Genomic DNA, 56186 nt, shown 5'->3' on the forward strand with positions numbered 1-56186 from the left:
TGCACCGTAGCGGAGCTGGTCGGACAAAGCCTTGGCGGATGCCTGGGTGAAGTTGCCCGTGATCTGCGGGCGGCCATCAGTAATGACTGCAAGGGATCGCGGGGCTGAAATCACTTTGTCGTCGAGGACGATCGCGAACTGTGACTTGGGGTCGTTGGTACCCTGCGCCTGTGCGGCCACGTAGAACTGGTTGAGCCGTTCAGTGACTTCCTTGAACTTTGCCGTCGCATCGGCGTTGAAGGTAATAGTCACGCCCCAGGAGTTGGTAACTGCACCCTGGGCACCCTGGACGGGATCAAAGGAGGATGACGTGATGTCCTGCCCCCTGACCTCAACCGGTCCGAGGATGTACTTGACTGCGGGTGTCTCAGCAGTTGCGGCCTCGCAGGTCACCAAGGGCTTGGCCGGGTCAGAGCGTTCGCGCTTCTCGGCGGAAGGGTTGACGCAGTCCAGGGCCTCGAACTCCTTGTAGATGTCCGCTGTTACCCAGTTGACGTCGCTCGCGTTGGCGGGAGCGGCCGTGGGCTTGGGCAGCTGGTCATCAGGAGTCCGGGATTCCGCGGGAATTGCAGCGGGGTCTGCGGCAGCGATCACAGGACGGAAGTTCATATCGGCGGAAGCCTGGATCAGGTCGCGGGTCTCCTTGGAAGGAGTCCCAGGCAGGCTTACCACCACATTACGCCCGGACTGCGTGCTGATCTCGGCCTCGGCAACACCCGAGCCGTCAACACGCTGGCGGATGATCGCAACAGCCTGGTTGAGCTGCTCCTCATTGATCTCGCTGGAACCCTCCACCCTGGGTGCCAGGATCATCTGGGTTCCGCCTTCGAGGTCCAAAGCAAGCTTGGGAGCCCAACTGGCGTTGCCAGTCACTACTCCGCCAGCGAGGACAGCGGTTAGTACAACGAATATTACTCCAAGCCAAGTCAGCACCCTGCGGGCTGAGTTTTTGGGGCCGGTCCGTGCCATTATCGATCTTCCTGTTATCGCCGGACAGCCGCCGGCGGGCGCTGGTAAGCGTCTGCCGGCGGCTTTCCGCTGCCGTAGAAGTTGTCCTGTGCGGTGTTACCGCGCCTGACAGTGCTAGTTGTCCTTCTTGTCCTCTTTGTTGAGGCGCGCAATGGTTTCTTCCGGCGTCTCGGCCGTAGCAGGAATTTCCGTCTCTGCCGCGGTCAGGGAAGAGGCATCGTCCGGAACAACCGGGGCTTCTTCAGGAGTCGCTTCGACCACCTTGGTGACGGCCTGGCGGTGAACCGTGGCCTCGTTACCCGGGGACAGTTCGATAACGACCTTGTTGTCAGCTTCGTCAATGGACACGATGCGGCCGAAGAGACCAAAGCTGGTCATGACGTCGACGCCCGGTGCGAACTTGGACTGCATCGCAGCCTGCTGCTGCTGGGTCTTCTTGTTGCGGCGGAACATCATGAAGACAAAGAGTCCAAGCATGACGAACAGCAATATGGTCATTGGATCCACAGGGAAGTTCCGTTCTGTACTTACGTTTTGGTTCACGGCAACGTCCCTGGCAATCCGCGCAGCGGAAGCATGGATCAAGGACTCGAACGTGCCGAGCGTCATACCAGTCTAGAGGGAAAAGCTGAACACAGCGTGTTAACCGATGGTATCTACGCTTTCGGCGTGGTTTTCGTCCTCCCCGAACAGCGCCAAGGTCTCTTGGCCGAAGACGCCCGCGGGCACGGCATAACCCAGGTGCGTCCATGCTGCCGCCATGGCGATACGACCACGCGGTGTCCGTCCCAGCAGTCCCTCGCGCACCAGATAGGGCTCCGCTACGGTTTCCACGGTCTCGGGTTCCTCGCCCACTGCGATTGCCAGGGTGGACAACCCCACCGGCCCACCGTTGAACTTGGTGATCAGGGCTTCAAGCACGGAGCGGTCCAGCCGGTCCAGCCCGCGCTCATCCACCTCGTACATGTCCAGGGCTGCCGACGCGGACCGCGCATCGATCTGTTCGATTCCATGGACCAAGGCCCAGTCACGCACGCGTCGAAGGAGCCGGTTGGCAATACGTGGCGTGCCACGTGACCGGCCGGCGATCTCAGTGAATCCGGCAGAGTTGACTTTCAGGTCCAAGAGTCCGGCAGAACGCCGGAGGACGAGCTCGAGTTCGGCGACGGAATAGAACTCCAGATGCCCCGTGAAGCCGAAGCGGTCGCGCAGGGGTCCGGGCAGGAGCCCGGCACGCGTGGTGGCCCCTACCAGGGTGAACGGCGGAAGCTCCAAGGGAATGGCTGTGGCACCGGCTCCCTTACCCACCACGATGTCCACGCGGAAATCTTCCATTGCCATGTACAGCATTTCCTCGGCGGGCCGGGACATGCGGTGGATTTCGTCGAGGAACAACACCTCCCCTTCCGACAAAGAGGACAGGATTGCCGCGAGGTCGCCTGCATGCTGGATGGCGGGGCCGCTGCTGATGCGCAGTGGAGCGTTCATTTCCGCCGCGATGATCATGGCCAAGGTGGTCTTACCGAGCCCCGGCGGGCCGGACATCAACACATGGTCGGCGCTGCGACCTCGCATCCGCGATGCTTCCAGGACAAGCGAGAGTTGTTTGCGGACGCGGTGCTGGCCCACGAAGTCGTGGAGGTTTTTCGGGCGGAGTGCGGCCTCGATGACCCGCTCCTCGGGCTCCTCTCCCCCGGCAACGAGTGACTGGTCAGCCACGGCTGCCTACGCGGTTGCCGGCGCGCGCGCCGTCCTGCCCCAGCCAGCGCAAGGTGGCCCGCAGAATATGGGCGACATTTCCTGCATCCACCAACTCGGGCGAATCTGCCATGGCTTTGTCAATGCTGCCGCTGGCGTCCTTTTCGGACCAACCCAGGCTGGTCATGGCGGCCACGACCTGCGGCTTCCAGTCGTCCTTGGGTGCCACTGCAGGAGCGGCCGTGGCGCCAGTACCGTGCGGGACCAACTTGCCGGCGAGCTCCAGGACAATGCGTCCGGCCACCTTGGGCCCTATGCCCGGCACCTTGGTGAATGTCTTGTTGTCGCCGGTGTGGGCGGCCACTCGTATGGCCTCAGGTTCGTGCACGGCAAGTACGGCCAGCGCCAACCTCGGGCCTACGCCGCTCACGCTAAGCAGGACATCGAAGACTTCGCGTTCATCGTCATTGGAAAAACCGAACAACGTCAGGGAATCTTCCCGAACGATCATGGAGGTGAAGAGCTTGGCCTCAGTTCCTGGTTTGAGGTGGCTCAAGGTCTGCGGGGTGGCGAAAACGCTCATGCCCGCACCGTTGAGGTCGATCACGGCGGTGGACAAACCAACGTGGGCTACGGTTCCACGGAGAAAACTGATCAAGACCCGGCTCCTGAAATACCGCCTGTTCCGGCGCGGTAAACCGGCGACAGAAGCAGACTATCCGAACATATCTACGAATACCCTAGCAAGAGGGGCAGGCATTCAGCGTTTGCGGCGCGCTTTTGCTTCGGCTTCGGCCCACGCCTTCTGCGCCGGAGTGAGTGAACTTTTGCCCGGGTCGCCGCCGGCCGCGCCCATTCCGCTGCCGGCCCGCCATGCGTGCGTGAGAGCCAAGGCAAGGGCATCAGCGGCATCAGCCGGCTTGGGTGGTGCATCCAAACGAAGGATCTTGGTGACCAGCTTGGTGACGGCGTCTTTGTTGGCAGTACCGCTTCCTGTCACTGCGGCTTTGACTTCGGAGGGCGTATGCAAGGCAACGGGTATGCCCCTGCGCGCAGCGGCGGCAATGACCACGCCGGACGCCTGGGCGACGCCCATCACGGTGCTCACGTTCAGCTGTGAAAAAACCCGCTCGACGGCGACGACGTCCGGCTTGTGCCTGTCGAGCCACTCGTCGATAGCTTCGGCTATGACCAGCAACCGCTTATCCAGGGTCAGCTCGGCGGAGGTGCCCACCACACCGACGGCAACCATGGTGGCCCGGCGGTTCCGCTCGATGTCCACTACGCCGATGCCGCAACGGGTAAGGCCCGGATCAACTCCCAATACGCGAAGAGTCAAGTCCGGGCCTTCCTGTTTGCCGTCAAAATATGGTGCTCCGGTGCCTATTCGGCGTCGAGGGCAGCCTGGACTTCCTCGCTGAGGTCCGCATTGCTGTAGACGTTCTGGACATCGTCCAGGTCTTCCAGCGCATCTACGAGCTTCATGAACTTCTTTGCACCATCAACGTCCAGATCAACCTGCATGGACGGCACAAATTCGGCTTCATCGGTTTCGTACTCGATGCCGGCTTCCTTGAGGGCATCGCGGATGGCCTGCAGGTCTGATGGCTCGGAGTGGATTTCCCAGTTTTCTCCGCTGTCCTTGACTTCCTCGGCGCCTGCCTCCAGGACAGCCATCAGGATGTCGTCTTCGCTCAGGCCGTTCTTCGGCAATACCACGACGCCTTTGCGGGTGAAGAGGTAGCTGACCGAACCTGGGTCCGCGATGGTGCCGCCATTGCGTGAGATCGCGAGGCGTACCTCGGAGGCTGCGCGGTTCTTGTTGTCAGTCAGACATTCAATCAGCAGGGCAGAACCCTGCGGGCCGCGAGCCTCGTACATGATTTCGGTGTAATCGACCACTTCGCCGGTCAGGCCGGCGCCACGCTTGATGGCGCGGTCGATGTTGTCGTTGGGAACGGACGTCTTCTTGGCCTTGGTGACGGCGAGTTCCAGGCCAGGGTTGCCGGCGAGGTCCGGGCCGCCCATGCGGGCAGCAACTTCGATGTTCTTGATCAGCTTTGCGAACGACTTTGCACGCCTGCCGTCAATGATGGCTTTCTTGTGCTTGGTGGTCGCCCATTTGGAGTGGCCTGACATGCTTTACGCTTCTCCTCTGATCATTCGAATAAAGAGTTCATGCACGCGCTTCTCGCCCGTCACTTCCGGGTGGAAGGAGGTAGCCAGCAGGTGGCCGGAACGCACTGCAACAATTCTAGCCAATCCATGCAAAGTCGCCGTGTGGCTGGCATGGTCCGGGTCAACCTGCGCCAGGATTTCCACATCCGGACCTACCCGCTCCACCCACGGACCACGGATGAAGACTGCATGAACAGGATCGACGCCGGACTCTCCTGCGCTGAAGTCCAAGCCTTTGAAGTCAAGGTCCGTTTCGAAGGATTCCCGCTGCCGGCCGAAGGCATTGCGACGCACAGTGATGTCCAGCCCACCGAAGGTCTGCTGCGGATTGCCTTGCAGGTCCGTGGCGGGATCGGCTATTTCGTTGGCCAGGAGGATCATGCCGGCGCAGGATCCGTAGACGGGTAGCCCGTCCGCGATCCGCTTGCGCAGGGGATCGCGGAGTTCAAAGATCCTGGAGAGTTTGTCGATGGTAGTGGATTCGCCGCCGGGAATGATGAGGCCATCGATGTCGTCGAGCTCGGCTGGACGACGGATACCTACGCCAGTGGCGCCGGCTGCCTCTACAGCGTGGATGTGCTCACGGAAGTCGCCCTGGAGTGCCAGTACGCCGATCCGGAGTCCTGAACCCACGCGTGATGAAGCGTCGGAAAGGGGATTGGTCATTCGACCATCATAGTGGCCCGCACCCGGCCAGGCGTCCCGGTGGACCGTCAGGACCCGCCCGGACGCCGGGTTCCATGCCTTAACTGGGATATATTACAGAGCATGCTTTCCTTCAGCGTTCCCCTCGGCAAGCTGGTCCGCACACTATCCCGGCTTCGTGGCGGAGGCTCGGCCTTCCCCGGCCTGGTGGTTGAAAAAATCGACCCCGGCTTCATGCAGCGAACGCTGGCTTCGCTTCCCCATGGCGTGGCCGTGGTCAGCGGCACCAATGGCAAAACCACTACTACCAAGATGGTGGTGGAACTCCTCGAAAGCCAAGGCCTGAAAGTCTTCACCAACCGCACGGGCAGCAATTTCACCCGCGGCGTGGCTGCCTCGCTCCTGGGTGAGGTTGACTGGCGGGGGCGTTTGGACGCCGACGTCGCCATCCTGGAGCTGGACGAAGCCCATGCCGTGCATTTCGTCAACAAGGTGCCGCCGCGCTTCAGCCTCCTGCTCAACGTCCTCCGGGACCAACTGGACCGTTTTGGTGAAATAGACAAGACGGCCCGCCTGCTTGAGCACATCGCACTGAAAACCACCGACACCGTGGTCTTGAACCGTGAGGATCCCCGGGTAGCGCGCATCGCCAGCGTCGTCAACGGACCCGCTGTCCGTTACTTCGGACTCGATGAATCGCTGCGGAGCACGTTCCCGAACGACGACGACATGCGCACCGGGACCGCGTCCGGCAACCAGCCAGGCACCGCAGGCGAGGACGCCTCCGCCCCGACCGCCGACGTCGTACTTCGCCGGGTGGGCGCGCAGGACGCGGACTTTGAGTTCGACGGCGAGACGGTCACCACGGCGATGAAGCTCCGGGGCGTGTACAACATCTTCAACGCCGCTGCCGCCTTGTCGCTGGCCAGGGCTGTCCTGGGCGCAGGCCCGGTTGATACTCCCAAGCTCGTGAAGGCCTTGGGTGACGTTGCCCCGGCTTTCGGCCGCGGTGAGAGCCTGACCGTTGATGGACAGCCGCTCGAACTGGTGCTCGTGAAGAATCCAAGCGGGTTCCGGCTCGGGCTGAAATCCTTCCCGGCCGGTGGTTACGCCACCATGATCGCGATCAACGACAACTACGCCGACGGTCGCGACATGTCCTGGCTTTGGGACGTTGAATTCGAATCGTTGCGCGAGGACGGCGTGGAAGTCCTCACCGGCGTACGCGCTTATGACATGGCACTGCGTCTGCAGTATGACGACGTCCGGTTCGGCGCCGTCGAGCCTGACATCACCGCGGCACTGCGGGCGTTCATTGATGGCGCCCGCGGCAAGCCGAAGCGGATCTTCTGCACGTACACTTCCATGCTCGCCATCCGCCGCGAGCTCGGCAAAATCACCATAGTTGAGGTGGTCTCATGACTTCGGAAGCACAGCCCGGCAAGGGAACAATCCGCGTCCTGCAGCTTTATCCGCGGGAAATGAACATCTACGGCGACTGGGGCAATGCCCTGGTCCTCAAGCAGCGAATCAAATGGCACGGCTATTCCCCGGAACTGCTGGAGTACAACGTCGGGGACGACTTCCCTGACGACATCGACATCATTGTCGGAGGCGGAGGGCAGGACAGCGGCCAGCTCGTCATCCAGGAGGATCTTCAAGCACGCGCCGGACATCTGCGCGAACTCGCGAACGACGGCGCCCCCATGCTGGTTATCTGCGGGCTTTACCAGCTTTTCGGGAAATTCTTCAAGACCAGCGCGGGCCCTGTCATTCCGGGAATCGGCATCCTGGACGTCGAGACGCACGGTACCGATGAACGACTGATCGGCAACGTGATCATGAAGTCCGCCGAGTTCGGCGACGTCATGGGCTACGAAAACCACAGCGGGCAGACCACCCTGGGCGCCGGCGTCGAACCTCTCGGCACCGTCACCAAGGGGGCGGGAAACAACAGCAAGGACGGCCATGAGGGCGCCCGCTACAAGAACGTCGTGGCGAGCTATCTGCACGGATCCCTGCTCCCCAAGAACCCGGCGATCGCGGACTACCTCATCAGAACGGCCGCGGAACGCAAATACGGCAGCTTCGTTCCGGGAACGCCCGACGACGACTACGCCCGCCTTGCGCGCGAACACGCCGCCCGCCGTCCGCGCTAGGAGTCACTTTTCCTTGGTGACCAACAGCTCATGGGCACCGGCCGTCGCAGCCCCCATGGACTCAACCACGGCTTTGGTCCGCTGGTAAGTCCCGGCATCGGCAGCAGGGGACGCACAGACCCCTTGCGGAGCGTCGCTGGCCACTGAGCACCAACGGTAGGGGTCGCGCACTATGACCGAGGGCGCCCAGGCGAGGTCAGAGGCCTTCCAGACTCCGGCGGCGTTCTGGCTGAACTGCGCCCGGACAAGCAACCCTTCATTGTTGACGACGTACCACGGCGACAATTCCGTGACCCCGTTGCCAAGACCGTAGACAATCCACGTGCCCTTGTAATTCTCGATGGGAAGAACCGAGTGGGTGTGGTGTCCGTAAACCATGGAGAACTGGCCACTGTCCACGAGGGCGTGCGCCACTTCCTGCTGCTGGGCGTTGGCTTCACTCGCGTACTCGTCCCCAGCGTGCATGACCCCCAGCACGATATCGGCCCCCTGCGCCCTTGCCTGGGTGGCCTTTGCGATCATTGCCGTGGGATCAAGCTCGTCCACCAGCCACGGGTACTCGGGAATCTGGCCATTGTGGCCGTAGGTCCCGATGATCACAGCCACTTTGGCGGCATCAGTCTGGAGCACCAGTATTTCTTTGGATGCCGCTTCGGTGCGGTAGGAACCAGTGTGCTTCAGGCCCGCCGCGTCGAGTGCATCCAGCGTCCGGAGGAGTCCCTCAGTCCCGCGGTCAATGGTGTGGTTGCTGGCTGTGGTGCAGGCTTGGTATCCGACGTCCTTGGAAGCGGTGATGATTTGCGGCGGCACGTTGAAGGACGGATAGGCCGAGAAGGGCCCCTCGGGTGTTGAAACAGGCGTCTCCTGGTGGCAGATGGCCAGGTCACTGTTGCGGATGTAGCGTCGCTGCCCTTCGAGGAGGGGGACGAAGGTGTAGCCTGGCAACCCTGCCGCTGCGGCGTCGGCCCTTGCTTGCTGCCAGAGCTGGGTATGGACCAGCATGTCGCCGGTCACGGTAATGGAGGTGCATCGCAGTTCCGGGCAAGCAGGGCCCAGGCCCGGCGTCGGGTTCGGGGCGGGGGTGCGCGTCGGGGAGGGCGATTCGGTGGCGGGAGCCGTAGCGGCGCTGCTGCTGTTCTGATCATCGGTCTCAGCAATGACTCCGCAGGCGCCCAAGGTCAGGGCGAGAGCCGCCGCACCCAGTACGAGAACCGTCTTCGGAGAACGGAACCCTGCCGCGGAAGATGTGATATTCCCCATGATTTTCATCCTACGGCGGAAGGGCTGCCGAACCGGGCGTGCCGCTCTTGAGGACACGATTCTTACGTGAAAGAGTCGCTTCATGACCAATCCCCTCCTCAGCCCCAGCCCCTTGCCCTACGGACTGCCTCCATTCGCCGATATCACACCGGGGCACTATGCCGAGGCCGTTGATGCCGGGCTGGTGGAGCACCTGCAGGAAATCCAGAAGATCGCGGACAACCCCGAACCGGCGTCGTTCGAGAACACGGCCGTAGCCATGGAGCAATCCGGACGACTCCTGAACAGGGCGGCGGCAGCGTTCTTCACGCTGGTTTCAGCTGATGCCTCCGAGGCCATCAAAGAACTGGAGACCGAATTGTCTCCCAGGTTCTCGGCCCACCAGGATGCCGTGTACATGAACCGGGGCCTCTACGAACGGTTCGCCGCCATCGATATCACCCGTCTGGACGCCGATTCGGCGCGGCTTGTGGAGGAGTACCTCAAGGAGTTCAGGCATTCAGGCATCCAGCTCGATGACGCCGGTCAGTCCCGCCTGCGCGAGGTCAACGCGGAGCTCTCACGACTCGGCACTGACTTTGGACAGCGCGTCAAGGACGGGATGAAGGCCGCCGCCCTGCTCCTGGAAAATGCCGGGGACCTGGACGGAATGCCCGCGGAGGGCATCACAGGTGCGGCCGAAGCCGCCAAGGCCGCCGGACACGACGGCAAGTACCTGATCACCCTCATTCAACCCAGCAACCAGCCCGCCCTCGCGTCGTTGGAAAACCGGACCATCCGCCGTCGCCTGTATGAGGCGTCCCTTGCCCGGGGTACTGACGGCGGCACCATGGACGTCCGTGCCAATGTGACAGCCACAGCACGCCTTCGCGCGGAGAAGGCGTCGCTGTTGGGCTTCACCAACTTTGCGGAACTCGTGGTGGACCAGCAGACCGCCCCCAGCTTCGGCGACGTCCAAGCCATGCTGGGCCGCCTTGCACCGCCCGCGGTCCAGAATACCCAGGCCGAAGCCACTGCCCTGGCCGAAGCCGCGGGCCATGAACTGGAACCTTGGGACTGGGCCTACTACTCCGCCCGGGTCCGCAGGGAAAAGTATGAGGTAGACGAGCAAGCGCTGCGGCCCTACTTCGCCCTTGAATCTGTCCTGACAGACGGCGTATTCCATGCGGCTACGCAGTTGTACGGCATCACCTTCCACGAACGGACTGATCTGGAGGGGTACCACCCCGATGTCCGCGTCTGGGAAGTCCGGAACGAGGACGGAAGCGGCCTTGGCCTCTTCCTTGGCGACTACTACACGCGGGAATCCAAGCGAGGAGGCGCCTGGATGAACTCAGTGGTGGAACAGTCCGGCCTGCTGGGCACAAGGGCCGTGGTGATCAACAACCTCAACATCACCAAACCAGCGCCCGGTGAGCCGACCCTGCTTTCGCTTGACGAGCTCCGGACAGTGTTCCATGAATTCGGCCACGCACTGCACGGGCTCTTCTCCGATGTCACCTATCCGCGTTTCTCGGGAACCTCTGTTCCACGCGACTTTGTGGAGTACCCGTCGCAGGTCAACGAAATGTGGATCATGTGGCCGGAAGTCCTGGAAAACTACGCCCGCCACCACGTCACTGGGGAGCGTCTCCCGCGGCAGATCGTGGACAAACTCAATGATTCCTTGCTGTGGGGCGAAGGGTTCGCCACCACTGAATATCTCGGGGCTGCCTTGCTTGACCTCGCCTGGCATGTGCTTGCCGATGGGGATGTGCCGGACGACGTCCTTGCCTTCGAAGCCAAAGCCCTCGCCGACGCCGGCATCGCCCATCCCTTGATTCCACCGCGCTACCGCACCGGCTATTTCCAACACATCTTCGCCGGTGCTGGCTATGCAGCCGGCTACTACTCCTACATTTGGAGCGAGGTGCTGGACGCTGACACGGTGGAGTGGTTCAAGGAAAACGGAGGGCTCACCCGAGGGAACGGGGACCGCTTCCGTTCTGAGCTCCTCGCCAGGGGGAACAGCCGCGACCCGTTGGAATCGTTCCGAGTGTTCCGAGGCCGGGACGCGGAACTGGGGCCGCTCCTGAAACGCCGCGGACTGGACTGACCTTGGAAAACGACGACGGGCCTGTCACCTCGGAAGGTGACAGGCCCGTCGTCGTACTGCTTTTGCTCTTACCAGCCGCGTTCTGCGAGGCGGTGGGGCTGGGGGATGTCGTCGACGTTGATGCCGACCATTGCTTCGCCGAGGCCGCGGGAGACCTTGGCGATGACATCGGGATCGTCGTAGAACGTGGTGGCCTTGACGACGGCGGCGGCACGCTCTGCCGGGTTGCCGGACTTGAAGATACCCGAACCGACGAACACGCCGTCGGCGCCGAGCTGCATCATCATCGCAGCATCAGCCGGGGTCGCGATGCCACCGGCGGTGAACAACACCACCGGGAGCTTGCCCGTGGCAGCGATTTCCTTGACCAGCTCATACGGGGCCTGCAGTTCCTTGGCCGCAACGTAGAGCTCGTCCTCCGGGAGGGCAGCGAGCTTGGCGATCTCGGCACGGATCTGGCGCATGTGCCCGGTGGCGTTGGAAACATCCCCGGTACCGGCTTCGCCCTTGGACCGGATCATCGCCGCGCCCTCGTTGATGCGGCGCAAAGCCTCACCGAGGTTGGTGGCACCACAGACGAACGGGACGGTGAAGTTCCACTTATCGATGTGGTTGATGTAGTCGGCCGGGGTCAGGACCTCGGACTCGTCGATGTAGTCCACACCGAGGGACTGCAGGACCTGGGCTTCGACGAAATGCCCGATGCGGGCCTTGGCCATGACCGGGATGGACACGGCGGAGATGATCGCATCGATCATGTCCGGATCTGACATGCGGGACACGCCGCCCTGGGCGCGGATATCGGCCGGGACACGCTCGAGCGCCATGACGGCTACGGCACCGGCGTCCTCGGCGATGCGGGCCTGCTCGACGTTAACGACGTCCATGATGACGCCGCCCTTGAGCATCTCAGCCATGCCCCGCTTAACACGGCTGCTGCCCGTGACGCTGTTCGCGGACGAACCGGCTTCGTTGCTTACATCTGGTGTAGACACAAAAACCCCTATGGGTAGATAAACGACCTTTTGCCGGAGGCACGCGCAGCACACGACCGCAATCAGCGCACACCGGGTTTCAGGTCAAGGTGACCAAGTACTAGTAATAGTAGTCGCAGGTAGCAGGGTGACAGTACATTCATTACCGCCCTGGCAGGCAACAAAGGGGCCGTCCTAGGACAGTTGCACAACTGCCGGCACAGGGGTTTGGCCGGATGACAGTTCCCCTGATGAGGCGTTCGTCGTATCGGACTAAGCGGCAGCAGGCCCTTCGGCTTCGGCCATGGCCTGCCGCCGAACCGCGGACATCCTTTGGACTATGGTGATCACGCTGGCGATGGCCAGCAGGATGAGGGTTGCAAACAGAACCACGGGTGGGAGGCCGAGCCCGGTGAGTCCGGCAACCAAAAGAACCGAAGCCAACCGCTCCGCGCGCTCGGCGATTCCAACGCTTGCCTGGTACCCCAACGACTCTGCCTTGGCCCTTGCGTAGGAAACAACCATGCCCAGGACCAGGCAAACGACGGCGGCCGTTCCGATCGCCGGATCCGCACCCCGTGTGAAGAACCAGATAGTGAGGCCAGCGAAGATGGCGCCGTCAGCCAGGCGATCAAGCGTGGAATCGAGGAAATTCCCCCATCCACCGCTGCGGCCCTGCAAACGGGCCATGATTCCGTCCACTACATCGGAGAAGGCGAAGAAGGCCACCACTACCGACCCCCACCACAAGTGTCCGAGCGGGTAAAGAATGAGGCCGCCAAGGACCACGCCCGCGGTCCCCACCATGGTGACGGCGTCGGGTGACACGCCGAGCTTGAGGAGCCAACGCGCTAGAGGAGTGAAAAGTGAGGTGAAGAAGCCGCGCGCATGCCTATTGAGCATTCGACTCCCCCGGCCAGGCTTCGGCCACCAGTTTGCGGACCTCGTCAAGGGTCTGCGTGATGGCCTTGGTCTGGGCGATGATGGGGAAGAAATTACCGTCCCCACCCCAACGCGGCACCACATGCTGGTGGAGGTGTGCCGCGATTCCGGCGCCCCCAGTGACACCTTGGTTCATGCCAAGGTTGAAGCCACTGGGATTGGAAACCTTGCGCAGCACGCGCATGGCCGTTTGCGTGAGATCGGCGAACTCCGCCGTTTCCTCGACGGTGATGTCCGTGTAGTCAGGCACGTGACGGTAAGGACAGATCAGCAGATGGCCCGGGTTATAGGGGAAGAGGTTGAGCACCACGTAGCAGGTCCTGCCACGATGGACGATGAGGGATTCCTCGTCTGTGCGTGATGGCCCCACACAGAACGGGCAGTCGTCCTTGTTCTTGAACTGGTCCTGCCCGCCCTTGATGTAGGCCATGCGGTGCGGAGTCCACAGGCGCTGAAAAGCATCCGGAACACCTGCCAAGCTGAAGTCGTCGGTTACTCCAGCGTCGCCCGGATAGTCAGCTGCCACGCCTGTGTTCTCCTGCACCGTATGTTGTCCGTTCCGTCAGCTCTCGCGGTTCTTGACGGCGTCCACGATCCTGCGGACCGCCTCGGCCACGGGCACACCGTTGTCCTGGCTGCCATCGCGGAAACGGAACGAGACTGCTCCGGCTTCGGCGTCCTCGCCACCTGCAATCAGGACAAAGGGGATCTTGTCCTTGCTGGCCGTGCGGATTTTCTTGGGGAAGCGGTCCGAGGAAATGTCTACCTCGGCACGGATACCCGCTGCCTTGAGCTGGCCCACGACGTCGAACATGTAGTCGTTGAACGTCTCGGCAACCGGAATGCCAACTACCTGGACCGGTGCCAGCCAGGCCGGGAATGCGCCTGCGTAGTGCTCGGTCAGGACACCCATGAAGCGTTCCACGGAACCGAACAGCGCACGGTGGATCATGACAGGGCGTTGGCGCGTGCCGTCGGCTGCCTGGTACTCCAGTTCGAAGCGCTCAGGGAGGTTGAAGTCCAGCTGGATGGTGGACATCTGCCAGGTCCGGCCGAGGGCGTCCTTGGCCTGGACTGAGATCTTGGGGCCGTAGAAGGCAGCTCCACCCGGATCCGGTACGAGTTCCAGGCCTGAGGCCGCTGCTACCTCGGAGAGGGTGCGTGTTGCTTCCTCCCAGGCGGCGTCGTCACCAACGAACTTTTCCTTGTTCTTGGTGGAGAGCTCCAGGTAGAAGTCGTCCAGGCCGTAGTCCTTGAGCAGGCCGAGGACGAAGTTCAGCGTGGTGGTGAGTTCATCCTTCATCTGCTCGCGGGTGCAGTAGATGTGGGCGTCGTCCTGTGTCATGCCCCGTACACGGGTCAGGCCGTGCACAACGCCTGACTTCTCGTAGCGGTAGACCGAACCGAACTCGAACAAGCGCAGAGGCAGTTCACGGTAGGACCGCCCGCGGGAGCGGAAGATCAAGTTGTGCATGGGGCAGTTCATCGGCTTCAGGTAGTAGTCCTGGCCGGGTTTGCGAACGGTGCCGTCCTCGTTGAGTTCAGCATCCACGTGCATCGCAGGGAACATGCCGTCCTTGTACCAGTCAAGGTGGCCGGAAACCTCGTAGAGGTGACCCTTGGTGATGTGCGGGGTGTAGACAAACTCGTAGCCGGCGTCAACGTGCCGCTGGCGGGAATAGTCCTCCATGGCCTTGCGGATGATGCCGCCCTTGGGGTGGAACACCGGCAGCCCGGAGCCAAGCTCGTCAGGGAAGGAGAACAGGTCCAACTCGACACCGAGCTTGCGGTGGTCGCGGCGCTCGGCCTCGGCGATGCGTTCCTGGTAAGCCTTGAGGGCTTCCTTGGTGGGCCAGGCTGTGCCATAGATGCGCTGCAGCTGCTGGTTGTTCTGGTTGCCCAACCAGTACGCGGCCGATGAACGGGTCAGAGCGAAGGCGTTGGAAATGATCTTGGTGTTGGGAAGGTGCGGGCCGCGGCAAAGATCGCACCAGACACTGTCGCCGCTCTTACGGTCCACATTGTCGTAGATGGTGATGTCGCCGGCGCCGACCTCGACGTTGACGCCCTCAGCGGCGTCGGCGGTGTCGTTTTTCTTGCCCAACAGTTCCAGCTTGTAGGGCTCTTTTGCCATTGCTTCGCGGGCTTCTTCTTCGGTGACCACGCGGCGAACGAACTTCTGGTTCTGGTTGATGATCTTCTGCATCATCTTTTCCAGCTGCCGCAGGTCTTCCGGAGTGAACGGCTCGGCGACGTCAAAGTCGAAGTAGAAGCCATCCGTGATGTACGGCCCGATGCCGAGTTTTGCGTCGGGGCGCAACTGCTGCACGGCTTGAGCCATGACGTGTGCGGTGGAGTGGCGGAGCACGTTGAGGCCATCGGGTGATTCGATGGTGACGCCTTCGATGTCGGCGTCCGCTGGCAGCACCTGGTCAAGGTCTTTCAGCACACCGTTGACACGGGCTACAACGACGTCTCGGCGCTCGAAGAAGAGTTCCGCGCCGGTAGTCCCTTCCGTCACCTTGGTCTCTTCGCCATCGACGATGAGGGTGATCTGTTGGGCATCTGACACGGGTGTCTCCTATTCATAGTGAAGGCTTCATAGCTTGTGGCGTACGGGGACCACAGCCAGCCACCGTCAATCGTATCCGTTTCAGCTGAGGCGGCCAAAGCAGCGCGCCGACCCTGCATTCAGCTTCCGAGCCCAGTGATGGCAAGGTTCCGTGACACGCCATGGAGGGGGCCGACATGCAGGAATTCAGCAGGCAGACCAGCTTCCGTTGCGAGTTGTTCCCCGAATGGCAAGGTCTCAGGACGGCTGAGGTCCCAAGCCTTGCTTGCGCTCAAGCTGATTCCCTTGGGGCCGGTCCTCCTGGTGGTTCCGCGGATCAGCAGCAGGCGAGTACCAAACAGCAACGGGCCCGATTCCTCCTGGGCTTCATGGAAGAAGACGGAGTCAACGCACCCCGTGCCGTCGTCGATGCTGATGAAGACCACGCGGCGACCTCCCCGCATGGGCGGGGTCTGGGTCGCAATCCGGACTCCTGCTACCAGGACCTCGGTTCCATTGCGCAGCCCCAGGAGTTTGTCCGCGGTGGTGACTCCAAGCTTGTCCAGCAAAGGCCGATGGCTATCCATGAGGTGCTCACTGACGTCTACAGCCATGAGGTCGAGTTCCGCCCTGACGTTGTCCACCATGGTGGGTGCGGGCCATTCCGGGACCAGGTTCCTCAACTCAACATCACCCAGCGCGAAGGACAGCTGCCCCTCCATGACCTCGTTGGTCTTCTTGGAAGGGCTGACCTGAAGGGCTTGCAGATGCTGCACCAGATCAGCCCGGTTTGCCGTTCCTCCGGAATCTTTGTGCAGGGCATCGAAGGCGCCGAGTTGGGCAAGTCTTTTGATGTTCGGTTTGCTCACCCTTGCCCGCGCCCGAAGGTCCGCAAGGGAGTCGTAGGGTTGCCCTGCCACGATTCTTTTCAGTTCCGCTCCTGACAACCCATAGATTCCGGTGAGGCTCAAGCGGATCCCCAGCTTGCCTTGCTCGGGACCCTCCTGGATCTTCTCCACCCTGTATTCAGCCTGGCTGCGGTTGATGTCCAAGGCCAGGATGGGAATCCCGAGCCGTCGGGCTTCAGCAACGAGCAGGCGTTTGGGGTACATCCCGGGATCGTGCTCCCATAGACCTGCGAGGAAGGCTTCGGGGTGATGGGTTTTCAGCCACGCCGATTGGTAGGTAGGCACCGCAAAAGCGGCTCCGTGGGCTTTGCAGAAACCGAAACTCCCAAAAGCCTTCAAGGTCCCCCAGACTTTGTCCACTACCTCGGGTGGGTATTTCTTGATCGCTTCACGCCGGAAGTACACTTCGACTCCAGGTTCATGGATTTCATCGCCCAAAGCCCGGCGGAACTCATCAGCCCGCGCCAGTCCGCAGTCGGTCATGACATCGAACGTCTTCAGGATCTGCTCATGGAAAACGGTGACGCCATGGGTTTCCTGCAGGACCGGTTTCAGGTCTGGATGAGGGTAGACCTCCGGCGCGAAGCCATGCCTGTGTTCCAGGAACGGGCGGACCATATCCGACTTCATGGGCCCAGGCCTGAACAGTGAAATATCGATAATCAAATCATTGAATTCGCGGGGAGCCATCTTTCCAATGAGCTCGCGCTGTCCAGGGGACTCAATCTGAAAACAGCCCAGAGTGTGGGTGCTGCGGATCAGCTCATAAGTGGGCTCGTCGTCGAACGGAACCGCGTTGAGGTCGATCCTTCCGTCCGGCGCGATGTAGTTCGGACCGGAACCACCGGGCTCAACCGGGTGGTTCCCTGCCGCCACAACCTCGGCCTTGGAAGGGTGGAGACGAATGACTTCCCGAACCGCAAAAGCCATGGCACTTTGCATCCGTACTCCCAGGACATCCAGTTTGAGCATGCCCATGGGGTCCATGTCATGTTTATCGAACTGGCTCATGGGCAAGCCCAGGCCGCTGGGTTGGACAGGGGTTCTGTCCAACAAGGTGGCATCCCCCAATATCACTCCGCAGGGATGCATGGAGATGTGCCGCGGCAAACGGTCAAGCCTCTCGGTAAGGTCCACCAGGAGGTCCAATTGCTGGTTCTCATCCGCCCCTCCCCGCTCCACACGCCCGGCAAAATCCCGGAGTTCCGGTTTTTCCACCAAAGCCTCACGAAACTTGCGGGCTGAGAACCTCCAAAGCTGCTTGGCTATTTCCCCTACCTCGTCATCGTCCATTCCCAGTGCCATCCCTGCATCCCGAACAGCACCACGCGCCCGGTAGCCGTTTTGCATGCTCATGAGGGTGACGCGTTCGGCCCCGAAACGGTCAAAGATCTTTCGGTAGACGTTGTGCCGTTCGGCGCTTTCGACGTCGATATCGATGTCCGGCAGCGTTGAGCGGCGGCCGGAAAGGAATCGTTCAAAGATGAGGTCGTGCCGGATCGGATCGACCTGGCTGATGTTGATCAGGTAATTGACCAGGCTTGAGGCGCCGGATCCACGTGCAGCCACCCGGACACCCATATCCAGGATCATCTTGGAGACCTCGGCAACCGTGAGGAAGTAGGAAGCAAAGCCGAGCCTGCCGATGATCCCGAGCTCATGCTCCAACCGCGAGCGCATTCGTCTTTCCGCTTCCCTGTTGATGTCCGGGAAACGTTGGGTGATTCCGGCGGCGCAGCGCTGCGTGAGTTCGACCATGGGGTCGCAGTCGATGCCGATGATGGAGGCTTCAGGTACGACGGGTTTCTTCCATCCCATGTCCAGTACGGGATCAATGCGGCATTTGTCGGCGAGCGCTTCTGTGTTGGCGAGCAGTTTGTTGAGGTCGGCCTTTCCTTGTCCGGCGGAGTGCATGATTTCTTTGCCGAGTTGAAGCATTTGTTGGGCGTTTTTGAGCCAGCCTTGCCCTGTGGGTTGGAGCAGGGGCGCGGCTGAGAGTTCGGGGAGCGATTTCAGGGTGCGCGCTGAGTCGAGGACGTCGGCGGTGGCTGCTCCGTCTTGGGCGCAGTAGCGGACGGCGTTGGTGAGGACGGCCGGGACATTGTATTCGAGGGCGAGTTTGAGCATGCGTACTGCGTGGGAGGTGCTCAGGGGCTCTCCCGGTGCACTGAGGTGGGAGACGGTTTCGGCCACGATGGTTCCGGGCGGCATGGCGTCGATCCATTGCTTGAAGAGGGTCCTTGGGCGGAGGTATTTGCGTCCGCCCATGGCGCGGCCTACGTCTGAGTCTGGTCCGAGCAGTACGGTCAGTACCGGTTTCAGGGTTTTTGGGTCCAGTGTGCGGGATGCGAGTTCTCCCCGGGTTACTGCTACGGGGACTGCTCCCCCGGCTTTGCCGGTGGTGCGCGCGTGGGCGTCGGAGACGAGGCGGCATAGTGCACGGTAGCCGGCACCGTTGTTGTTGCCGTGGGCGAGTACGACGACGCGGCCCGCGACTTGGGTGCGGTGGTCGCCGTCGTCGTCGAAGATTGCGAGGTCGACTCCCACGATGGGGTCGATGCCTGCGTCCATGCACGCCTTGAGGTGTTTGATGGTGCCGTAGAGGCCGTCCCGGTCCGTGCAGGCGAGCGCTGTGGCGCCATCTGTTGCGGCGGTTTGGGCGAGTTCCTCAGGCCAGGAGACACCGTAGTGTGCGCTGAAGGCCGTTGAGACGTGAAGGTGGGTGAAACTCAAGGGTCACGCGGCTTCGTCGGGTTCGACGGCTTGTGCTGGTGCGGCGTCGTGAATACGAAGGAGCCGCCAACGGCTGCTGCCGAGGTGGCGGACCAGGTCCAGGGTGATGGTGTGGTTGGCGTCTGACTGCGCGGGTAGGAGTTGTACTCGCCAGATCTCGTGATCCACCAGGCCTGCTCCGGTTCCCAGGGGGGCGCGGCTTTCTTCTACCCACCATTGGCGCCGTTCGTACCAGCGAACGGGCTCGTTGGTGACGGTGTAGGAGGTCCCTTTCCATTGGACTGCCTGTGGCTGGCCCGTGTCTGTGCAGGTGACCTCCACGGCCTCGCTGAACAGCCCCATTTCCACACCTCTTTACGCCGAACGATTTCATTCGAAAGTATGTTCGAATAATTCGAGTTTACGCCGACGTTCGGACAAAACCTACTTCGAAGTTCGATCCCTTTCCCGGCTTCGCGCTATACGCTTGCCCGCCTGCTTCAGCAGGGAGTCGCGCAATGGTTGCATTCCTTGCGCGAGTGCGACGCTTCCCATCAGGGATGAGGCCAGCCGGAGCTGCTGGGTGCGGAGTACACGCTTCCTGCCATAGGCGGCGAGCGCTTTTTCCAAGGGCAGCTCGTTGAGCAGCTTGCCCAAAGTGACGGCATCGATCAGCGCTTCGCAGGCGCCCCTGCCAAGGTTGGGGGTCATAGCGTGCGCGGCATCCCCTACCAGCACCACGTTGCTCCGCACGTAACGGCGCAGTGGCGGGGTTGTCCAGATGCGTTGGGCCAGGGAATTTTCCGCAGTGGCGATGGCGAGGACGCCCTGCACGGCAGGCGAATGGCGGGCATAGCGGGTTCGAGTCGCGTCAAGGGCTTCTGCGACGTCCACCTTGTCCGGTCCCAGATCGGATCGGTATGAGGCGTACCAGTTGGTTCCATCTCCAGCGGGGGCCAAGCCGAAAATCTCGCCCCTGCCCCAGTATTCGCCGACGTCTTCCGGTGCGGGCGTTCCTGGGACGACTCCCCGGACGGCAAGGAAGGCAGTGGGCCGGGCAGCACTTCGCCGGCCCCACATGTCCCGCCGAACCACACTGTTGACGCCATCGGCTCCCACAGTCAGCCAGGCCCCGCGTGGGGTGCGCTCCACCCTCCGGGCCACCCTGGTGACGGTATCCGGCACCGCCGTGTCCAGTAGCTTCAGCAGTTCCGGCCGTGAAATTCCTACCAGCCCCTCTCCCTCCATTGAAAGCATGGGCTCTCCGGAGGGGCTGCGAAGTGCGCCGGACTTGATGATGGCGCCGCGGCTCCGCACGGCACCGAGTATCCCGAGGTCAGACAATGCCCGCTGGGCTTGCGGCCACATGGCCAGGGTTGTTCCGACTGTGGGGAGTTGGGGTCTTTGCTCATGCAGGGTGACGTCGAATCTGCCGGGGTCGAGTACGCCTGCGAGCGCCAGCCCGGCAATTCCGCCGCCGATGATGTCAACTTTTTTCATTCCCACACTGTACTACTACATTTGTAGTGTTGATAGGGGTTGAAGCTAGACTTTCGCCATGCCTGACCGACGAACACAGTTAGCCGACGCCGCGCTCGCAGTCGTCTCCGCCCAAGGCCTCAAAGGGCTCACCCACCGAGCTGTAGACGCCCAAGCCGGTGTCGCCGTCGGAACTACCTCGAACTATTTCCGCAACCGTGCAGCGCTGGTGGGTGCCGCCGTCGACCGTGTTGAAGAACTGGACAGCCTCATGCTGGAGCAGGGACGGTTGGAGCTTCCGACGTCGGCCGCATCCTTGGCGGAGCAAATCGCCGGGGCGGTCATGGGACTCGCTCACGAAAACGCCGAACTCACCCGGGCACGCTTCGTCTTTGCCCTCGACCAGCCCGAGGTGGTGGCCGCCGGCCATGAGCGGCTGGTGTCGGCTTTGGCGCAACTGCTTGACACCATGGGAATCCCTGAATCACGGGCCCGGGCTGAAGCAGTTTCCGACTATAGTGACGGCCTTGCCCTGCACCTGCTGACCGCTCGGCAGGGTCAGCGGATCGACAGATCCACGGTGGCCGCAACAGTCCGGCGGCTCCTGGAAGGATGATGGCCAAGGGGTGGACGGCAGCGGGTCCACAGAGCAGGATTGTGGCATGAGCACCCATGACGCACTCCTGAAGCAGGTCAGCATCACCGCCGCGGACGACAACCTCGTGGCACGGTTCGAAATTGACGGCAACATACCTGGCTCCGGCGCCTACGTCGTGGGCCTTGTTGCTGCCAGCGAGGACTACTCCTCCCAGCGGAGGCTAGGCATCGAATTCATGAACGGAGAGGCGGTCTCGTTCTTTTCGTTCAACCATTCCCTCAGCGCGGAGGAAAACTACGACATCAAGGGCGTGGAGCACTCCGGCAACGTCATCACCGGAAATTTCCCGGCGTCAGCCATCCACGGCCTCAGCAAGGGCCACATCATGACTGCCTTCAGTGAAGCGGACGGGCGGGAGTTCCAGTCCGGAGTACCTGTCACCGAAGCCCTCTGACACCGCAGCCGCAGGGTTCAAGCTAGAAGAGCCCTTCCACAGGCTCAATCAATTCCGGCGAGTTGTTGCGTACATTCCCCACCGCTGCGCCCACAGGGTCCAGCGTCCACCCGGCAGCGGCATCGTGCGCCCTCTCCCTGACCATGTCCACCAAACCCGCGGCATCCTTCTCGCGGGGATCCAGCCAGGCTTCCATCGTCTCCGTGCTCATCGGCAGGGGAACTCGGTCATGGAGGGTAGTCAGTTCATCGAAGACCGAAGCACTGCGCCGCGTCCGGGCAGAATCTGCCGTAGGAGTATCGGCAGTAAGAATGGACATGGACAGCAACCAACGGCCGGGATCGTCGGAAGACACCGACTGGTCCCGCCACCACTCGTACAAACCCGCAAAGACCAATCCATGGCCGTCACCCGGGTGCACGTAATAGGGCTGCTTGCTCTTCCCCTCCCCCTTCTTCCACTCGTAGTAGCCGTCAGCGGGAACCGCGCATCGCCTGGCAACCGCCGCCTTGCGGAAGGATGGCTTCTCCAAAAGGGTTTCGCTGCGGGCATTAATGAGCCGGGCGCCACCCTTGGGATCCTTGGCCCACGACGGCACGAGTCCCCACTTGGCAACGTGGAGCTGCCGTTTCAGGCTTTCATCGACGAGCCTCTCCAAGACGATCGGAACCGCATCCGTCGGAGCCACATTCCACGACTTTTCGAGGGCAATCTCATTTTCAAGTTCGGCGTCAAAGTCGGCGAGCAGGTCCCCCACCGCACGGGCCATCACATAGCGTCCACACATGCGAACAGTCTGCCCTGTCCTCGAAAAAGGCACCAGCACCGGCATGTGACGTAACCCCGGCATCCGGCGGGAAGGGAATTATTCGGACCCGGGTTACCGTTGACATCAACGAACCATCCCGTGCAAACGACCAAAACTGAGGAGAGCTCTGTGGATTTCACTCCCGACTCCGGCACCATCACCATGTTCTCGACCACCTGGTGCGGTTATTGCAACCGCCTGAAGAAGCAGCTGGACGCCAAGGGCATCGGCTACACCGAGATCAACATCGAAGAAGTCGATGGCACTGCCGAACTCGTCGAGAAGCTCAACGGAGGAAACCGCACCGTTCCCACCGTGCTCTTCCCGGACGGCACAGCGGCCACCAACCCTTCGGCCTCAGAGGTGGAGAGCCGCCTGGCAGCCTAGGCTGCCAGCACCGCACCGGCATCTTTGAGGGCCCGCTCGGAACAAACCACGCACTGTCTGCCACTTGTGATAGACAGAATGGGAATCCGTAGCGGGCCCTGCTGCTTTAACCCCGGGCCCGCTCTCCGCAAGCCCGAAGGGAACAATCCATGGTCCACGCAGTCAAAGGCGTCGTCGTCCGCTCCAAAGGGGCGCCGGCAACCCTCGAAACCATCTTGGTTCCCGAACCCGGTCCCGGTGAAGCCCTGGTGGACATCCTGACCAGCGGCGTTTGCCACACAGACCTCCACTACAAACTCGGCGGCATCAGCGACGACTTCCCGTTCCTGCTGGGACACGAAGCAACCGGCGTGGTCAGTGCCGTCGGCCCCGATGTCACAGACGTGGCCCCCGGAGACCGCGTGGTCCTCAACTGGCGTGCCGTCTGCGGCAACTGCCGCGCCTGCAACCGCGGCCAGGCCCAGTACTGCTTCAACACCCACAACGCCACCCAGAAAATGACCCTCGAGGACGGCACTGAGCTCTCCCCCGCGCTGGGAATCGGCGCATTCATCGAAAAGACCCTGGTCGCCGCTGGCCAGTGCACCAAGGTAGACCCCGACGCCGATGCCGCCGCCGTCGGCCTGCTCGGCTGCGGCGTCATGGCAGGTTTGGGCGCGGCGCTCAACACCGGCGGCGTCAAGCGCGGAGACTCAGTGGCCGTCATCGGCTGTGGAGGAGTTGGCGTAGCAGCCATCGCGGGCGCCGCGCTCGCTGGCGCTACCACCATCATTGCCGTGGACATCGATGCGAAGAAGCTCGAGCGCGCCAAGGACCTGGGCGCCACCCACACCGTCGACTCATCAGCCGGCGACCCCGTGGAGGCGATCCGGGCGCTCACCGGCGGATTCGGCGCCGACGTGGTGATCGACGCCGTCGGCCGTCCCGAAACCTACAAGCAGGCTTTCTACGCCCGCGACCTCGCAGGAACCGTTGTCCTGGTAGGCGTCCCCACACCGGAGATGACCCTGGAGCTGCCCCTGCTGGACGTCTTCGGTCGCGGCGGATCCCTCAAATCGTCCTGGTACGGCGATTGCCTGCCCTCACGCGACTTCCCCATGCTGGTGGACCTCTACAAGCAGGGCAAGCTGGACCTTGACGCCTTCGTCACCGAGCGCATCACCATCAACCAGGTCGAAGAAGCGTTCGACAAAATGCACCAGGGTGCTGTTCTCCGATCGGTGGTAGAGCTGTGAACGACATCAACAACGTGAGCATCGACCACGTAGTCACGTCCGGGACATTTTCCCTCGACGGCGGAACCTGGGACGTGGACAACAACGTATGGATCATCGGCAACGATTCCGAGTGCATCGTTATCGACCCCGCCCACAACCCGGCTGCGATAGCGGAAGCCGTCAACGGCCGCACGGTCAAAGCCATCCTGCTCACCCATGGCCATGACGACCATATCCGCTCCGCAGAGGCATTCCGGGAACTGGTCAAAGCCCCCATCCACCTGCATCAGGACGACTGGATGCTGTGGCGTGCGGTGTTCCCTGAAGCCGATCCTGATGTCGCGATCGTCGACGGCGACGAGTTCGTCGTCGCCGGGGCAACGGTGACGGCCATCCACACACCCGGCCACTCGCCGGGATCCGTCTCGTTCCATCTGCCTGGCCAAGGGACGCTCTTCAGCGGCGACACCCTCTTCCAGGGCGGACCGGGGGCCACGGGCCGGTCCTACAGCGACTTCCCCACCATCATCGAATCCATCCGGACCAAACTCCTGACCCTGCCCGGGGACACAGTGGTCCGCACAGGACACGGTGACTCCACCACCGTCGGTGCGGAGAAGCCGCACCTCGACGAATGGATCGCACGGGGCCACTAAACCGGTACCGTCATTGACGTCGGCCGGCTGCTGCCTCGAAGTCCGGGGCCGCAGCCGGCTCAAGCCGGATGATCACCGACTTCGAAGCAGGCGTGTTGCTCTCCTCCGCCGTCGAATCCAAGGGCACCAGCACGTTCGCCTCCGGATAGTACGAAGCAGCGCACCCCTTGGCCGTGGGGTAAGACACCAAACGCAACTGTGGCAGGACACGGTCCACGCCGTCGTCGGCCTCGCTGTGAACGTCAACGTATCCGCCGTCCTCGTAGCCCAGCTCCTCCAGGTCCAGCGGATTGACCAGCAGCACCATTCGCCCCTTCTTGATGCCCCGGTAGCGGTCGTTCATGGAATACGTGGTGGTGTTGAACTGGTCGTGGGAGCGAACGGTCTGCAACAGCAGCCGGCCTGCGGGAACCTGGATGGTCTCAAGCTCATTAATCGTGAACATGGCCTTGCCCGTAGCGGTGGGGAAGGTCCTGCTGTCCCTTGGCCCATGCGGCAGGACAAAGCCGTCCTTCTCCCGGATACGGGTGTTGAAGTCCTCGAAGCCTGGCACCACGCGGGAGATGTGTTCCCTGATGCCGTTGTAGTCCGAGCGGAGGCCGGCCCAATCAACAGTCACCCTGTTGCCCAAGACAGCCTGGGCTAGCCGGGTGACAATGGCGACCTCGGACAACACCCCCGGGGCGATCGGTTCCAACGGCCCGGCCGAGCGATGCACGGCACAAACAGTGTCCTCCACCGTGACGAACTGCTCAGCCCCGCCTTGGCGGTCTATCTCCGTCCGGCCAAGCGTGGGCAGGATCAGAGCCTGCTCACCGACCACCACGTGCGAGCGGTTCAGCTTGGTGGAAATCTGCACGGACAGACGGGTGCCTCGCACCGCCCCCTCAGCCACAGCGGTATCTGAAATCGCGTGGACCAGGTTTCCGCCCAACGCCAACAGCACCTTGATCCTGCCATCACGCATCCCGCGGATACTGTCCACGGCGTCCAGTCCGGGAGACCGCGGCAGATCGAAGCAGAATTCCTGCTGGAGGGCATCCAGGAAGCGAGCCGGCATCTTTTCCCAGATGCCCATGGTCCGGTCACCTTGGACATTGCTGTGACCGCGGATCGGGGACGGACCTGCGCCGGGTTTGCCAATGTTCCCGCGCAACAACAACAGGTTGATGATTTCCTTGATCGTCGGGACTGCTTTCTTGTGCTGCGTGAGCCCCATGGCCCAGGTGATGATGACCCGGTCGGCGTGTATGTATCTTTGAGCGAGTTCATCGATTTCACCGCCGCTCAACCCGGTAGCCTCGAACACATCGCGTTCTTTCAGTGAAGCCAGGTGCGCCGCGAAGCCCACGAATCCCTGGCAATGCCCGTCAATGAACGCACGGTCCAGGACTGACCCGGGCGCCGCCCTTTCGGCGTCGAGAACGCGCTTGGAGACAGCTTGCAACAATGCCATGTCCCCGGCGATCCGGATGTGCAGGAATTGATCCGCGAGGTCTGTTTCCCGCCCAACCAGGCCACGGGGTGTTTGCGGGTTCCTGAAGTTGATCAGGCCGGCCTCAGGGAGCGGATTCACGGCAACTATCTGCGCCCCTGCAATCTTGGCCTCTTCCAGGGCCGTGAGCATCCGAGGATGGCAGGTGCCAGGGTTCTGGCCCATGATGATGATCAGCTCAGCCTTGGCGAAGTCCGTGTAGGAGATGGCCGACTTGCCCACGCCGATGGTCTCCCCCATGGCAACGCCGGTGGACTCGTGGCACATATTGGAACAATCCGGGAGGTTGTTGGTCCCAAAAGCCCGCACGAACAGCTGATAGAGGAAGGCTGCCTCGTTACTGGTCCGGCCACTGGTGTAGAAGGTCGCCTGGTCCGGGGTTTCCAGCGCATTCAGCTCCCGGGCGATGATCCCAAACGCGTCATCCCACCCGATAGGAACGTAGTGGTCCGAATCCGCGGCCTTGTACACCGGTTCTACCAACCTGCCCTGTTGGCCCAGCCAGAACTCAGAGCGTTGTCCAAGGGAGGCCAGGGTGTTCTCGGCCCAGAAAGCAGTGGGGATCCTCAGCGGTTCAGCTTCCCAGCCGATGGCCTTGGCACCGTTCTCGCAGAATTCGGCAGCCTTGCGTTCCGGAGGGTCAGGCCACGCGCAGCTCATGCAGTCGAAGCCGTCTTTTTGATTGACGGCACTCAGCGTCTTCCATGCCCTCGATGGACCCATGTAGGCCATGGCATGCGGAAGTGTTTCGCTCAGGCTTGGCAGACCGGCGGCCGACCTTTTGGGTGGACCCACGCTAAGGTCTACGTCTGAATCCTCAACTGGATCCTTCTTCCGGCCCATCGTTCCACCACGATTCCCGTGATCGGGTTAGCTGCTTCCCTCAGCCTAGACCCGGCGTGGAGGGGACTCAACGGGACCTGCGGCGGCTAAACCGCGAGGCTCCGGAAGTGGCCGTCGACGATGTTCGCGTAGCCGCGGTAGGCCTCAATCACCGCGTCCTCAACGGTTTTCACATCCAGATGGGGCAGCAAGTCGCTTGCCGCGCCTGCGGTTGCAGGGTCCCAGTCCAGGCCAAGGGCGGCATAACTGGCCGTCAGTACCTCGCGGATGGGCCGGGAGTTCTCCACCACGATCACGGAGCTGAACAGCCATCCACCGGAGACTACCCGTTGTGCTGTGCCGATCAACTTGATCCGGTGCGCGGGGAAATCCGGGTCCTCGCCGTGAACGCTGAACTCGCCAGGGCAGTACTCCCCGGGGATCTCGCCGACGGCGGCGTGGACACCCACGCTGCGAAGAGCCCCTGCCAGCAATTCGCCGAACTCCGAGAACCGCGCCTTGGCGCGAACGATCGCGTCAGGATGCGGCTCAACGTGATCGATCACGAGGGAACCTTCGTGGTAGGCAGCAGCGCGCCCACCTGCCTTGCGGACCAAAGGCTCGAACCCCAATTCACGGCACGCGTCCTCGGCAGCGGCAAAGCCCGGCAGGTTCGCGTCGCGTTGACCAAAGGCAACCGTAGGCTTCGGGCGGTACAGGCGAAGGGAGGGACCCAACTGACCGCTCCGGGCGCGCTTGAGGAGCTCCAATGCGAAGTCGAGGTCTTCTGCAGCACCCAGGGATTCGTTCTGACGGTATGCCGTGAGCTGCCCCCGCACGGCTTCGGCCCCGCTCATCAGCTCTCCCTCAAGGTAAGGATCTGCTCGGCCCTGCCGAAAGGTCCGCTGACGTCGTGGAGCACAGTGGACGTCAGGCCAATGCCGTCGGCCCCGAAGGAAACCTTGTTGTCCAAACCCAACCATTCGCCGGCGGGAGCCCTGTACATGTGGATCTGCAGGTCGACGTTAGGGAAGATGTAGCTGTTTTCGCCAGGAGGAACACGGGCCGCAATGCCGTTGGCTGTGTCCACGAGGCCCATCAACCGGGCGAGATCCGTGCTGTCATCCCGGTCTGTCAACGGATGCGAGGTCCGGATCCACACCCTGCCGGACCCCGGACGGTGGCCTTCGGCCAAGCGCATCTCCAAGGAACGGATGTAACCGCCTGGCCACACACTGGCGCCGTCCCATGGCTTGCATTCATCCGGTGCCGGCATGGGCTCATCTTCCACGGCGGCCACGGCGCTGGTGTCGCTGGTGATCATGCGCCAGGCCGAAGCCCGGATGGCCACGCGGCCCCCGGCAGAGAGCTCGGCCTGTACAAGTTCGATGGTTCTGCCTGGCCTCAGCGTTGAGGTGGTGACCTGGAATTCGCCGCCGGGGATCAGCCCGAGGATTTCATAACTGATCCGTGCCAGGCGAACATCGTCCCTGGGCTCGTGGCGCACAAGGGCATCGGCGATGATCCCCGAAGCTGGCGCCATGTGTTGCTCGTGCGGATTCCATGCGCCTTGGGCATGGATCGTGGAGCGGTAGCGGCCCTCGCCCAACGATTCGTAATAAGAATTGCCGTCCGCCAGTTCCGGTAATGCAGTAGTCAACCCGAGCCTTTCGCCGATCCAGCAGTAGAACTCAGACCACTGTATCCGCTGATTTGGCCGCTGCCCGACGCCGGCGGACTACGACCACCCACACAATAATGGCGGCCAAGGCGGCCGCACCCAAGGCTGCTCCAACAGGCGACGCCGCTGCTACCGCAAGCCACGCTTCCAGCGCGGCGAGGCCGATGGTCGCATAGAGGAATGCCCAGACGACGGAACCAACAATGGCCGCAGGCAGGTACCGTCGCAACGGCATACGCCCCGCTCCAGCAGCCAGATTAATGGCCGTCTGGAGGCCGATGGTAAGGAAGGAAAGCACGACGGCGTACGGACCCCAGCGCTGAATCAGGGCTTGGGCCCGGGCTGCTTTAGGTCCCTGCAGGGAACTGCCGAAGCGGGTGTGCGCAAAGCCGGCCACCGCTCCCCGTCCAATCCAGTACGTGGCGTTGACGCGGATCATGACAATCGCGAAAAGCGCCGCCAGTGCGACGCCAAAGGGCAAGCTCATGATCTGGTCCACTGACTTAGGCTACCCTAAGGGCCGCAGTGTTGAGGACACGGTGCTGCGGTCACTGCCCTGCGCACGAACGCACTGCGGGATTGTCCCCGACCCTAGGATGGGTTCATGGATCTTCGCGACGCCGCCCGGAAGTTGTACGCCGCGATGCCTCGAGACTTCATTGCCGAGCGAACGGCACTGGCACGCACGCTCAAAGAAGCCGGCAACAAGGACCTTGCCCAGGAAATCGGCGGCCTCCCAAAGCCTGCCGCCGCTGCCTGGGCCATCAACATGCTGGCCCTTCACAGGCCCGAGGTGATTGACGGCGTCGTTCGCTTTGGTGCGGCGCTGCGCTCCGCCCAGGAAGAGTCGGATGTCGAAGCTTTCCGCGGACTCAGTCAACAACGGCAAGGGCAACTGACGTCGGCGGTGAACTCCGCCAAGGACCTGGCGAGTGAACTGGGAGGCCCGCTCAGCGCGTCGGCAGCCGGCGACGTCGAACAGACACTCAGGGCCGCCATGGCCGACGCCGGTGCTGCCGCGGCGGTGCGGACGGGGCGGCTGGTGCGGGGGCTGAGCGGCAGCGGCTTTGAGTCCGTGGACGTTAGCGGCGCCATTGCCGCAGCCGGACCCGACGACGACAACGATTCGGGCTTCGTAGCCCCCGCGAATCCCGCGGCCAAGACAGAACCAACACCTCCCGCCGAGGAACCGGTTGGTCCGAAGACGCCATCGCCCAGGGAAGAGGCCACCTCACTGGCCGATCGCCGAGCCGAAAAGCGCCAAGCGGCGTTGGCGGAAGCGCGTCGCGACTTCGACCAAGCCGACCACGCGGCACGGGAGGCCGAGGCTACGGCCACGAAAGCATGGGAGGCGGTCAACGAACTCGCAGGCAGACGCTCAGAAGTCCAAGCCGGGATCAGTGACGCAAAGAAGCGTCTGGCATCCCTGGAAGCAGAGCTGATCGGAATCACCCGGGATGCCGACGCCGCAGAAGCGGAGAGGAAAATCGCCGTGAGGGCAGCAACCCAGCAGCGACGCGCCGCTGACCAGACCCGGCGCCGCATAGACCGGCTGACTTAGCCCTTCTTTTTGGCGGGCGACCTCTGCAGATGATGTGTCGCAGGCCCCTCAAGGTACTTGCCCGTGGGAGTGAACCTGGACCCATGCAATGGACAGTCCCACGATTTCTCAGCGTCGTTCCAACTCAACAGGCCGCCCAAATGCGCGCAACTGGCCGAGACCATGCAGACGTTGCCGTCCACGGTGGACACTGCGGCAGGTTCGCCTTTGTAGAGGCCCACGACGCCGGCCCCCTCCGGCGGTGTCGTGTCGTCGGTGATTTCAGGATTGTTCTTGACCCTTTTCCTGTCCTCCGCCATCCGTCGCGCGATGCTCGCGTTGTGCCGGACAGCCTCGGCGGCACCCTTGGGCGAAGTTACCCTGTGGTGGATCGTGGTAGCCCAATCGGATTGCCCTCCTAGGATGTCCGAGGTGATGGACAGCGCGGCTGCGGTCCCATTGCTCATCCCCCATTTGTTGTACCCAGTGCCGAAGAAAATGTGGCCACGGCCTCGCGGGAGCTTTCCGAAGAACGGCATGAGATTGGTGGCCCTATAGTCCTGGGCGGACCAGGTGTGGGTTGCCTCAGCACCTGGGTAATGCTGGTTCGTCCACTCGAGGAGGCTGTCAACGTGCGATTGCGGTGATTCTGACCTGCCGGCTTCATGGCCGAAGCCGCCCACCAGCAACAGCTCCCCCTCAGGCGTTGGGTGGGTGCGCTGGGAGCGGGTGGGCGAATCGATGGAGAGATACATGCTTTGAGGGATCGTCGTCCCCTCCGGTGGACGGAATGCTGCCGCGTAGGAGCGGTGTGGCTCAAGCTTGGCAAAGTACAGCCCGCGGTTGAGTATTGGGGTTCCCGTGGCCAGCACAACGGTGTCTGCTGTGAAGGCACCCTTGCGGGTGGAAACCACCTGGGGGTGCCCTGAACCCACGTTCTGTACCTGCACGCCCTCGACAACCAGGCCGCCATGCTGGCGGATGTCCAGGGCGAGGGTGTCAAGGACTTCCATCGGGTGGAATTGTGCTTGGTTCTCCAGCTCCAGCGCTTCCACTACCGAGAATGGAAGTCCAGAATCCCGGCTGAAGTGGACATCCAAACCTGCGTCCCGCGAAACCGCGGCTTCCTTGCGTAGCCGCTGGCCGCCGTCGTCGGTGGTTGCGAAAGTTACCGCCGTCCTGCGTTGGAAAGGAACACCCTGCTGCTCCAAATACTGCAACAACCAGGCCTGCCCTGTCTTGTTGGCCTCCACGTAGGCGCGGACCACCTTCAGGGGATATTCGGTGCGGAGGGAAGAAAGCACCCCGCCTTGCAACAGGCTCAGCTTTCCGGTGGTGTTACCCGTACTGACCGCACCGATGGTGCGAGCCTCGAACACGACAACCCGTTGGCCTGATCGGGACAACATCAGTGCGGCAACGAGTCCGGTAATTCCGGCGCCTACCACTACAGTGTCGAAATGACTCCCGGAAGGAATGGCATCCGACCTAAAACGGGGTTCCCGATCCAACCAGAGCGATTTCATGAACGACCCTCTCACTTCACGAAAAATGGCACGTGGCATGTGTTGAGGGAAACGCTAGGCCGGTCACTGATGCTTATCAAGGGGTGTCGGCGCCCAGAGCCAGGGCCGCGGCGCGACGCAATTGATGGTCAGGGTCTTGGCCCCAGCGTTCCACCACGCGCTCCGCACGATCCTTAGCCTGCCCGGCGAGCCGGGAGAGCAGGGGCCGCAGGACGTCCTTGGCCAGCGGATCCACCAGTTCCAGTGTCCCGGCGTCCCTGATGAAGCCTTCGATCCGGGTCAGATCCGTGTTGACGAGAAGGCCGACTTTGGTTTGCAGCAAAACCACGGCCGCGAGGCGCCGTTCGAAGACCGGTTCGTCCCACAGTTCCGAGCTCAGGGCGGCGATATCGTCATGGCTGAGGTTCTTATACCTCTTCAGCGCATCCCTAATTGTTCCGCGCACTGCGCCCACTGACGCACCGTACACTTTCAGGCTCCCGCCGAGGCGCTCACGGGTTTCCATGGCCTTCTCCCATGACGACTCACGCTGCAGCGCCAGATCGACGAATTCGCCTGCATCACTCACCCGTCCATTCTGTCAGTGCCTCCCCATAGCGTGTTGCCAACAGCAACCGACAGGAGACACATGCCGTCCCAAGAGCTCGCAACCGAGGCCTCATTTCCGGGGGTCCCCGCCGCTTCGTCCATGCCCGACTGGTACCCCACCCTGCTGAAGACCGTCGCGCAACAGGTCCGTACGGGCCGCACCCGGGCAGTGGCAGCGGCCAACAGCGAACTATTGAACTCCTACTGGAGCATCGGCCGGCAACTCGCAGAACGGGAATCCGAGCAAGGATGGGGCGCCAAAGTGGTGACGCGGTTGTCGGCGGACATCCGGACCAGGTTCCCCGAAGCAAAGGGTTTCTCCCCCAGGAACCTGCGGTACATGAAGAGCTTCGCCCAGGCGTGGCCCGACTTCCCAATGTTGCAAGCACCGCTTGCAACGTTGCCCTGGTACCACCAGATCGCGCTCCTGGAAAAGCTCGACGACGCCGCCACGCGGCTTTGGTACGCAGCGGCCGCGGCCCAGCACGGCTGGTCGCGGAACGTCCTGGCCCACCAGATCTCCACTCGCTTGCACGAGCGCTCCGGCCAGGCGATCACCAATTTCGCCTCCACCATGGTCCAGGCCGACTCCGACCTCGCGCAGCAGGCCACCAAGGATCCTTACGTGTTTGATTTCCTGGCAATGACTGACCGGCACAGCGAACGGGAACTGGAGTTGCAGCTGGTCCAACATGTGGAGAAGTTCCTTTTGGAACTGGGCCAGGGGTTCGCCTTTGTCGGCGAGCAGGTGCGGTTGGAAATTGCCGGCGACGAGTTCTTTGCTGATCTGCTGTTCTACCACTTGAAGCTGCGCTGCTACATGGTGATCGAGCTAAAGGCCGTCAAATTCGAACCCGGCTTCCTTGGACAGTTGGGAATGTACATGGCGGCCGTGGACGATCTCATGGCGCACCCCGATGACAAACCGACCATCGGTTTGCTGTTGTGCAAGGAAAAGAACAGCGTGGTGGCCGAATATGCACTGCGTGGGTTCAACGCACCAGTGGGCATTGCGGAGTGGCGGACCTCCATTGCTGAGTCGCTGCCCGACGAATTCGTGTCCAGCTTGCCGAGCATCGAAACGTTGGAGGCAGAATTGGCGAGCCAGACCGGGCGCCTGCAGCCGTGAGTCAGACGTTGGCTTTGAACCACGCCAACGTGTCGTTCCACGCTGCCGTCGCCTGGGCCTCGACGTATCGCTCCCCTGTATCGTTGTGGAACGCGTGGTCCACACCTGGGTAAACCTTGATTTGGTGTTTGACGTCGGTGGCATCCAAGGCATCCCTGAGTTGGGGCATGGCGCCGGTGATCCGCGCATCGTTTTCGGCGTACACACCAAACACTGCAGGCTTGATGGTGGGAACCTTGGCCAGGTCCGGTGCTGGCCCGTAGAACGCGGAGGTTGCCTTGAGGCCCGTGATCTCCGTGGACGCTTGCCAGGTGATGCCACCGCCGAAGCAGAACCCAATCATGGCGATGCGGCCGTTTTCGACGAAGTCCTGGCTGTTGAGGTAGTCGAAGGCTGCTTTGAAGTCCCCGACATGGCGTTGTGCACCGGCCTGCGTCAGCGCACCGGGGACAGCGTCCGGATCCATGGTCGCTGTGCCGCCTTCCCTGCTGAGCAGATCCAGTGCCAACGCCGCGTAGCCTTCTTTGGCGAAGCGTCGGGCCACGTCCTGGATATGGGGTGTGAGGCCTCGGTTTTCATGACAGGTCAGGACCCCCGGGCCGGCATTGTTGCCCTCGGGCCGGGCAAGATAGCCGCTGATCTCAGTACCGCCAGAAGCCAACTTCACCGTGGCCGTTGTCAGCCCGGCCGCGCCCTCCGGAACGGACAACGGGCTCTTAGCGTTGGGAACCGCGGTGGTGGCGCCTCCCGGCGATGCTGCTGACGACGTGGGCATCGGGTCCGTGCTCTTGGGTACCTCGTCCGCCGTGCAGCCCACTAAGGTCATAGCCGCGGCGGCCGCCGTCATGCTTCCCATGATGAACGCCACCCGTCTGGTGAATGTCCTATGCGACATGTCACCGGACCGGTAGTCGTCGTAGAACTCCTCGATCAAGTACTTTTCAAACTTCTCAAGCTGAACCATGGTGCCCTCCCCGGCGATGTCAATGATCTTCCCCTGATGTATAGACGCGGACAAGGGCGGGAGGGTTCAGTGCCATGAAAGCCCCATGGCCGGGCCGGTTGACGAACGGCCATAAATGTCAGAGCCCTCTGGGAGAGTATGGACATGGAGCAGGTTCAGGAAATGAGAGAGGCCGCCACACTGTCGGCCGCACGGGTACCTGCCCCTGTTCAAGGTCAGGCCCCGGCCGTTGGCGCTCTCCCGGAGAGCCGCACGGTAAGCCGTGATCTGATCAATCAATTGCGCGCCCTGGAAGACATGAAGTCGGCCATCACCGGCCTCCAGGCGAGGATCGCCGTGGCCTTTGACCTCGCCCAACGACAGGAACAAGCCGAAGCCGGCATCCCTGCGTCCGAACGCGGCAAGGCCGTGGGGGCTCAAGTCGCCCTGGCTCGGCGGGAGTCCCCGAACCGGGGATCACGGTTGTTGGGGCTGGCCAAAGCGTTGGTCACCGAGATGCCGCGCACCATGGCGGCGTTGGAGTCGGGCCAGTTGAACGAGTGGCGGGCCACCCTGCTCGTGAAGGAAACCGCCTGCTTGTCCGTCGAAGACCGGCGCGGCGTGGACGAGGAACTCGCAGCCGATACCGGCACTCTTGAGGGGAAGGGTGACCGGGCGATCATAGCCGCCACGAAAGCCGCCGCCTACCGCCGGGATCCCCGTTCAGTGGCCCAACGCGCCTGCCACGCCGCGATCGAACGGACCGTTGGCCTGCGCCCGGCACCGGACGCCATGACCTACCTGACAGCATTGTTGCCCGTCGCCCAAGGGGTTGCCGCCTACGCCGCCCTCACCCGGGCCGCAGACTCCGCCCGTTCCAGCGGTGACACCCGGACCCGAGGCCAAGTCATGGCAGACACCCTCGTCGAACGAATCACCGGAACCCCGGGCGGGATCAGCGGTGTCGACCTTCAACTCGTGATGACCGACCGCACGCTCCTCCAAGGCGACAGCGAACCGGCCCGGCTCAAGGGGTACGGAATCGTCCCAACGGAGTGGGCCAGGAAACTGCTTGATGCTGGCAGGGAACCGCCGTCCCGCCACTCTGCCACGGTTGGACGGCGCCCCGTGGCAGGCAAGAACTCCAGCCCCACGCAGGACCCCGCGTTCACCGTCTGGCTCCGCCGGCTCTATACCGCACCTGCCACCGGCGAACTCCTGACCATAGACTCCAAAGCCCGGATCTTCCCACCACGGCTTAGGCGATTCATCGAAATCCGCGACGACACCTGCCACACCCCTTACTGCGACGCGCCGATCAGGCACATCGACCACGTGATTGCGTGGCATTCCGGCGGAACCACCACGGCGGACAACGGCGCCGGACTCTGCGAAGCCTGCAACCACACCAAAGAAAACCCCGGCTGGACTTCACGGAGCGTGCCCGGTGGCAGGCACACCGTGGAGGTCAGCACACCCACTGGCCACACCTACCAGTCGAAAGGCCCTCCGCTACCTGGGCACCGCCACGGCCAACACGCCGAGACGACTGCGGCCACACCACGAAAGCAGCAACACCGGCCCAACAGCCGCGCCCCTGCACCGGAGTAGGGCAACAAGCCCGAGCACGAAAGAGGCGGGCAACGATTTCTCGCTGCCCGCCTCTTTAGAAAGAAATTAGAACTCCCAGTCCTCATCCTCCGTGTTGACAGCCTTGCCAATCACGTAGGAGGAGCCCGATCCGGAGAAGAAGTCGTGGTTTTCGTCAGCGTTCGGGGACAAAGCCGACAGGATTGCCGGGTTCACGTCGGTGACGGAAGCCGGGAACATGGCCTCGTAGCCGAGGTTCATGAGGGCCTTGTTGGCGTTGTAGTGCAGGAACTTCTTGACGTCCTCGGCCAGGCCCACTCCGTCGTAGAGGTCGTGCGTGTACTGGACTTCGTTTTCGTACAGCTCGAAGAGAAGCTCGAACGTGTAGTCCTTGATTTCCTGCTTGCGGGCCTCGGAAGCCTTCTCCAGGCCCTTCTGGAACTTGTAGCCGATGTAGTAACCATGCACGGCCTCGTCACGAATGATGAGGCGGATGAGGTCTGCCGTGTTCGTGAGCTTGGCGCGTGAGGACCAGTACATGGGCAGGTAGAAGCCTGAGTAGAACAGGAAGCTCTCCAGCAGCGTTGACGCCACCTTTCGCTTCAGGGGATCGTCGCCCTGGTAGTAATCCATGACGATCTGCGCCTTCTTCTGCAGGTTCTCGTTTTCGAGCGACCAGCGGAAAGCGTCGTCAATCTCCTTGGTGGAGCACAGCGTGGAGAAGATGGACGAGTAGGACTTGGCGTGCACCGACTCCATGAAGGCGATGTTGGTGTACACAGCTTCTTCGTGCGGGGTGATCGCATCCGGAATCAGTGAGACAGCGCCAACCGTGCCCTGGATGGTGTCCAGCAGGGTGAGGCCGGTGAAAACGCGCATGGTGAGCTGCTGCTCATCCGGCGTCAGGGTGTGCCACGACTGGACGTCGTTGGACAGCGGCACCTTCTCCGGAAGCCAGAAGTTGTTGACCAGTCGGTTCCAGACTTCCACGTCCTTGTCGTCCTGGATCTTGTTCCAGTTGATTGCCTCGACGTGGCTAAGCAGCTTGACCTTTTCGGTCATTTCATCCCCTTTAGCGGTGGGTTCTTAAGGTAAGCGTACGACGGCGGGTGGTGGCCCGCCGTCGTACTCTTCAGTTATGAGCGCGGTTTGTTACAGCATGCAGCTGACGCAGCCCTCAACCTCGGTCCCTTCCAGCGCGAGCTGGCGGAGACGGATGTAGTAGAGGGTCTTGATGCCCTTGCGCCATGCGTAGATCTGCGCCTTGTTGATGTCACGCGTGGTGGCCGTGTCCTTGAAGAACAGCGTCAGGGACAGGCCCTGGTCCACGTGCTGCGTGGCAGCGGCGTAGGTGTCGATGATCTTTTCGTAGCCGATTTCGTAGGCATCCTGGTAGTACTCCAGGTTGTCGTTGGTCAGGTACGGTGCCGGGTAGTAGACGCGGCCGATCTTGCCTTCCTTGCGGATTTCGATCTTGGCGGCCACCGGGTGGATCGACGACGTGGAGTTGTTGATGTAGCTGATGGAACCGGTGGGCGGCACGGCCTGCAGGTTCTGGTTGTAGATACCGTGCTCCATGACCGAGGCCTTGAGCTCGCGCCAGTCATCCTGCGTGGGGATGTGGTGGCCGGCAAACAGCTCGCGGACGCGTTCCGTCTCAGGAGTCCATTCCTGCTCCGTGTACTTATCGAAGAACTCGCCGCTGGCGTAGGTGGACTTCTCGAAGCCGCCGAACTTCTGGCCGGTCTCGATGGAGAGCCTGTTCGAGGCGCGGAGGGCGTGGAACAGCACCGTGTAGAAGTAGATGTTGGTGAAGTCCAGGCCCTCTTCGGAACCGTAGTGGACGTGCTCACGGGCAAGGTAGCCGTGCAGGTTCATCTGGCCGAGGCCAATCGCATGGCTCTGGGCGTTGCCCTGGGCGATCGACGGCACCGAGTTGATGTAGGACATGTCCGAAACAGCGCTCAGGGCACGGATGGACGTCTCGATGGAGAGACCGAAGTCCGGCGAATCCATGGTCTTGGCGATGTTCATCGAACCGAGGTTGCAGGAGATGTCCTTGCCCACGGTCTCGTAGCTGAGGTCCTCAGCGTAGATGGACGGCGAGGAAACCTGCAGGATCTCCGAGCACAGGTTGCTCATGGTGATCTTGCCGTCGATCGGGTTGGCCCGGTTCACGGTGTCCTCGAACATGATGTATGGGTAACCGGACTCGAACTGGATCTCCGCGAGGGTCTGGAAGAACTCGCGGGCGCTGATCTTGGTTTTCTTGATCCGGGAATCGTCAACCATCTCGTAGTACTTCTCGGTCACCGAAATATCGGAGAACGGGACGCCGTATACGCGCTCGACGTCGTACGGGGAGAAGAGGTACATGTCCTCGTTCTTCTTGGCGAGCTCGAACGTGATGTCCGGAACCACGACGCCCAGGGAGAGCGTCTTGATGCGGATCTTCTCGTCGGCGTTTTCACGCTTGGTGTCCAGGAAGCGGTGGATGTCCGGGTGGTGGGCGTGCAGGTACACAGCACCTGCACCCTGGCGGGCACCGAGCTGGTTGGCGTAGGAGAAGCTGTCCTCGAGGAGCTTCATCACGGGGATGACGCCGGAGGACTGGTTTTCGATCTGCTTGATCGGAGCGCCGTGCTCGCGGATGTTGGTGAGCGAAAGCGCTACACCGCCGCCACGCTTGGACAGCTGGAGCGCGGAGTTGATGGCGCGTGCAATCGACTCCATGTTGTCCTCGATGCGGAGCAGGAAGCAGGAGACGAGCTCGCCGCGCTGCGCCTTGCCGGCATTGAGGAACGTGGGGGTAGCCGGCTGGAAGCGGCCATCGATGATTTCGTCGACGAGGCGGTTGGCCAGGTCTTCGTTGCCGCGGGCCAGGTGCAGGGCAACCATGCACACACGGTCCTCGTAGCGCTCCAGGAAACGCTTGCCGTCGAACGTCTTCAGCGTGTAAGAGGTGTAGAACTTGAAGGCGCCCAGGAAGGTCTCGAAGCGGAACTTCTTCTTGTACGCGCGGTTGAAGAGATCGCGGATGAAGTTCATGGTGTACTGGTCGAGCGTTTCACGCTCGTAGTACTGGTTCTTCACCAGGTAGTCGAGCTTTTCCTCCAGGTCATGGAAGAAAACGGTGTTGTTGTTCACGTGCTGCAGGAAGTACTGGTGCGCAGCTTCGCGGTCGGCTTCGAACTGGATTTCACCGTTCGGGCCGTACAGGTTCAGCATGGCGTTGAGCTCGTGATAGCCCAGGCCCTTGTAGGCCTCGGGCAGTGGCTTCTTGGCCGTGTCCACAGCGCCCCCGGTTACTTCTGTTTCTGCGACAGTTGTGTCCAAAACTTTTCCAGCCCTTCGTTGACTCTTTGGACGTCTTCTGGCGTCCCCATGAGTTCAAATTTGTAAAGATGCGGCACTTTGCACTTGACGGAGATGATGTCTCCGGCTGCGCAATAGTTGTCCGAGAAGTTGGTGTTCCCAGCTCCGATAACACCGCGTATCAGCTCCCTGTTCCCAGGGTTGTTCAGAAACTTGATGACCTGTTTCGGCACCGAACCTTCGCCGTTCGTTCCGCCATAAGTGGGCAGGACAAGGACGTAGGGTTCAAGGGCCAAAAGCGGTGCGTTGTGGGCGTAAAGCGGGATGCGTGCTGCATCCACGCCCAACTTCTGGACAAAGCGCTTGGTGTTCTCGGATGTCGAGGAAAAGTAGATGAGGTGACTCCTCGTGGTGACAACTTCCGTCGCATCGCGTACGGTTGCCGCTGCCGGCGGTGCCATGGGAGTCACCTCAACTACATAGGAATTCTTTGTGTGCTGCGGTGGCGAAGTTTGGAAAGAAACTTAGGCCACGGAGGAAACAGCCTGGGCCAGTTCCTCGATCTTGTCCGGGCGGAATCCGGACCAGTGGTCCTGCTCGGTCACGACAACCGGAGCCTGCATGTAGCCCAGTGCCTTGAGGCGCTCGAGGGCCTCGGCGTCCTGGGAGATGTCGACACTCTGGTAGGCAATGCCCTTCTTGTCGAGTGCCCGGTAGGTTGCGTTGCACTGAACACAGGCCGGCTTCGTGTAAACCGTTACGGTCATGATCCCTGTCCCCTTAGTTGAAGTCTGTCGCTCTTCGTATCTGGCGGGCTCAACCGGAACTAAATACTGAATCCGATACCGGCCCGCGGGCTGCCGTGACAGCCAACACGCTCTGATGTGGTCTTGTGCTGGTTTCCCGCTCAATCCGTAAATCGATACTACATGTAGTGCAAGCGCCTCGCCGGAACCCCAAGATGATGTATTACAAGTATGTCATTCAATCCACTGCTCGTCCACAGGCGACGGTCCTCAAAATGTCCGGAATTCCGCCGAAGTGAGAGACGAAATCCACACCCTGTGGACTACTTAGCCACATTTAATCTCCTGCGTGTCGCGGGGTAACGGCGTGTCGTGACACTTTGGAAAGTGTGGCGTGGCGAACACCCAGATGTGCTGGTGGTCGCAGCCGGAGTAACGTGTCCTAGACGCTTCTTCACGGCGCAATCCCCCGCGAATGCGGGCAGAATCGAGCAAAAGGACAGCTGATGGTCAACCTTCTCCATCTTCGGACGCTACTTGAAGTCACCAGGCTGGGTTCTTTTGCCGCAGCCGCCACCCAGCTCGGCTACACGGCGTCGGCAGTTTCCCAACAGATGGCCGCCCTGGAACGCGATACCGGCGTCGAACTTTTCCAACGCTCCGCCCGCAGCGTTGTTCCGACGGAAGCCGCTGTGACCATGACGCGGCACGCCTCCAAGGTACTGACCGACGTCGAAGCCCTGATGGCAGCTGCTTCACGGACCAACGACTCCCCCGCCCAGGAACTGCGGCTTGGCATCTTCCCCAGCCTGGCCACCTACATACTGCCGGACATTCTGCGCAATGAACGGTGGAACGGGCTTGGGATCGAATTGCGGGTTTCGGTGGCAGAGCCGGCCCAGACCATCCAGGGCCTGCGCAGCGGTGGCGAGCTCGATGTTGCCCTCGTCTACCAAGTGGGCCAATCCGGCCTGGCATGGCCGCACTCCCTGGACCGGCAGTGGATCGGCGACGACGACTTCAGGGTGGTCTTACCGGCCTCATGGAAGATCCGCGAGGACGCGGAGATCGAGGCAGCGCACCTTTCGGACATGCCGTGGATCGTTCACCACCCGGGCACTAGCGACGCACTGGTCATCGAGCGCCTGTTCGCCAGTTGCAACCTGCACCCCCGGGTGGTGGCGTACAGCGACGACTTCCACGCGAGCCTGGAAATGACCGCCGCTGGCCTTGGCGCCTCGCTGGTGCCGGAACTGGCGCTCCGGAACCGGCCACCCGGCGTCGTTGTCCTTGATGTCCCCGACATCCGGCTGGCGCGCAACGTGTTCGCATTGCTCATCAACGAAAAGCGCACGGCGCAAGTCCAGCTGTTCACCCAGATGCTCGCAGACACCCTCCGGGACGCGTCCGGAAAGAGCGGCCTTCACCCCCTCAAAACAGCGCCTGTCAAGGGCACCCAGCGGCGACGGTGAAATATCCCCAAGTGCTGGAACCCGCTCGTTGATGGGGTTAGATTGATCACATGGGCAAGGTAGCGAGCAAACATTTTGGGGAGATCGAGCTCAACCACGGGCGGGAACATTGCTTCGTCGCTAAACACGAACTCGGCGGCAACCAACTGGAGCTGGACCTCAATGTCACCGCGCAGGATCACTTCGACGAGGCCGCCATGCACAAGGTGGACTACCGCCTGCGCTTCCTGCCTGAACTCGTGGACCAGGTGCGGGAGATGATCGCCGAAGAACTGGACCAGGACGGGACCAACCCCCAGCAGTTCCTGCATTTCCACTGCTCGCAGCTCAAGGAAGAGCAGCTCGAATCGGTCTTCGGCGTCAGGGACAAAGGCCAACTCACCAACGACGTCTTCTTGAAAGCCCTTAAACTCGGCCACGTCGCTATCTACCCCGGGCAACCGGAACGCTACTTCGTTCTGGACTTCACCCTCGGCTCGCACTTCACGGACGAATTGCTGGTCGTCGCCGCAGATGAGGACGGCGTGGTGGATGACGAGATTCTCTGGGAATAGCAGCACCGTTAAGCGAACGACGGCGGGGGGGGGCCGGTTTATGGTGTACGGCCGCCGCGGGAGCCCCGGGGTTAGGGAAGTGGGCAAAACCCCGGGTGTGGGGCCGCGGGGGGGGGGGCGACTATTTGGTTGAAAGTACTTGGGTTTTGTTATATTGTTTTTTTTTTTTGGGGGGGGGGGGTTTTTTTTTTTTTTTCTGTGTTATTCCCCCCCCTGTTCCCTCACCGGGGGGGCCGGCAAACTTTTTGGGGGCCCGGCCCGCCTTCGTAACCCGGTTCTTCCTGAAGGTCCACAACGCGCTTGATCTCGGCCGTCGAGTCAGGACGCAATTTTGCGATCCATGTCAGTGGATCTGTGAACTTTGTTCGTCGAAACGTTCACCAGGGCCTATCGACACCGGGGGCCTTGTCCGGGCCACGAAGGTACTCCCCCCGGTCGTGCCCTTCGGACCGCTCGCGGAGGGCTTGCCGGGCTCTTTCGTCAAGTTGTTCAAGCTGCTCTTGCTGGGGGGCTGGCGAGGGTTCCTGTGTGGGCTGTTCACTGGAACCGCTTCCCTCGGCTTCTGCCGCCATTTTGCCTTTGAGCCGGCTCACCGCGGCCTCCAGGCGGTCGCCCTCCCCTGCCGCGTTCCACGACCCCGGTTCGTGGCATTGTGGCGGTGACGCCTCGGAGACACCCAGCGCTTCCTGGAAGAACCTGGCGGCTGCTGCCTGGTTACCCGCCGTGACCGCCGCGTCTCCCAGCTTTTCGATGCTCAGCAGCAGATTGATACGGACCTTGCATTCGTCCTGGCCGGCTCCGGCCATCAGTGCGGCTGCGAAGTCACTGCGCGCGGCTGCGAAGTCACCGGCCAAGACGTGCCCGTCTCCGGCAGCGAACAGCGCCTTGTGGGGTTCCGGAACATTGGCCACGCTGAGCCATTCGGCGGCCTGCGCCACATCGTCGTGCTGATCCTGGCCAAAGGAATCCGCCGCATAGTTGCCCAGGAACCCCACGCTCACCAGCTTCGCCGCCACTGCGAGCGCCACGAGCGCTGGCGGTGCGGACAACAGCGCAAGGCGGCGCCGACGTCGTGCGTTCATGCTGCAGGTGCCTTTCTGCTGGATCCCCGCAGGCGCCGGAGGGCAGTGAGATGCCGGAGGGGTTCCTGCACGGCGAGGAGGAACGCTGCGAGCGCCAGCAGCCAGTACAGTTCCTGGCGGCCCGGTGCATCCGTTGCGGAGCTGGTCAGAGCCCCGGGTTGTGCTTTGGCGAGCATCGCTGACGCGGGTTCGCTGCCTGTCCGGTGGGTGTAGGGGATGTTCAGTTGACCGGCGATGCTGCGAAGTTGCTGTTCGTCGATTCTCGATACCGCGTCCTGGGCTTCGCCCGTGCTTTCGTCCTGCACGTATCGTGCGTCCGTTGTCGATGCGTCCTTCATGCGGCCGCCTTGGTCCGTTCCGTACCCCAGCACGGCTCCGCCGGCTATGTTGGCGTTGTCCAGTGATGCTGGCGGCTCTGCGCTGGTGTTTTCACCGTCGCCTGCGTAAAAGACCAGTGCGGGGCGTCCCGGGTGTTGATCTTTGGCGACAGCGAGCCGTTCCTTCAACAGCTGCCTGGCTCCGGTGACGCTGCTCCCTTGGGCGTATCGGGCATTTTGGGCTTGCAGCGTGGCCATGGCGGTGCGCAACGCGGTGGCGTCCTGTGTCAGAGGCATGCGGACGGTGGCTTTGCTGTCGAAGGTGATAATGGAGAACTTGGCGCCAGCCAGTTCCTCGGCGATTGTCATCACGTCCTTAGTGACCCCTGCCAGCCGGGGGCGGGCGTCGCCGTAGTCTTCAGCGGCCATGCTGGTGCTGGTGTCCACGACGAAGAACACGTCCATGTCCGCTGCGGCCGTTTGCGCTTGCCCTGCGGACCAGCCAGGACGCAGTGCGGCGAGAACGAGAAGTACGACGGCGGCACCCCGGAGAGCCGGGGCGCGAACCGGCCGCTGGAGTCGGCTTTGCCCGGTACGGCCGGCGCGCGCGATGGACATGACGGTGAAGGCCGCAACCGCCAGGCACGTTGCTGCCAGGATGGGCCACGGAAGGATCGGGGCGAAGGTCAGCGCGTCATTGGTCACGATTCGAGCCGCCATCCAAGGAACAGCATCCCCATGCCCGCGAGCAGCGCGATGCCCAGTGGCCATGCAGGCGCATCAGCCGCCAGGACTTGCGGAGCTGCCAGGTAGCTGCCTGTCTCTGTTTCCTGAACCTTCTGGACGATGCCCGGTACGGCTTCGGGGCTGTCCAGGGTGAAATACGAGCCCCCGGTTTGCTCGGCTGCTGCTTTGAGCCGGGCGCCGGGTTGCTCCGTTTGGTCTCCGTAGTCGAAGTCCCCGGGGTTGATGGCATGGACTTTGATGTTCTTGCGCTGGGCCAAGGCGCTGGCCTCATCCAAGGTGAAGATCGGATCGCCGGAGAGGAAGTTGTCCGTGGCCAGCACCACCGACCTCGAGCGTGGCTGGTCCTGCGGGCCGTTCTCGGTGGTGGGGAAGCTTTGTACGCAGGAGGCCAGGCCGTCGCCGATAAGGGACGATCCTTCACCGTTCCACGTGCCGTCGAAGAAGGATCCGGCTCCGCTGTCCAGGGCTTCCTTGGCTTGGGTGAGTTGTTCGGCGGCGTAGTCGTAGTCATCCGTCAGGGGCAAGAGCTGCACGCTGCTGCTGTCGAAGATGACCATGCCGATCCTTTCCCCATCGAACTCCTGGGCGAGTTTCTGGAATACGGAGGCGATGGCGGCGTCAGTACTGGTCATGGACCCGGACACGTCCAGGCACAGGACAATGTCCCTGTTCCGGATTTCCGGCTGCTCAGTAGTGCGTTGTACGGGCCTGGCAGCCGCCGTGGCGGTGGCAGCCAGGAACACTGCGCCCAGCACCACGGCGAGAGCCAACCGCATCCGGTGTCGGCGCAGGGCGTGCTGGTACTCGGGCAGGCCGCTCAGCCGTTCACCGTGGGCGATGGGCCGGGACGGTTGCGGACGACGTCGGCGGTAGAGCCAGGCGGCGATGGCCGCGGCCGCTGCGGCCAGGGGAAGGATCCACCAGTAGGTCAGTTCCACGCCAGGACCGCCTGACGTGCGGCGTCCAAGGAGTGCCTCACTGAGTGGACGGGTATAGGGGCGAATTCGTTCGGATATATCCCGGCAATTCCTGCGGCCAGTTCTTCGAGGCCGTGGCCGTGCAACTCCTCCAGTGTCATGGACGTGACCGGCAGTCCTGTGGCTGCCCCGGCGAATTCCCGTACAAGGTAGCTGAGCCTTTGGTGGGCGGCGCGCTCTGGTATGCGTCCGGCGTCGGCGTCTGACGCTGTGGCGTCCAGGGCTGTGAGGCATGTAGCGCGGAGCATTTCCACATCGGGAAGAGTTCCAGGCCGGCTAATGTTTGCCTTCCTCCGTGCGGGCCAGAGTATCCACATGTACCAGGAAGCCACGAGCAGCACCAGGAGCAGTCCAATCCATAGCCAGTGCGGCTGGTACTGGAGCGGGGCGTAGAAGCCGGCGTCATCGTGCACGGTTGCCTGCCTTGCCCGCGCTCCGTGCGGTGGTGGCTCCTGAGCGGTGCCTTTCGAGGAGGCTGAACACAGCGCCCGGTACGTCGTCGCTGCCAGCGGTTTGTTCCTCGGCAATTCCCAGCCGCCGGAAGACGGCCGTGCGTTGTTTTCCGCGTTCGAGCATTGCGGTGGCGTAAGCAGCACGGACCTTGCTGTCCATGGCCAGCGGTCCGGGAATCGCAAGCCCGTTCCCCACGTCAGTGCTGTCGGGCACCTGGTTCCCTGTCTGCGGAGCGAGTTCGGCGTCCCTGATGGTGAGCCACAGGACTTCGTGCCGGGCATGCAGGCGACGCATCAGGCTTTCCGTCGTGGAGTCGGGCACGAATTCGTCTGCCAAGACAACAATGAGCAGGCGCCCCTTCAGGTACCTGAGGACGTAGTCGAGCTGCTTTGCGATGTCGCTGGGCTGGCCATCACGGGAAACGCCCGAATCCACCTCCCGGAGGAGCCGTTCCAGATGTTCCTCGCCGCTGCGCGGTGGCAGGTACTTCGAAACGGCGGAGTTCCCATGAACCAAGCCGACGTCGTCCCCATGCCGGCACGCGAGATACCCCAGGACTCCGGCCGCGTGCACGGCGATGTCTTTCTTGGCTTCCCCGGACAATGACCGGGCCGCCATGTTCCGGCCCGTATCCACCAGGAGAAGGACGGATTGGCGGCGGACCGCTACGTAGCGCTTGACCAGCGGTGATCCGTGCCGGGCTGTGGCTTTCCAGTCGATGTCCCGTACTTCGTCACCGGGAACGTAGGTACGGAGTTCATCGAAATCCAAGCTCCGGCCCTTGAAGACGGAGCCGTATTCGCCGTCGAGCAGGGCGAGTGTCCTGCGGTGGGCGAAGATGAAGATCTTCGACTTGACGCGTCGGAGGAGGCTTGGCACCTGCTCGCCCGCTACGGCGTCTGGACGGACGCCAGCACGGCGTCGATGACAGTTTCAACCGCAATGCCCTCAACCACGGCGTCGAAACCCAGGATGATGCGGTGGCGAAGGATGCGGTGTGCGAGGTTCTTGACGTCCTCGGGAATAACGTGATCCCTGCCCTTGAGCAAGGCGAGCGCCCTTGCGGCCTGGCTGAAGGCGATGCTGGCACGGGGACTGGCACCGAACTCGACGAGGTTGGCCAAGTGGGGCTCAAGATACTGGGAGGTGTTGCGGGTGACGTACGCGAGGCCAACGATGTACCTCACAATGGCGGGGTCGATGTAGACACGTCGCACGAGTTCCTGTACCTGGACAACGGCGTCCAGGGATGCGGCAGCGGCCGGCTTCTGCGCCGCGGTGAACACACCGGCGTCGATCCGCCGGATGACTTCAGCTTCCTCAGCCGGGCTTGGATAATCCAGCACGTCCTTGAGCATGAAGCGGTCCATCTGGGCTTCGGGCAGGCGGTAGGTGCCCTCCTGCTCAATGGGGTTCTGGGTGGCCAGCACCAGGAAGGGTTCCGGCAAAGGATAAGACTCTCCGCCGATTGACGTCTGCCGCTCCTGCATCGCTTCAAGCATGGCGCTCTGCGTTTTGGCGCTGGAGCGGTTGATCTCGTCGAGCAGGACGATGTTGGCGTGGACGGGACCTAGTTGCGTGACAAACGTGCCTTTTGCGGCATCAAAGATCTGGGTGCCCGCGATATCGCTGGGCAGCAGGTCCGGCGTGCATTGGATGCGCCTGAATTCGGCGCTGACTGATTCGGCGATTGCTTGGGCCGCGGTGGTCTTGGCCAGTCCCGGAACGCTTTCCAGGAGAACATGGCCGCCAGTGAGCAGCCCGATCAACAAGGTCTCCCGAAGCCGTTCCTGGCCCACCACCTTGTTCTCAAAGCTGCGGGCAATGCTGCCCACGAGTTGCTGGGCGCGGGCCATGTCCGGTGCATCGATACCGGCCGTGGCAGTGGTCTGTTGCACTCGTGGTCCCCTCGCTTGTGTTCACATCCCGCGGCAGGCATTCGGCGTCCCGCGCTTCCGCCTGCATCGGCCACTCTATCCAAGCCCTCCCTGGTCGGGCCCGCAATGGGTACCCCTCCCCATGCGGACTCCTGGGGTCTATCCTTTTGCCATGCATCAGCTACCAGCCGCCTATCAGAACTACCTGGCATCCCAGGACCAGCACGTCATCGACGCCATACGGCCCGTCCTCCTGCAGTCCGCGGCGGACCAACGGCACGGCGTCCGGATCACCTTCAACAGGGGTCCAACCGGCCATCAGGCCCATCTGGACGACTCAATACCTTACGGCGAAATCGTCGAGGACATCGACTAGCCCTTCATGGCGCCGGAGAGGGCGAACGAGTTCCCCATGCCCCGGGACACCAGCGCGTAGAGCACCAGCACGGGGACCGAATAGAGAATGGAAAACGCAGCCAGCTCTCCGTACGCAATAGCGCCGTGCTGGCCGAAGAAACTGAAGATGGACACCGCTGCCGGCTGCTTGCCTGTGGACAGCAGCAGGATGAACGGGACGAAGAAGTTCCCCCAGGCCTGAATGAACACGAAGATCAACACAACACCGAGTCCTTGCCCCATGAGCGGCAACACGATGGTCCGCAACGCCGTCATGCTCGAAGCCCCGTCCATCCACGCGGCTTCCTCCAATTCCAGGGGGACGGAATCCATGAAGTTCTTGGTCATCCAGATCGCCATGGGCAACGTGGTGGTCGCCATGAAGAAGACAGTCGCAACCATGGAATCCAGCAGTTGAAGCTGGACGAACAAGCCATAGACGGGCACCATGATGGCTGTTACCGGCAGGGAAGTCCCGAACAGCACCGTATACATGAACGGCTTGTTGAACCGGGACTGGTACCGGGACAACGGATATGCCGCCAGCACGGCAGCCAGAAGATTCACCACAGCCGTGCCCGCAGACAGCAGGAAACTGTTGGCCAAAGGCTGGAACAGCAACTCCGGCGTCATCACCGCACGGAAATTATCCATCGACGGCGCGGACGGCACCTTGGTCTGGTAACCGGCGTGAGGATCGACGGCGGCCAGCAGCAACCACAATAACGGCGCCACAAAGCACAACCCGATCACGGCCAAGGCTATGTCCGAACCCAGTCTGGCCCGCGCGCGTGAGCTGCCGCCCGTCGTCGTCGTTCGCGTCCTGGCCGGCGCTCGCAGTCGGTTGGTGGTCATGGCCGTTGTTCCCGCAGGAGCCGGACGTAGACCGCACCGAATACCAGGCCCAAGACAATCAGCACCGAGGCCACAGCGGTTCCATAACCAATGTCACCGAACTTGAACGCCTCCTGGTACGCCAGTACCGGCAAAGTGGTGCTCGCATTGGCAGGGCCGCCGGCCGTCATCACCCAGATCAGCGTGAAGACCGCCAGGGTTTGGAGAGTAATCAGCATCAAGTTCGTGGCAATGCTGGAGCGGATCAGCGGAAGTGTGATGAAGACCAGCCGCTGCAAACCGCGCGCACCATCCATGAGCGCAGCTTCTGCGATATCCCGGGGAACGTCCGCCAGCGCTGCCCGGTACACCAGCATGGAGAAGGCAGTTCCGCGCCAAGTATTTGCAAGGATGATCGCCACAAGGGGGAACGAGTACAGCCAATCCGGGCCTTGGCCGCCGAAAACGGCCGTCATCTGGTTCAGCGTTCCATCCCGGTTGAAGAAGGCGTAAGCGGCGAACGCAGCGACGATCTCCGGGAGTACCCACGCAGCAACCACCGCCGTACCCACCCAGGAGGACACCGCCCTGCGCGAGCGCGTCATCAGCAACGCAATTAACAAGCCCAGGACATTCTGGCCCAGCACCGCCGAAGCCGCGACGAACACCACTGTCAGCCAGGCGGCCAGCGGGAACGAGTCATCGCTGAACATCCGGATGTAGTTGTCCGCTCCCACCCACTGCGGGTCCCTTGCGGCCCGCCCGGACAATGCAGCATCCGTTAGTGACGCGTAAAAGGACCATGCGACAGGTGCCAGCAGGAACAACAGGAGCAGCAGAACGGACGGGACAACCGGGAGGAGCCGCAGGAAGCGGCGGACCGTCATTTCTCCAGGACCCTGTCCTCACCCACAAGCTTGCGGACGGTGGCGTCGTACTCCGCAGCGGCATCCTCAGGGCTCTGTTTGCCTGTGATCACGGATTCCGTGGCTACTTGGACCGCGGTGGAAATCCTCGGGTAGTCTGCAGTGGCCGGCCTGTAATGGGTCACCTTGACCAGTTCGGAGACGTCTTTCACGAACGGGTTGGCCGCTAGATAGGCCGGCTCGGAGGCGACGTCTGTGCGGACGGCGATCTGCGAGTTGTCGACGTCGAACGCCAACGCATTCTTCTTGTTCAGCGCAGTGGCCAGGAACTGGAAAGCCAGCTCAGGGTTCTTGCTCTTCGCCCCTACCGCCAGGGTCCAACCGCCGGACATGCTCACCCCGCCCGGGTCTTGCCCTTTTTGGGTGGGGAACATGGCAACCCCCATGTCCTGCTGGTACCCGGCCCATTCGTACGCTCCGCCTTTTTGCCAGAACGACGGCGTGTAGGAACCTTCCACAGTGGCTGCCAGCTTTCCTTGCGGGAACCATTCGCCGAAAACTTTCTTCCAGACGTTCGCGTCCAGGGCTTCAGCCGGGCTGACGGCCAGCTTTTCGTCGTAGAGGGTCTTCAGGAACGCCAACGAATCAGTGAATCCGAGGGAGCCAACTACCCATTTCTTCTCGTTTTCGTCGTACAGCGTGCTGTCAGTGCCGTAAAGGAGCTCATAGAAGCTCTGCATCACGGTGCCCTCCCCCGTGCCCTTGCCTGCATACATGTTGAAGGGGATCACGTTGGGGTCCGAAGCCTTGATGGTACGGGCCGTTGACAGGATGTCTTCCCACGTCTTTGGCCGCCATGGCACAGCAATGCCGGCTTTCTGCAGGACAGTCTTGTTGTACCAGATGGCGCGGGTGTCAGTTCCCAACGGCACTGCGTAGATGCCGCCGTCATCCGCGCGTCCAGCTGCTTTCGCTGCCTCGTTGAACGTGGACCAGTCATCCCACTTTTCGAGGTAGCCATCGAGCCTCAGGAGGTACCCGGCGTCGACGTCGGAACGCACCTTGAAGGTGTCCTCGTAGAAAACGTCCGGAGCAGTGTCCGGAGAACGCTGCGCGAGCGCGAGTTTGGTTCCGTAATCGTCGTCGTTGGCTTGAATGGACTGCAGATCCACCGTCACGCCTGAGTTGGCAGCCTCGAATTCCTTCTTGGCGTCCTGCATCACGGCATCGAGCGCGGTGAAGGAGTCGGTTTTCTGGTAGACGATTTTCAGGGTCTTGTTCTCCGCCGCCTGGGGCGTCGATGAGCACGAAGTCGCCGTCACGAGGACGGCTGCGGCAACAGCCGCCATGGCAACTTTTACCGGGAGGCGCATGATGCTCCGTTCAGTCAATCGAGGCTACTGCTAACCCTCCAGCAGGAGCCGTTGGGCGCGTGGGGCCAGCATGTGCTCCAGGACGAGGCAGGCCGCACCTATGGCTCCGACGTCCTCGCCAACACCCGTGCCCACCACCTCCAAGCCATGGATCATGCGGGCAGCACTGTTCCTATCCAGCAGCGCGGGAACCCGATCCAGGAAATATGGTGACATCCGACCCCAGAAGGGACCGCCGAATACCACGCGCTCCACGTCAAGGGTGTTGGTCACCACGGACACTGCACGCGCCACGAGCGTGGCCGACTTGTCCAGGATGGCAAGGGCCTTCTCGTCGCCGGCGTCGGCTTTGTCGCACAATTCGGCGTAACGTTCTTGGACTTCGGGGCCGTCCGCACCTTCCCGGTGCCCATCCAGCACACCGGCCGCCTCCGCTTCAGCGACCAAGACCTGCGGAATGCAGGAGGACTTCACGCAGCCGCGGAGCCCGCAATCACACGGGGGACCTTCAGGATCGACAATGATGTGTCCGATTTCGCCCGCATTGCCGGACGTGCCGCGTACAACTTCGTCGTTGAGCACAATGCCGCAGCCAATACCCGTTCCCATGTACATGAAAACAAAGCTCCCGGCGCCGCTGGCGCCGCCAGCCCAGGTCTCGGCTACAGCAGCACTGGTGACGTCCTTGTCCACCAACGTCTCCAACCCGGTGGCCTCAGTCAATGCCTCACGGATTCGCACCCGGTTCCATCGCGTCAGCAGCGGCGGTTCCACCACGGAACCTTCGTCGAGGTCGATCGGGCCGGGGACAGCCACGCCCAGTCCGGCAATCTTGGAGGCGTCAATGCCCGATTCTTCAATGAGAACCTTGATCTGCTCGGCAATACTGGTGATCACTCCGGATGGGTCGCCACCGGGAGTTGCCATCCGGGAATGCCTGACGACGTCCCCCAACAGGTCAAGGACCACAAATGTGATGACGGCCGGGTCCAGGTGCACGCCCACCGCATACATACCCGCAGGGTTGAGGCGCAGGATGGTTCTGGGTTTGCCGGGACCCGAACCTTCCTTGCCGGCTTCGACGATCAGCCGTTGATCCAGGAGGCGCCGGGAGATGTTGGAAATAGTCTGCGGCGAGAGTCCAACAATCTGTGCCAATTCGACGCGGCTGAGCCCGCCCGACGACCGACGGATCGCCTCCAGAATGACAGTCAGATTGAAGTCGCCCATGCGGGGCAGATTCGTTCCGCGCCTCGGTGTCGGCTGCCGGATCTCAGTCACTGATGCCCCTCGTCATTGGGAAAACTTCATCGAATTTAGTCTTTGTCTGAATCGTACGACACCCCCGCCACCACGGATACGAGCACACGCACGCACCGGAGTCAGGGCTTGGTAACGATGACACTGAATTGTATGCGAAGGCAATTCCCGCCGCGCTTTTGATGACGCGGCATCAGGCCTTTACACTGCGCGTCACCGTGAACTTCGGGTTCCGGCCTTCTTCTACTGTGGGTCCGATGAGTCGTTCCAGCGAAGCCCTGTACTGCAGATGGCTGTTGTAAACCGTCCACAGCTGCCCGCCCGGGGCCAGGACCCTCGCAGCGGCCTGGAACATCTTCAACGCCGCGCCAGCATGCACGCTGGCGCCAAGGTGGAAGGGCGGGTTGAGCAGGATGACGTCAGCGCTGCCCGGGTCAAGCGTCGACAACGCGTCATCGTGAACCACCTCGATCCGCTCCCCCAGGCCGTTTGCAAGTGCAGTGCCCTTGGCCGATGCCACAGCGGCCGCGGACTGGTCGGTTGCGATGACGCGCGCATTTTGGTGACGGCGCGCGTACATGGTGGCGAGGATTCCCGTTCCGCACCCCAGGTCCACCGCCAGGCGAGCTTCCGGCATGCGGTCAAGGAACGACAACAAGTACCGGGTCCCGATATCAAGACGCGCACCAGAGAAGGCGGCTCCGTGGGCGCAAACCGTGATTCCCAACTCCGGCAAGGGTTCCACCACGGGGTACGGCGCTGCCAGCGGAGACGGTTGGGGGCCCCGGGCCAAGAGGACACGGGATTTCTGCCGGGCGAGCTGCGGTTGGACTGATGCGAAGTGGCGTTCCAACACAGCGTTCATGCCCAGGGACATGTGCTTGACGCGACCACCGGCGAGCAGGACCGCATCCGGGGCAGCAAAGCGGGCCACGGCGTCGGCCGTTTCCTCCAACTCCGCCAACGACTTGGGCAACTGCATGAGCACCAACCCGGCACCCTCCAGCAAGCCCCGGTCAAGTTCATGAGCGTCGTACCTGCCCTGCAGGCCAACCGTCCCGGCATTGCGCTGCAGCGCGAGCCTTCCGGTGTAGAGGTCTTGGTGAACGCGGACGTGCCCGACGCCGAGCCCCGCCAGCGCGCCCAACGTCAACGCGCCGTAACGGTCACCGATGACGGCCACCTTCGTGTCCGGGTGAATGATGTCCGCGGCCGTCTCCAGCACGATCCGGTCAGTGGCGTCGTATGCCTGCAGGTTGTCCGCTTCTACGTCCGGCAAGCGGCTCAACTCACTGAACAACGCTTCAAGATCCACTGCCGTCACGATGCTGTTCTCGCTTTCCTTGCTTGGATGTCTCGACTTCAAGGCGGCTTGGGAGGAACGTAGAGCTTGCACCACGCAGTCCGCTGCTATCGCGTTGGTTGGCGAGCCCGACCCTTGCGCTGGCAGGCACTGGTCTCGGCAGACCCTTGGAGCCAGGCACCGGGACCACTCATCAACGTCGGCTCCCATCCACTGCGAGAAGCCATGAGTGTCAATGTTGTCACGAACCTTGAAGTAAAGTCCCACAACTCCCCCGACGAAACGCGGCGTCCGGACAAGACCGTGCTGGACCTCGTCACCGTAGGAGACTACACAATCGGCCGGATGACCTTTGAACCAGGCTGGACCTGGGCCGACTGCATCAAACCGGTAGTCGGTACAGACTCCTGCCAGTTGAGCCACGTCGGGTTTTGCGTCTCCGGTGCCTTGGAGGTGGAAACCAACGACGGCGGGCGGATCAGTATTTCAGCCGGCGATTCCTACACCATTCCGCCCGGACACAACGCCCGGGTAGTGGGCGATGAACCCTTCCAAGGCGTCGAGTTCGTCAGCGGCGCCGAATACGCGCGCCCTCCCGAGTAGTAGTCATAGCCTGGCGAAATCCAACCAATGACAAACAAAAGACCCCGCTCAAACGAGCGGGGTCTTTTTCCGAAGTGGAGCTGAGGGGACTCGAACCCCTGACCCCCTGCATGCCATGCAGGTGCGCTACCAGCTGCGCCACAGCCCCGGATTTGTTGATTTCACCCGGAAGGATTTCCCTTCCCGCCGAAGCAACTCGTCAATAGTAACCACAATCCCCCAAGAAGAGAAATCGCAGCAGAGTGAAGCCGGTCACAGTATTTGAGTTCGTGATGAGCGTGCAGGAAATTCACCATGCAGCCGAGGTGCGCTGGATCTCTCCACCGCACCTCCCCCCAAACGACTGCTGCATGGGACCCGCAAACGAAGAACGATGCGGCCCCACCTGAAGTCTAGAATCCGAGGGGCCGTAAACAAAACCGTCCAGTCGGTTTTGTCTCCCAGGGACGGCAGGGCGTCGATGATAGCGTGGTGTGGTCTCAACGGAAGGCCCGTTCCAGTACTCCCGTGCATCATCTGAGAGGTTCCCTGCCACCTATGCAGCAACGCGCGCAAGACACACGCCTGTCCGTCATTGAAGGCGCCGCCCTTGTCTTCGCGGAACTTGGCTACGGTAATGCCAGCCTGACGGACATCACCCGCCGCGCAGGCGTGACAAAAGGGGCCCTCTACTTCCATTTCACCTCCAAGCGGGACCTGGCCCTGGCCGTGATCGCGGAACAGCACGCGCTGGTCCTGGCGGCCGGCGCGGAAATCGGGGGCTCCGACGCTCCTGCCCTGGAGAAGATCATCGGTCTTTGCAGGATGTTCGGCCGGCAATTAATCCAAGAGCCGATCGTCCAAGGAGGCATCCGCCTCACCTTTGAAGCATCGGCCTTCGACGCTGACGTCTCGGGTCCCTATGAGGACTGGATCGGTACGGTGGAGGGACTCCTTGGTGAAGCGCAGGCGCATGGCGCAGTGAAATCCACCGTGGACCCAGCTGCCTTCGCCCGCTACTTGGTCGCTTCCTTCACTGGAGTCCAGATGGTCTCCAACGTTCTGACCAGCCGCGAGGACGTACTTCTCAGGATCGAACAGATGTGGGATTTCATGCTGCCTGCAATACTTCCCGGCATTTCAGTCCAGACACCGGCTCCAAGAACAGCGTCCAGCTCATGAAGGCAAACAAAAAGAGGCTCTGCCTTCTTCGTCCTAATTCACGATGAAAGCAGGGCCTCAATGGTGGAGCTGAGGGGACTCGAACCCCTGACCCCCTGCATGCCATGCAGGTGCGCTACCAGCTGCGCCACAGCCCCATATTCTTGCCGCTTCACGTTCAGCATCTCAGCTGAACGCGCCGAAGCAACTCAAATATCTTAGAACAGCAATTCGGAAAATTCCAAATCGGGCATATTCAGTAGATCGCTGTTCCTACTGCTCCGATTCTTCCGCCGCAACAGCCTTGGCAGAGGGGTCGTCTCCCAGCTCAAGGTCCACCACAGGGCAGTCCTTCCACAGGCGCTCAAGGGCGTAGAAGACCCGGTCCTCGGCATGCTGGACGTGGATCACGATGTCCGCGTAGTCCAGCAAAACCCAGCGGCCTTCCGAGCGGCCTTCACGGCGCACGGGGCGAAGATCCTGCTTCAACAATTCTTCTTCGATGCCGTCAACGATCGCGTTGACCTGGCGCTCGGTGGGAGCGGAAGCAATCAGGAAGACGTCGGTGAGAGCCAGGCGCTCACTGACATCGAGCGCGACGATGTCCTCGGCGAGTTTTTCGGCCGCTGCACGCGCGGCGTGACGGGCGAGGGTGATGGACTGTTCATGTGCAGACACGGGGACTCCTTGTTGTGGCCAAAGGCCTATGAATGGCGTAAGCCGTTGTTGAGCGGATCTAGCCGCTGGTGATCATGATGATGCCGACGATGAGCGCCACAATGCCCAAGGTAAGGACGCCGAACTGCAGCAGCCTGTTGCGCTGGGCTCTGGCCAGGCCGGCCGTATTTGCGTCCAGAGGGTCGAGGC

General features: G+C 62.2%; 56 protein-coding genes and 2 tRNA genes (2 of these 58 cut by a window edge). 16 read left to right on the plus strand and 42 right to left on the minus strand.

What is annotated here, in order from left to right; translation table 11 throughout:
• The 7 genes from secD to pdxT all read right to left on the minus strand — a co-directional run.
• Positions 1-969 carry the 5' portion of a protein translocase subunit SecD gene (secD, locus tag ACFRJ9_RS04805; RefSeq protein ID WP_377664992.1) on the minus strand. The gene continues 783 nt to the left of window position 1, outside the view, so the window shows 969 of its 1752 coding nt (coding positions 1-969); it begins with the start codon at positions 967-969; its stop codon lies off the left edge, out of view.
• Positions 970-1083: 114 nt separating this feature from the next.
• A complete protein-coding gene (gene yajC / locus ACFRJ9_RS04810) occupies positions 1084-1467 on the minus strand; it encodes a preprotein translocase subunit YajC (RefSeq protein WP_377665236.1) in 384 nt (127 codons plus the stop codon).
• Positions 1468-1611: 144 nt separating this feature from the next.
• On the minus strand, positions 1612-2688 hold the full coding sequence (gene ruvB / locus ACFRJ9_RS04815; RefSeq protein WP_377664994.1) for a Holliday junction branch migration DNA helicase RuvB: 1077 nt from the start codon (positions 2686-2688) through the stop codon (positions 1612-1614).
• Positions 2681-3325, minus strand: coding sequence for a Holliday junction branch migration protein RuvA (gene ruvA / locus ACFRJ9_RS04820; RefSeq protein ID WP_377664996.1), 645 nt, complete (start codon positions 3323-3325; stop codon positions 2681-2683). Before ruvA ends, ruvB begins: the two co-directional genes overlap by 8 nt.
• A 102-nt stretch (positions 3326-3427) precedes the next feature.
• Positions 3428-4006: a crossover junction endodeoxyribonuclease RuvC gene (ruvC, locus tag ACFRJ9_RS04825; RefSeq protein ID WP_377664998.1), complete on the minus strand. Its 579-nt coding sequence runs from the start codon at positions 4004-4006 to the stop codon at positions 3428-3430.
• Between the two features lie 44 nt (positions 4007-4050).
• Entirely contained in the window at positions 4051-4806 is a 756-nt protein-coding gene (locus ACFRJ9_RS04830; protein WP_377665000.1) for a YebC/PmpR family DNA-binding transcriptional regulator, read from the minus strand.
• Between the two features lie 3 nt (positions 4807-4809).
• Positions 4810-5511 (minus strand): pyridoxal 5'-phosphate synthase glutaminase subunit PdxT, encoded by a 702-nt coding sequence (pdxT, locus tag ACFRJ9_RS04835; RefSeq protein ID WP_377665002.1) that lies wholly within the window; start codon positions 5509-5511, stop codon positions 4810-4812.
• 102 nt (positions 5512-5613) lie between these two features.
• Between pdxT and ACFRJ9_RS04840 the strand changes: the two genes are divergently transcribed.
• Both ACFRJ9_RS04840 and ACFRJ9_RS04845 read left to right on the plus strand, forming a co-directional pair.
• Positions 5614-6912 (plus strand): MurT ligase domain-containing protein, encoded by a 1299-nt coding sequence (locus ACFRJ9_RS04840; RefSeq protein WP_377665004.1) that lies wholly within the window; start codon positions 5614-5616, stop codon positions 6910-6912.
• Positions 6909-7649, plus strand: a complete 741-nt coding sequence (locus ACFRJ9_RS04845; protein WP_377665006.1) for a type 1 glutamine amidotransferase — start codon at positions 6909-6911, stop codon at positions 7647-7649. The genes ACFRJ9_RS04840 and ACFRJ9_RS04845 overlap by 4 nt, the downstream gene beginning before the upstream one ends.
• 3 nt (positions 7650-7652) lie before the next feature.
• Here ACFRJ9_RS04845 and ACFRJ9_RS04850 read toward each other — a convergent pair whose 3' ends face one another.
• Positions 7653-8918, minus strand: a complete 1266-nt coding sequence (locus ACFRJ9_RS04850; protein ID WP_377665008.1) for a CapA family protein — start codon at positions 8916-8918, stop codon at positions 7653-7655.
• A gap of 73 nt (positions 8919-8991) precedes the next feature.
• Between ACFRJ9_RS04850 and ACFRJ9_RS04855 the strand changes: the two genes are divergently transcribed.
• Entirely contained in the window at positions 8992-11004 is a 2013-nt protein-coding gene (locus ACFRJ9_RS04855) for a M3 family metallopeptidase (protein WP_377665010.1), read from the plus strand.
• A gap of 68 nt (positions 11005-11072) precedes the next feature.
• Here the strand turns inward: ACFRJ9_RS04855 and pdxS are convergent, their stop codons facing one another.
• The 7 genes from pdxS to ACFRJ9_RS04890 all read right to left on the minus strand — a co-directional run bounded on the left by pdxS (position 11073) and on the right by ACFRJ9_RS04890 (position 20597).
• Positions 11073-11999 (minus strand): pyridoxal 5'-phosphate synthase lyase subunit PdxS, encoded by a 927-nt coding sequence (pdxS, locus tag ACFRJ9_RS04860; RefSeq protein ID WP_377665012.1) that lies wholly within the window; start codon positions 11997-11999, stop codon positions 11073-11075.
• Positions 12000-12251: 252 nt separating this feature from the next.
• Complete coding sequence (gene pgsA / locus ACFRJ9_RS04865; protein WP_377665014.1) at positions 12252-12881, minus strand: phosphatidylinositol phosphate synthase; 630 nt, start codon at positions 12879-12881, stop codon at positions 12252-12254.
• On the minus strand, positions 12871-13464 hold the full coding sequence (locus tag ACFRJ9_RS04870) for an HIT family protein (RefSeq protein ID WP_377665016.1): 594 nt from the start codon (positions 13462-13464) through the stop codon (positions 12871-12873). Before ACFRJ9_RS04870 ends, pgsA begins: the two co-directional genes overlap by 11 nt.
• Positions 13465-13482: 18 nt before the next feature.
• The gene (gene thrS, locus ACFRJ9_RS04875; protein ID WP_377665018.1) at positions 13483-15492 is read right to left on the minus strand and encodes a threonine--tRNA ligase; all 2010 of its coding nucleotides are present in this window, start codon (positions 15490-15492) and stop codon (positions 13483-13485) included.
• 119 nt (positions 15493-15611) lie between these two features.
• Entirely contained in the window at positions 15612-19112 is a 3501-nt protein-coding gene (locus ACFRJ9_RS04880; protein ID WP_377665020.1) for a DNA polymerase III subunit alpha, read from the minus strand.
• A 3-nt stretch (positions 19113-19115) separates the two neighbouring features.
• The gene (locus ACFRJ9_RS04885; RefSeq protein ID WP_377665022.1) at positions 19116-19454 is read right to left on the minus strand and encodes a DUF6504 family protein; all 339 of its coding nucleotides are present in this window, start codon (positions 19452-19454) and stop codon (positions 19116-19118) included.
• Between the two features lie 81 nt (positions 19455-19535).
• Positions 19536-20597 carry an FAD-dependent monooxygenase gene (locus ACFRJ9_RS04890; protein WP_377665024.1) on the minus strand — a complete coding sequence of 354 codons (1062 nt, stop codon included), beginning with the start codon at positions 20595-20597 and terminating at the stop codon, positions 19536-19538.
• Positions 20598-20649: 52 nt separating this feature from the next.
• Here ACFRJ9_RS04890 and ACFRJ9_RS04895 point away from each other — a divergent pair, with 52 nt between their 5' ends.
• Both ACFRJ9_RS04895 and ACFRJ9_RS04900 read left to right on the plus strand, forming a co-directional pair.
• A complete protein-coding gene (locus tag ACFRJ9_RS04895; protein ID WP_377665027.1) occupies positions 20650-21186 on the plus strand; it encodes a TetR/AcrR family transcriptional regulator in 537 nt (178 codons plus the stop codon).
• A gap of 46 nt (positions 21187-21232) precedes the next feature.
• Positions 21233-21622, plus strand: a complete 390-nt coding sequence (locus ACFRJ9_RS04900; RefSeq protein ID WP_377665029.1) for a hypothetical protein — start codon at positions 21233-21235, stop codon at positions 21620-21622.
• 22 nt (positions 21623-21644) lie between these two features.
• Here ACFRJ9_RS04900 and ACFRJ9_RS04905 read toward each other — a convergent pair whose 3' ends face one another.
• A complete protein-coding gene (locus ACFRJ9_RS04905) occupies positions 21645-22391 on the minus strand; it encodes an SOS response-associated peptidase (protein WP_377665238.1) in 747 nt (248 codons plus the stop codon).
• A 168-nt stretch (positions 22392-22559) separates the two neighbouring features.
• Between ACFRJ9_RS04905 and ACFRJ9_RS04910 the strand changes: the two genes are divergently transcribed.
• The 3 genes from ACFRJ9_RS04910 to ACFRJ9_RS04920 all read left to right on the plus strand — a co-directional run bounded on the left by ACFRJ9_RS04910 (position 22560) and on the right by ACFRJ9_RS04920 (position 24690).
• Positions 22560-22817 carry a mycoredoxin gene (locus ACFRJ9_RS04910; protein WP_090825295.1) on the plus strand — a complete coding sequence of 86 codons (258 nt, stop codon included), beginning with the start codon at positions 22560-22562 and terminating at the stop codon, positions 22815-22817.
• Between the two features lie 149 nt (positions 22818-22966).
• Positions 22967-24052, plus strand: a complete 1086-nt coding sequence (locus tag ACFRJ9_RS04915; protein ID WP_377665031.1) for an S-(hydroxymethyl)mycothiol dehydrogenase — start codon at positions 22967-22969, stop codon at positions 24050-24052.
• Complete coding sequence (locus ACFRJ9_RS04920) at positions 24049-24690, plus strand: MBL fold metallo-hydrolase (protein ID WP_377665033.1); 642 nt, start codon at positions 24049-24051, stop codon at positions 24688-24690. Before ACFRJ9_RS04915 ends, ACFRJ9_RS04920 begins: the two co-directional genes overlap by 4 nt.
• A gap of 10 nt (positions 24691-24700) precedes the next feature.
• Here the strand turns inward: ACFRJ9_RS04920 and ACFRJ9_RS04925 are convergent, their stop codons facing one another.
• The 4 genes from ACFRJ9_RS04925 to ACFRJ9_RS04940 all read right to left on the minus strand — a co-directional run bounded on the left by ACFRJ9_RS04925 (position 24701) and on the right by ACFRJ9_RS04940 (position 29187).
• Positions 24701-27028 carry an FdhF/YdeP family oxidoreductase gene (locus ACFRJ9_RS04925; RefSeq protein ID WP_377665035.1) on the minus strand — a complete coding sequence of 776 codons (2328 nt, stop codon included), beginning with the start codon at positions 27026-27028 and terminating at the stop codon, positions 24701-24703.
• An 86-nt stretch (positions 27029-27114) separates the two neighbouring features.
• A complete protein-coding gene (locus ACFRJ9_RS04930; protein WP_377665037.1) occupies positions 27115-27864 on the minus strand; it encodes a biotin/lipoate A/B protein ligase family protein in 750 nt (249 codons plus the stop codon).
• Positions 27864-28667: a thioesterase family protein gene (locus tag ACFRJ9_RS04935; RefSeq protein ID WP_377665039.1), complete on the minus strand. Its 804-nt coding sequence runs from the start codon at positions 28665-28667 to the stop codon at positions 27864-27866. Before ACFRJ9_RS04935 ends, ACFRJ9_RS04930 begins: the two co-directional genes overlap by 1 nt.
• 31 nt (positions 28668-28698) lie before the next feature.
• Complete coding sequence (locus tag ACFRJ9_RS04940) at positions 28699-29187, minus strand: DedA family protein (protein WP_377665041.1); 489 nt, start codon at positions 29185-29187, stop codon at positions 28699-28701.
• A 105-nt stretch (positions 29188-29292) separates the two neighbouring features.
• Between ACFRJ9_RS04940 and ACFRJ9_RS04945 the strand changes: the two genes are divergently transcribed.
• A complete protein-coding gene (locus ACFRJ9_RS04945) occupies positions 29293-30249 on the plus strand; it encodes a hypothetical protein (RefSeq protein ID WP_377665043.1) in 957 nt (318 codons plus the stop codon).
• On the opposite strand, the gene ACFRJ9_RS04950 is transcribed toward ACFRJ9_RS04945, so the two are convergent.
• Together ACFRJ9_RS04950 and ACFRJ9_RS04955 are read right to left on the minus strand one after the other, a co-directional pair.
• Entirely contained in the window at positions 30246-31754 is a 1509-nt protein-coding gene (locus ACFRJ9_RS04950) for an FAD-dependent oxidoreductase (RefSeq protein WP_377665045.1), read from the minus strand. The genes ACFRJ9_RS04945 and ACFRJ9_RS04950 overlap by 4 nt on opposite strands.
• Before the next feature lie 76 nt (positions 31755-31830).
• The gene (locus tag ACFRJ9_RS04955; protein WP_377665047.1) at positions 31831-32322 is read right to left on the minus strand and encodes a DNA alkylation repair protein; all 492 of its coding nucleotides are present in this window, start codon (positions 32320-32322) and stop codon (positions 31831-31833) included.
• 60 nt (positions 32323-32382) lie between these two features.
• Here ACFRJ9_RS04955 and ACFRJ9_RS04960 point away from each other — a divergent pair, with 60 nt between their 5' ends.
• Complete coding sequence (locus ACFRJ9_RS04960; RefSeq protein WP_377665049.1) at positions 32383-33471, plus strand: YhcG family protein; 1089 nt, start codon at positions 32383-32385, stop codon at positions 33469-33471.
• Position 33472: 1 nt separating this feature from the next.
• On the opposite strand, the gene ACFRJ9_RS04965 is transcribed toward ACFRJ9_RS04960, so the two are convergent.
• Positions 33473-34435: a dienelactone hydrolase family protein gene (locus tag ACFRJ9_RS04965; RefSeq protein ID WP_377665051.1), complete on the minus strand. Its 963-nt coding sequence runs from the start codon at positions 34433-34435 to the stop codon at positions 33473-33475.
• A gap of 138 nt (positions 34436-34573) precedes the next feature.
• Here ACFRJ9_RS04965 and ACFRJ9_RS04970 point away from each other — a divergent pair, with 138 nt between their 5' ends.
• On the plus strand, positions 34574-36025 hold the full coding sequence (locus tag ACFRJ9_RS04970) for an HNH endonuclease (RefSeq protein ID WP_377665053.1): 1452 nt from the start codon (positions 34574-34576) through the stop codon (positions 36023-36025).
• Between the two features lie 66 nt (positions 36026-36091).
• Here ACFRJ9_RS04970 and nrdF read toward each other — a convergent pair whose 3' ends face one another.
• From nrdF to nrdH, 4 genes are all read right to left on the minus strand, one after another.
• Positions 36092-37066, minus strand: a complete 975-nt coding sequence (gene nrdF, locus ACFRJ9_RS04975) for a class 1b ribonucleoside-diphosphate reductase subunit beta (RefSeq protein ID WP_377665055.1) — start codon at positions 37064-37066, stop codon at positions 36092-36094.
• 90 nt (positions 37067-37156) lie between these two features.
• The gene (nrdE, locus tag ACFRJ9_RS04980) at positions 37157-39298 is read right to left on the minus strand and encodes a class 1b ribonucleoside-diphosphate reductase subunit alpha (RefSeq protein ID WP_377665240.1); all 2142 of its coding nucleotides are present in this window, start codon (positions 39296-39298) and stop codon (positions 37157-37159) included.
• An 11-nt stretch (positions 39299-39309) separates the two neighbouring features.
• The gene (nrdI, locus tag ACFRJ9_RS04985) at positions 39310-39780 is read right to left on the minus strand and encodes a class Ib ribonucleoside-diphosphate reductase assembly flavoprotein NrdI (RefSeq protein WP_377665057.1); all 471 of its coding nucleotides are present in this window, start codon (positions 39778-39780) and stop codon (positions 39310-39312) included.
• A gap of 63 nt (positions 39781-39843) precedes the next feature.
• On the minus strand, positions 39844-40086 hold the full coding sequence (nrdH, locus tag ACFRJ9_RS04990) for a glutaredoxin-like protein NrdH (RefSeq protein ID WP_011775022.1): 243 nt from the start codon (positions 40084-40086) through the stop codon (positions 39844-39846).
• Between the two features lie 485 nt (positions 40087-40571).
• Here nrdH and ACFRJ9_RS04995 point away from each other — a divergent pair, with 485 nt between their 5' ends.
• Positions 40572-41537 (plus strand): LysR family transcriptional regulator, encoded by a 966-nt coding sequence (locus tag ACFRJ9_RS04995; RefSeq protein WP_377665059.1) that lies wholly within the window; start codon positions 40572-40574, stop codon positions 41535-41537.
• A gap of 50 nt (positions 41538-41587) precedes the next feature.
• The gene (locus ACFRJ9_RS05000; RefSeq protein WP_377665061.1) at positions 41588-42091 is read left to right on the plus strand and encodes a DUF2004 domain-containing protein; all 504 of its coding nucleotides are present in this window, start codon (positions 41588-41590) and stop codon (positions 42089-42091) included.
• A gap of 377 nt (positions 42092-42468) precedes the next feature.
• On the opposite strand, the gene ACFRJ9_RS05005 is transcribed toward ACFRJ9_RS05000, so the two are convergent.
• The 6 genes from ACFRJ9_RS05005 to ACFRJ9_RS05030 are packed head-to-tail and all read right to left on the minus strand — an operon-like array spanning position 42469 to position 47565.
• Positions 42469-43173: a hypothetical protein gene (locus ACFRJ9_RS05005; protein ID WP_377665064.1), complete on the minus strand. Its 705-nt coding sequence runs from the start codon at positions 43171-43173 to the stop codon at positions 42469-42471.
• Positions 43170-44195 carry a VWA domain-containing protein gene (locus ACFRJ9_RS05010; RefSeq protein WP_377665066.1) on the minus strand — a complete coding sequence of 342 codons (1026 nt, stop codon included), beginning with the start codon at positions 44193-44195 and terminating at the stop codon, positions 43170-43172. Before ACFRJ9_RS05010 ends, ACFRJ9_RS05005 begins: the two co-directional genes overlap by 4 nt.
• Complete coding sequence (locus tag ACFRJ9_RS05015) at positions 44192-45175, minus strand: VWA domain-containing protein (protein ID WP_377665068.1); 984 nt, start codon at positions 45173-45175, stop codon at positions 44192-44194. The genes ACFRJ9_RS05010 and ACFRJ9_RS05015 overlap by 4 nt, the downstream gene beginning before the upstream one ends.
• On the minus strand, positions 45166-45627 hold the full coding sequence (locus tag ACFRJ9_RS05020; RefSeq protein ID WP_377665070.1) for a hypothetical protein: 462 nt from the start codon (positions 45625-45627) through the stop codon (positions 45166-45168). Before ACFRJ9_RS05020 ends, ACFRJ9_RS05015 begins: the two co-directional genes overlap by 10 nt.
• On the minus strand, positions 45617-46546 hold the full coding sequence (locus tag ACFRJ9_RS05025; RefSeq protein WP_377665072.1) for a DUF58 domain-containing protein: 930 nt from the start codon (positions 46544-46546) through the stop codon (positions 45617-45619). The genes ACFRJ9_RS05020 and ACFRJ9_RS05025 overlap by 11 nt, the downstream gene beginning before the upstream one ends.
• Before the next feature lie 11 nt (positions 46547-46557).
• Positions 46558-47565, minus strand: coding sequence for an AAA family ATPase (locus tag ACFRJ9_RS05030; RefSeq protein ID WP_377665074.1), 1008 nt, complete (start codon positions 47563-47565; stop codon positions 46558-46560).
• Positions 47566-47716: 151 nt separating this feature from the next.
• Between ACFRJ9_RS05030 and ACFRJ9_RS05035 the strand changes: the two genes are divergently transcribed.
• Positions 47717-47920: a hypothetical protein gene (locus ACFRJ9_RS05035; protein ID WP_377665076.1), complete on the plus strand. Its 204-nt coding sequence runs from the start codon at positions 47717-47719 to the stop codon at positions 47918-47920.
• Here ACFRJ9_RS05035 and ACFRJ9_RS05040 read toward each other — a convergent pair.
• The 5 genes from ACFRJ9_RS05040 to ACFRJ9_RS05060 form a co-directional block, all read right to left on the minus strand.
• A complete protein-coding gene (locus tag ACFRJ9_RS05040) occupies positions 47917-48795 on the minus strand; it encodes a carbohydrate ABC transporter permease (protein ID WP_377665078.1) in 879 nt (292 codons plus the stop codon). The two genes, ACFRJ9_RS05035 and ACFRJ9_RS05040, sit on opposite strands and share 4 nt — an antisense overlap.
• The gene (locus ACFRJ9_RS05045; protein ID WP_377665080.1) at positions 48792-49661 is read right to left on the minus strand and encodes a carbohydrate ABC transporter permease; all 870 of its coding nucleotides are present in this window, start codon (positions 49659-49661) and stop codon (positions 48792-48794) included. Before ACFRJ9_RS05045 ends, ACFRJ9_RS05040 begins: the two co-directional genes overlap by 4 nt.
• The gene (locus tag ACFRJ9_RS05050) at positions 49658-51013 is read right to left on the minus strand and encodes an extracellular solute-binding protein (RefSeq protein WP_377665242.1); all 1356 of its coding nucleotides are present in this window, start codon (positions 51011-51013) and stop codon (positions 49658-49660) included. The genes ACFRJ9_RS05045 and ACFRJ9_RS05050 overlap by 4 nt, the downstream gene beginning before the upstream one ends.
• Positions 51014-51043: 30 nt before the next feature.
• Positions 51044-52294: an ROK family protein gene (locus tag ACFRJ9_RS05055; protein WP_377665082.1), complete on the minus strand. Its 1251-nt coding sequence runs from the start codon at positions 52292-52294 to the stop codon at positions 51044-51046.
• A gap of 172 nt (positions 52295-52466) precedes the next feature.
• Positions 52467-53597: a class I SAM-dependent methyltransferase gene (locus tag ACFRJ9_RS05060; protein WP_377665244.1), complete on the minus strand. Its 1131-nt coding sequence runs from the start codon at positions 53595-53597 to the stop codon at positions 52467-52469.
• 204 nt (positions 53598-53801) lie between these two features.
• Between ACFRJ9_RS05060 and ACFRJ9_RS05065 the strand changes: the two genes are divergently transcribed.
• A complete protein-coding gene (locus tag ACFRJ9_RS05065; RefSeq protein WP_377665084.1) occupies positions 53802-54179 on the plus strand; it encodes a cupin domain-containing protein in 378 nt (125 codons plus the stop codon).
• A 75-nt stretch (positions 54180-54254) separates the two neighbouring features.
• On the opposite strand, the gene ACFRJ9_RS05070 is transcribed toward ACFRJ9_RS05065, so the two are convergent.
• Positions 54255-54327 (minus strand) — tRNA-Ala (locus ACFRJ9_RS05070).
• Between the two features lie 389 nt (positions 54328-54716).
• On the opposite strand from ACFRJ9_RS05070, the gene ACFRJ9_RS05075 reads away from it, so the two are divergent.
• On the plus strand, positions 54717-55340 hold the full coding sequence (locus ACFRJ9_RS05075; RefSeq protein ID WP_377665086.1) for a ScbR family autoregulator-binding transcription factor: 624 nt from the start codon (positions 54717-54719) through the stop codon (positions 55338-55340).
• A gap of 61 nt (positions 55341-55401) precedes the next feature.
• Here ACFRJ9_RS05075 and ACFRJ9_RS05080 read toward each other — a convergent pair.
• From ACFRJ9_RS05080 to ACFRJ9_RS05090, 3 genes are all read right to left on the minus strand, one after another.
• Positions 55402-55477 (minus strand) — tRNA-Ala (locus ACFRJ9_RS05080).
• A gap of 115 nt (positions 55478-55592) precedes the next feature.
• Complete coding sequence (gene rsfS / locus ACFRJ9_RS05085; protein WP_377665088.1) at positions 55593-55997, minus strand: ribosome silencing factor; 405 nt, start codon at positions 55995-55997, stop codon at positions 55593-55595.
• Between the two features lie 58 nt (positions 55998-56055).
• On the minus strand, positions 56056-56186 hold the 3' end of the coding sequence (locus ACFRJ9_RS05090) for a hypothetical protein (protein ID WP_377665090.1). The gene runs 1072 nt beyond the window's last position; the window shows 131 of its 1203 coding nt (coding positions 1073-1203); its start codon lies beyond the right edge, outside the window — the gene reads right to left on this strand; its stop codon occupies positions 56056-56058.

The organism is Paenarthrobacter sp. NPDC056912, from assembly GCF_042786555.1.
In the GTDB taxonomy this organism is placed as follows: Bacteria; Actinomycetota; Actinomycetes; order Actinomycetales; family Micrococcaceae; genus Arthrobacter.

Excerpts from the sequence above, each read along its gene's own strand:
- ACFRJ9_RS05035 (WP_377665076.1), top strand. The coding sequence starts at position 47,717 with ATGCATCAGCTACCAGCCGCCTATCAGAACTACCTGGCATCCCAGGAC.
- ACFRJ9_RS04845 (WP_377665006.1), top strand. The coding sequence starts at position 6,909 with ATGACTTCGGAAGCACAGCCCGGCAAGGGAACAATCCGCGTCCTGCAG.
- pgsA (WP_377665014.1), bottom strand. The coding sequence starts at position 12,881 with ATGCTCAATAGGCATGCGCGCGGCTTCTTCACCTCACTTTTCACTCCT.
- pdxT (WP_377665002.1), bottom strand. The coding sequence starts at position 5,511 with ATGACCAATCCCCTTTCCGACGCTTCATCACGCGTGGGTTCAGGACTC.
- ACFRJ9_RS05000 (WP_377665061.1), top strand. The coding sequence starts at position 41,588 with ATGGGCAAGGTAGCGAGCAAACATTTTGGGGAGATCGAGCTCAACCAC.
- ACFRJ9_RS04995 (WP_377665059.1), top strand. The coding sequence starts at position 40,572 with ATGGTCAACCTTCTCCATCTTCGGACGCTACTTGAAGTCACCAGGCTG.
- ACFRJ9_RS05065 (WP_377665084.1), top strand. The coding sequence starts at position 53,802 with ATGAGTGTCAATGTTGTCACGAACCTTGAAGTAAAGTCCCACAACTCC.
- ACFRJ9_RS04970 (WP_377665053.1), top strand. The coding sequence starts at position 34,574 with ATGGACATGGAGCAGGTTCAGGAAATGAGAGAGGCCGCCACACTGTCG.
- ACFRJ9_RS04855 (WP_377665010.1), top strand. The coding sequence starts at position 8,992 with ATGACCAATCCCCTCCTCAGCCCCAGCCCCTTGCCCTACGGACTGCCT.
- ACFRJ9_RS04895 (WP_377665027.1), top strand. The coding sequence starts at position 20,650 with ATGCCTGACCGACGAACACAGTTAGCCGACGCCGCGCTCGCAGTCGTC.
- ACFRJ9_RS04930 (WP_377665037.1), bottom strand. The coding sequence starts at position 27,864 with ATGAGCGGGGCCGAAGCCGTGCGGGGGCAGCTCACGGCATACCGTCAG.
- yajC (WP_377665236.1), bottom strand. The coding sequence starts at position 1,467 with ATGACCATATTGCTGTTCGTCATGCTTGGACTCTTTGTCTTCATGATG.
- ACFRJ9_RS04885 (WP_377665022.1), bottom strand. The coding sequence starts at position 19,454 with ATGGGGCTGTTCAGCGAGGCCGTGGAGGTCACCTGCACAGACACGGGC.
- ACFRJ9_RS04945 (WP_377665043.1), top strand. The coding sequence starts at position 29,293 with ATGGATCTTCGCGACGCCGCCCGGAAGTTGTACGCCGCGATGCCTCGA.
- ACFRJ9_RS04830 (WP_377665000.1), bottom strand. The coding sequence starts at position 4,806 with ATGTCAGGCCACTCCAAATGGGCGACCACCAAGCACAAGAAAGCCATC.
- nrdI (WP_377665057.1), bottom strand. The coding sequence starts at position 39,780 with ATGGCACCGCCGGCAGCGGCAACCGTACGCGATGCGACGGAAGTTGTC.
- ACFRJ9_RS04925 (WP_377665035.1), bottom strand. The coding sequence starts at position 27,028 with ATGGGCCGGAAGAAGGATCCAGTTGAGGATTCAGACGTAGACCTTAGC.
- ACFRJ9_RS04950 (WP_377665045.1), bottom strand. The coding sequence starts at position 31,754 with ATGAAATCGCTCTGGTTGGATCGGGAACCCCGTTTTAGGTCGGATGCC.
- ACFRJ9_RS04900 (WP_377665029.1), top strand. The coding sequence starts at position 21,233 with ATGAGCACCCATGACGCACTCCTGAAGCAGGTCAGCATCACCGCCGCG.
- ACFRJ9_RS04960 (WP_377665049.1), top strand. The coding sequence starts at position 32,383 with ATGCCGTCCCAAGAGCTCGCAACCGAGGCCTCATTTCCGGGGGTCCCC.
- nrdH (WP_011775022.1), bottom strand. The coding sequence starts at position 40,086 with ATGACCGTAACGGTTTACACGAAGCCGGCCTGTGTTCAGTGCAACGCA.
- ACFRJ9_RS05040 (WP_377665078.1), bottom strand. The coding sequence starts at position 48,795 with ATGACCACCAACCGACTGCGAGCGCCGGCCAGGACGCGAACGACGACG.
- nrdF (WP_377665055.1), bottom strand. The coding sequence starts at position 37,066 with ATGACCGAAAAGGTCAAGCTGCTTAGCCACGTCGAGGCAATCAACTGG.
- ACFRJ9_RS04915 (WP_377665031.1), top strand. The coding sequence starts at position 22,967 with ATGGTCCACGCAGTCAAAGGCGTCGTCGTCCGCTCCAAAGGGGCGCCG.
- ACFRJ9_RS05045 (WP_377665080.1), bottom strand. The coding sequence starts at position 49,661 with ATGACGGTCCGCCGCTTCCTGCGGCTCCTCCCGGTTGTCCCGTCCGTT.
- ACFRJ9_RS04850 (WP_377665008.1), bottom strand. The coding sequence starts at position 8,918 with ATGAAAATCATGGGGAATATCACATCTTCCGCGGCAGGGTTCCGTTCT.
- ACFRJ9_RS04905 (WP_377665238.1), bottom strand. The coding sequence starts at position 22,391 with ATGGCCCGTGCGGTGGGGGACCTGCTCGCCGACTTTGACGCCGAACTT.
- ACFRJ9_RS04965 (WP_377665051.1), bottom strand. The coding sequence starts at position 34,435 with ATGGTTCAGCTTGAGAAGTTTGAAAAGTACTTGATCGAGGAGTTCTAC.
- ACFRJ9_RS04840 (WP_377665004.1), top strand. The coding sequence starts at position 5,614 with ATGCTTTCCTTCAGCGTTCCCCTCGGCAAGCTGGTCCGCACACTATCC.
- ACFRJ9_RS05005 (WP_377665064.1), bottom strand. The coding sequence starts at position 43,173 with ATGAACGCACGACGTCGGCGCCGCCTTGCGCTGTTGTCCGCACCGCCA.
- ACFRJ9_RS05050 (WP_377665242.1), bottom strand. The coding sequence starts at position 51,013 with ATGCGCCTCCCGGTAAAAGTTGCCATGGCGGCTGTTGCCGCAGCCGTC.
- ACFRJ9_RS05075 (WP_377665086.1), top strand. The coding sequence starts at position 54,717 with ATGCAGCAACGCGCGCAAGACACACGCCTGTCCGTCATTGAAGGCGCC.